At 71.8% G+C, this 52,898-nt stretch carries 46 protein-coding genes, 1 tRNA gene, 2 pseudogenes and 1 riboswitch; of the genes and pseudogenes, 34 read left to right on the top strand and 15 right to left on the bottom strand.

The annotated features are described in order from the left end of the window. Nucleotides 1-189: 189 nt before the first annotated feature. From mfd to AB0472_RS40340, 4 genes and pseudogenes are all read left to right on the top strand, one after another. Nucleotides 190-3,747 carry a transcription-repair coupling factor gene (mfd, locus tag AB0472_RS40355; RefSeq protein ID WP_366364342.1) on the top strand — a complete coding sequence of 1,186 codons (3,558 nt, stop codon included), beginning with the start codon at nt 190-192 and terminating at the stop codon, nt 3,745-3,747. Between the two features lie 377 nt (nt 3,748-4,124). Beyond that, a pseudogene (locus tag AB0472_RS40350) lies at nt 4,125-4,361 on the top strand (hypothetical protein); the annotation flags it as partial. 169 nt (nt 4,362-4,530) lie between these two features. Next, nucleotides 4,531-5,226: an HNH endonuclease family protein gene (locus AB0472_RS40345; RefSeq protein WP_366364345.1), complete on the top strand. Its 696-nt coding sequence runs from the start codon at nt 4,531-4,533 to the stop codon at nt 5,224-5,226. A gap of 51 nt (nt 5,227-5,277) precedes the next feature. Next, a complete protein-coding gene (locus AB0472_RS40340) occupies nt 5,278-5,613 on the top strand; it encodes an HNH endonuclease family protein (RefSeq protein ID WP_366364341.1) in 336 nt (111 codons plus the stop codon). A 24-nt stretch (nt 5,614-5,637) separates the two neighbouring features. Here AB0472_RS40340 and AB0472_RS40335 read toward each other — a convergent pair whose 3' ends face one another. Genes AB0472_RS40335 through AB0472_RS40325 form a run of 3 tightly spaced genes read right to left on the bottom strand, consistent with a single transcriptional unit; the run spans nt 5,638 to nt 9,296 of the window. Further along, nucleotides 5,638-6,762, bottom strand: a complete 1,125-nt coding sequence (locus AB0472_RS40335; RefSeq protein ID WP_366364340.1) for a hypothetical protein — start codon at nt 6,760-6,762, stop codon at nt 5,638-5,640. Continuing rightward, nucleotides 6,759-8,555: a M48 family metalloprotease gene (locus AB0472_RS40330; RefSeq protein WP_366364339.1), complete on the bottom strand. Its 1,797-nt coding sequence runs from the start codon at nt 8,553-8,555 to the stop codon at nt 6,759-6,761. Before AB0472_RS40330 ends, AB0472_RS40335 begins: the two co-directional genes overlap by 4 nt. Before the next feature lie 27 nt (nt 8,556-8,582). Beyond that, nucleotides 8,583-9,296, bottom strand: coding sequence for a hypothetical protein (locus tag AB0472_RS40325; protein WP_366364338.1), 714 nt, complete (start codon nt 9,294-9,296; stop codon nt 8,583-8,585). Between the two features lie 167 nt (nt 9,297-9,463). Here AB0472_RS40325 and AB0472_RS40320 point away from each other — a divergent pair, with 167 nt between their 5' ends. The 8 genes and pseudogenes from AB0472_RS40320 to AB0472_RS40285 all read left to right on the top strand — a co-directional run. Continuing rightward, nucleotides 9,464-11,722, top strand: a complete 2,259-nt coding sequence (locus tag AB0472_RS40320; RefSeq protein ID WP_366364337.1) for an N-6 DNA methylase — start codon at nt 9,464-9,466, stop codon at nt 11,720-11,722. A 209-nt stretch (nt 11,723-11,931) separates the two neighbouring features. Beyond that, nucleotides 11,932-12,543: a hypothetical protein gene (locus AB0472_RS40315; RefSeq protein ID WP_366364336.1), complete on the top strand. Its 612-nt coding sequence runs from the start codon at nt 11,932-11,934 to the stop codon at nt 12,541-12,543. A 38-nt stretch (nt 12,544-12,581) separates the two neighbouring features. Continuing rightward, complete coding sequence (locus AB0472_RS40310) at nt 12,582-14,069, top strand: protein kinase (protein ID WP_366364344.1); 1,488 nt, start codon at nt 12,582-12,584, stop codon at nt 14,067-14,069. Between the two features lie 101 nt (nt 14,070-14,170). After that, nucleotides 14,171-14,995, top strand: a complete 825-nt coding sequence (locus tag AB0472_RS40305) for a glycoside hydrolase domain-containing protein (RefSeq protein WP_366364335.1) — start codon at nt 14,171-14,173, stop codon at nt 14,993-14,995. A 170-nt stretch (nt 14,996-15,165) separates the two neighbouring features. Beyond that, complete coding sequence (locus tag AB0472_RS40300) at nt 15,166-15,813, top strand: SurA N-terminal domain-containing protein (RefSeq protein ID WP_366364334.1); 648 nt, start codon at nt 15,166-15,168, stop codon at nt 15,811-15,813. A 179-nt stretch (nt 15,814-15,992) separates the two neighbouring features. Then, a complete protein-coding gene (locus AB0472_RS40295) occupies nt 15,993-17,000 on the top strand; it encodes a nucleoside triphosphate pyrophosphohydrolase (protein ID WP_366364333.1) in 1,008 nt (335 codons plus the stop codon). Next, nucleotides 16,997-18,247, top strand: coding sequence for a cytochrome P450 (locus AB0472_RS40290; protein ID WP_366364332.1), 1,251 nt, complete (start codon nt 16,997-16,999; stop codon nt 18,245-18,247). Before AB0472_RS40295 ends, AB0472_RS40290 begins: the two co-directional genes overlap by 4 nt. A gap of 133 nt (nt 18,248-18,380) precedes the next feature. Further along, nucleotides 18,381-18,689, top strand: a pseudogene (locus AB0472_RS40285) (DUF4158 domain-containing protein); the annotation flags it as partial. A gap of 53 nt (nt 18,690-18,742) precedes the next feature. On the opposite strand, the gene AB0472_RS40280 reads toward AB0472_RS40285, so the two are convergent. Further along, nucleotides 18,743-19,438, bottom strand: coding sequence for an SDR family NAD(P)-dependent oxidoreductase (locus AB0472_RS40280; protein WP_366364331.1), 696 nt, complete (start codon nt 19,436-19,438; stop codon nt 18,743-18,745). A gap of 106 nt (nt 19,439-19,544) precedes the next feature. Between AB0472_RS40280 and AB0472_RS40275 the strand changes: the two genes are divergently transcribed. The 9 genes from AB0472_RS40275 to AB0472_RS40235 all read left to right on the top strand — a co-directional run bounded on the left by AB0472_RS40275 (nt 19,545) and on the right by AB0472_RS40235 (nt 30,143). Further along, nucleotides 19,545-20,423: a helix-turn-helix transcriptional regulator gene (locus AB0472_RS40275; protein WP_366364330.1), complete on the top strand. Its 879-nt coding sequence runs from the start codon at nt 19,545-19,547 to the stop codon at nt 20,421-20,423. A 334-nt stretch (nt 20,424-20,757) separates the two neighbouring features. Next, the gene (locus tag AB0472_RS40270) at nt 20,758-21,765 is read left to right on the top strand and encodes a transglycosylase family protein (RefSeq protein WP_366364329.1); all 1,008 of its coding nucleotides are present in this window, start codon (nt 20,758-20,760) and stop codon (nt 21,763-21,765) included. Between the two features lie 194 nt (nt 21,766-21,959). Next, a riboswitch (cyclic di-AMP (ydaO/yuaA leader) is annotated at nt 21,960-22,134 on the top strand. Nucleotides 22,135-22,138: 4 nt separating this feature from the next. Further along, complete coding sequence (locus AB0472_RS40265) at nt 22,139-22,828, top strand: transglycosylase family protein (RefSeq protein WP_366364328.1); 690 nt, start codon at nt 22,139-22,141, stop codon at nt 22,826-22,828. A 402-nt stretch (nt 22,829-23,230) separates the two neighbouring features. Further along, nucleotides 23,231-24,517, top strand: coding sequence for a phosphopyruvate hydratase (gene eno, locus AB0472_RS40260; RefSeq protein ID WP_366364327.1), 1,287 nt, complete (start codon nt 23,231-23,233; stop codon nt 24,515-24,517). Nucleotides 24,518-24,625: 108 nt separating this feature from the next. After that, complete coding sequence (locus AB0472_RS40255) at nt 24,626-25,102, top strand: septum formation initiator family protein (RefSeq protein WP_366364326.1); 477 nt, start codon at nt 24,626-24,628, stop codon at nt 25,100-25,102. Nucleotides 25,103-25,131: 29 nt separating this feature from the next. Then, nucleotides 25,132-25,656 carry a DUF501 domain-containing protein gene (locus AB0472_RS40250; RefSeq protein WP_366364325.1) on the top strand — a complete coding sequence of 175 codons (525 nt, stop codon included), beginning with the start codon at nt 25,132-25,134 and terminating at the stop codon, nt 25,654-25,656. A gap of 227 nt (nt 25,657-25,883) precedes the next feature. Further along, nucleotides 25,884-26,825, top strand: coding sequence for a Ppx/GppA phosphatase family protein (locus AB0472_RS40245; RefSeq protein WP_366364324.1), 942 nt, complete (start codon nt 25,884-25,886; stop codon nt 26,823-26,825). 441 nt (nt 26,826-27,266) lie between these two features. Then, nucleotides 27,267-28,646, top strand: coding sequence for an NAD(P)/FAD-dependent oxidoreductase (locus AB0472_RS40240; protein WP_366364323.1), 1,380 nt, complete (start codon nt 27,267-27,269; stop codon nt 28,644-28,646). A 207-nt stretch (nt 28,647-28,853) separates the two neighbouring features. Continuing rightward, on the top strand, nt 28,854-30,143 hold the full coding sequence (locus tag AB0472_RS40235; protein WP_366364322.1) for a cyclopropane-fatty-acyl-phospholipid synthase family protein: 1,290 nt from the start codon (nt 28,854-28,856) through the stop codon (nt 30,141-30,143). An 85-nt stretch (nt 30,144-30,228) separates the two neighbouring features. Here the strand turns inward: AB0472_RS40235 and AB0472_RS40230 are convergent, their stop codons facing one another. Both AB0472_RS40230 and AB0472_RS40225 read right to left on the bottom strand, forming a co-directional pair. Then, a complete protein-coding gene (locus tag AB0472_RS40230; protein ID WP_366364321.1) occupies nt 30,229-32,757 on the bottom strand; it encodes an FtsX-like permease family protein in 2,529 nt (842 codons plus the stop codon). Next, nucleotides 32,757-33,521 (bottom strand): ABC transporter ATP-binding protein, encoded by a 765-nt coding sequence (locus tag AB0472_RS40225; protein WP_366364343.1) that lies wholly within the window; start codon nt 33,519-33,521, stop codon nt 32,757-32,759. Before AB0472_RS40225 ends, AB0472_RS40230 begins: the two co-directional genes overlap by 1 nt. 449 nt (nt 33,522-33,970) lie before the next feature. Between AB0472_RS40225 and AB0472_RS40220 the strand changes: the two genes are divergently transcribed. Further along, nucleotides 33,971-34,053 (top strand) — tRNA-Leu (locus tag AB0472_RS40220). A gap of 64 nt (nt 34,054-34,117) precedes the next feature. Here the strand turns inward: AB0472_RS40220 and AB0472_RS40215 are convergent. Together AB0472_RS40215 and AB0472_RS40210 are read right to left on the bottom strand one after the other, a co-directional pair. Further along, on the bottom strand, nt 34,118-34,369 hold the full coding sequence (locus AB0472_RS40215; protein WP_366364320.1) for a hypothetical protein: 252 nt from the start codon (nt 34,367-34,369) through the stop codon (nt 34,118-34,120). A 155-nt stretch (nt 34,370-34,524) separates the two neighbouring features. Beyond that, nucleotides 34,525-34,926: a helix-turn-helix transcriptional regulator gene (locus tag AB0472_RS40210; RefSeq protein WP_366364319.1), complete on the bottom strand. Its 402-nt coding sequence runs from the start codon at nt 34,924-34,926 to the stop codon at nt 34,525-34,527. A gap of 232 nt (nt 34,927-35,158) precedes the next feature. Here AB0472_RS40210 and AB0472_RS40205 point away from each other — a divergent pair, with 232 nt between their 5' ends. The 6 genes from AB0472_RS40205 (at nt 35,159) to AB0472_RS40180 (ending at nt 40,927) form a co-directional block, all read left to right on the top strand. Next, entirely contained in the window at nt 35,159-35,374 is a 216-nt protein-coding gene (locus tag AB0472_RS40205) for a hypothetical protein (RefSeq protein WP_177233064.1), read from the top strand. 75 nt (nt 35,375-35,449) lie between these two features. Next, complete coding sequence (locus AB0472_RS40200) at nt 35,450-35,668, top strand: hypothetical protein (RefSeq protein ID WP_351710579.1); 219 nt, start codon at nt 35,450-35,452, stop codon at nt 35,666-35,668. 90 nt (nt 35,669-35,758) lie between these two features. Further along, complete coding sequence (locus AB0472_RS40195) at nt 35,759-37,669, top strand: hypothetical protein (RefSeq protein WP_366364318.1); 1,911 nt, start codon at nt 35,759-35,761, stop codon at nt 37,667-37,669. A gap of 44 nt (nt 37,670-37,713) precedes the next feature. Next, nucleotides 37,714-38,388, top strand: coding sequence for a hypothetical protein (locus AB0472_RS40190; RefSeq protein ID WP_366364317.1), 675 nt, complete (start codon nt 37,714-37,716; stop codon nt 38,386-38,388). A gap of 307 nt (nt 38,389-38,695) precedes the next feature. Further along, the gene (locus tag AB0472_RS40185; protein WP_366364316.1) at nt 38,696-39,874 is read left to right on the top strand and encodes a 4-hydroxybenzoate 3-monooxygenase; all 1,179 of its coding nucleotides are present in this window, start codon (nt 38,696-38,698) and stop codon (nt 39,872-39,874) included. Nucleotides 39,875-40,069: 195 nt separating this feature from the next. Further along, complete coding sequence (locus AB0472_RS40180; protein ID WP_366364315.1) at nt 40,070-40,927, top strand: Bax inhibitor-1/YccA family protein; 858 nt, start codon at nt 40,070-40,072, stop codon at nt 40,925-40,927. A gap of 71 nt (nt 40,928-40,998) precedes the next feature. Here the strand turns inward: AB0472_RS40180 and AB0472_RS40175 are convergent, their stop codons facing one another. Beyond that, on the bottom strand, nt 40,999-41,229 hold the full coding sequence (locus AB0472_RS40175; RefSeq protein ID WP_093502087.1) for a DUF4287 domain-containing protein: 231 nt from the start codon (nt 41,227-41,229) through the stop codon (nt 40,999-41,001). Nucleotides 41,230-41,347: 118 nt separating this feature from the next. Between AB0472_RS40175 and AB0472_RS40170 the strand changes: the two genes are divergently transcribed. Beyond that, nucleotides 41,348-41,659, top strand: coding sequence for a hypothetical protein (locus tag AB0472_RS40170; protein WP_366364314.1), 312 nt, complete (start codon nt 41,348-41,350; stop codon nt 41,657-41,659). Between the two features lie 103 nt (nt 41,660-41,762). Here the strand turns inward: AB0472_RS40170 and AB0472_RS40165 are convergent, their stop codons facing one another. The 3 genes from AB0472_RS40165 to AB0472_RS40155 form a co-directional block, all read right to left on the bottom strand. After that, entirely contained in the window at nt 41,763-42,545 is a 783-nt protein-coding gene (locus AB0472_RS40165; protein WP_366364313.1) for a hypothetical protein, read from the bottom strand. A 296-nt stretch (nt 42,546-42,841) separates the two neighbouring features. Next, the gene (locus AB0472_RS40160; protein ID WP_366364312.1) at nt 42,842-44,062 is read right to left on the bottom strand and encodes an acetyl-CoA C-acetyltransferase; all 1,221 of its coding nucleotides are present in this window, start codon (nt 44,060-44,062) and stop codon (nt 42,842-42,844) included. A gap of 326 nt (nt 44,063-44,388) precedes the next feature. After that, nucleotides 44,389-45,477: an SGNH/GDSL hydrolase family protein gene (locus tag AB0472_RS40155; protein WP_366364311.1), complete on the bottom strand. Its 1,089-nt coding sequence runs from the start codon at nt 45,475-45,477 to the stop codon at nt 44,389-44,391. 150 nt (nt 45,478-45,627) lie between these two features. On the opposite strand from AB0472_RS40155, the gene AB0472_RS40150 reads away from it, so the two are divergent. Then, entirely contained in the window at nt 45,628-47,019 is a 1,392-nt protein-coding gene (locus AB0472_RS40150; RefSeq protein WP_366364310.1) for a cystathionine beta-synthase, read from the top strand. A 316-nt stretch (nt 47,020-47,335) separates the two neighbouring features. Here the strand turns inward: AB0472_RS40150 and AB0472_RS40145 are convergent, their stop codons facing one another. Continuing rightward, nucleotides 47,336-48,217, bottom strand: coding sequence for a helix-turn-helix transcriptional regulator (locus AB0472_RS40145; RefSeq protein ID WP_366364309.1), 882 nt, complete (start codon nt 48,215-48,217; stop codon nt 47,336-47,338). Between the two features lie 147 nt (nt 48,218-48,364). On the opposite strand from AB0472_RS40145, the gene AB0472_RS40140 reads away from it, so the two are divergent. Then, nucleotides 48,365-49,126: an SDR family oxidoreductase gene (locus AB0472_RS40140; protein WP_366364308.1), complete on the top strand. Its 762-nt coding sequence runs from the start codon at nt 48,365-48,367 to the stop codon at nt 49,124-49,126. 23 nt (nt 49,127-49,149) lie between these two features. On the opposite strand, the gene AB0472_RS40135 is transcribed toward AB0472_RS40140, so the two are convergent. Together AB0472_RS40135 and AB0472_RS40130 are read right to left on the bottom strand one after the other, a co-directional pair. Further along, nucleotides 49,150-49,563: a hypothetical protein gene (locus AB0472_RS40135; protein WP_366364307.1), complete on the bottom strand. Its 414-nt coding sequence runs from the start codon at nt 49,561-49,563 to the stop codon at nt 49,150-49,152. A gap of 72 nt (nt 49,564-49,635) precedes the next feature. Then, a complete protein-coding gene (locus AB0472_RS40130) occupies nt 49,636-50,259 on the bottom strand; it encodes a carbonic anhydrase (protein ID WP_366364306.1) in 624 nt (207 codons plus the stop codon). On the opposite strand from AB0472_RS40130, the gene AB0472_RS40125 reads away from it, so the two are divergent. From AB0472_RS40125 to AB0472_RS40115, 3 genes are all read left to right on the top strand, one after another. Continuing rightward, nucleotides 50,258-50,413: a hypothetical protein gene (locus AB0472_RS40125; protein WP_366364305.1), complete on the top strand. Its 156-nt coding sequence runs from the start codon at nt 50,258-50,260 to the stop codon at nt 50,411-50,413. The genes AB0472_RS40130 and AB0472_RS40125 overlap by 2 nt on opposite strands. A gap of 93 nt (nt 50,414-50,506) precedes the next feature. Continuing rightward, nucleotides 50,507-51,322 (top strand): shikimate dehydrogenase, encoded by an 816-nt coding sequence (locus tag AB0472_RS40120; protein ID WP_366364304.1) that lies wholly within the window; start codon nt 50,507-50,509, stop codon nt 51,320-51,322. A gap of 81 nt (nt 51,323-51,403) precedes the next feature. After that, nucleotides 51,404-52,792 carry a class II 3-deoxy-7-phosphoheptulonate synthase gene (locus AB0472_RS40115; protein ID WP_366364303.1) on the top strand — a complete coding sequence of 463 codons (1,389 nt, stop codon included), beginning with the start codon at nt 51,404-51,406 and terminating at the stop codon, nt 52,790-52,792. The last annotated feature ends 106 nt before the right edge of the window (nt 52,793-52,898 follow it).

Genomic DNA, 52,898 nt, shown 5'->3' with positions numbered 1-52,898 from the left:
GCATAGGCTTCGGGGGTCCAGGGGGCGGAGCCCCCTGGTACGGCCACCGGGGCGTACGGCGTCACCAGGGCCACGGAGGTTATCCACAGCCCCGGCACCCGCGCCCGCGTAGTCGTAGGCTGGAGACCCCCCGGTCGCAGCCCGCGCCGGGCACTTCGCGTTGCCCACCCCCCGACGAAAGCCGCCTGAATGAGCCTGCACGGTCTGCTCGACGCCGTCGTCAAGGACCCCGCCCTCGCGGAAGCGATCAAGGCGGCCGCGGACGGCAACCGCATGCACGTCGACCTGGTCGGCCCTCCCGCGGCCCGCCCCCTCGCGGTCGCCGCCCTGGCCCGCGAGGCCGGCCGCCCCGTCCTCGCCGTCACCGCCACCGGCCGAGAGGCCGAGGACCTGGCGTCGGCGCTGCGCACCCTGCTGCCCTCCGAGGGCGTCGCCGAGTACCCCTCCTGGGAGACGCTCCCGCACGAGCGGCTCAGCCCGCGCAGCGACACCGTCGGCCGCCGCCTCGCCGTCCTGCGCCGCCTCGCCCACCCCAGCTCCGACGACCCCGAGACCGGCCCGGTCTCCGTCGTCGTCGCCCCCGTACGCTCCGTGCTCCAGCCGCAGGTCAAGGGCCTCGGCGACCTGGAGCCGGTGGCGCTGCGCACCGGGCAGAGCGCCGACCTGAACGAGGTGGTGGAAGCCCTCGCGGCCGCCGCCTACGCGCGCGTGGAGCTCGTCGAGAAGCGCGGCGAGTTCGCCGTACGCGGCGGCATCCTGGACGTCTTCCCGCCCACCGAGGAACACCCCCTGCGCGTCGAGTTCTGGGGCGACGACGTCGAGGAGATCCGCTACTTCAAGGTCGCCGACCAGCGCTCCCTGGAGGTCGCCGAGCACGGCCTGTGGGCGCCCCCCTGCCGTGAGCTGCTGCTCACCGAGGACGTCCGGGCCCGCGCGCGTGCCCTCGCGGAGGAACACCCCGAGCTCGGCGAACTGCTCAACAAGATCGCCGAGGGGATCGCCGTCGAGGGCATGGAGTCCCTCGCCCCGGTCCTGGTCGACGACATGGAACTGCTGCTCGACGTGCTGCCCAAGGGCGCCATGGCCGTGGTGTGCGACCCGGAGCGGGTCCGGACCCGTGCCGCCGACCTGGTGGCCACGAGCCAGGAGTTCCTCCAGGCGTCCTGGGCGGCCACCGCGGGCGGCGGCGAGGCGCCCATCGACGTCGGCGCGGCCTCCCTGTGGTCCATCGCGGACGTCCGCGACCGCGCCCGCGAGCTGGACATGATGTGGTGGTCGGTGTCGCCGTTCGCCGCCGACGAGTCGTTCACCCACGCCCTGGACGTGGTGGGTACGGCCGACACCCTCAAGCTGGGCATGCACGCCACGGAGACCTACCGCGGCGACACCGCGAAGGCGCTCGCCGACACCAAGGGCTGGCTGGCCGACGGCTGGCGCACGGTGTACGTCACCGAGGGCCACGGCACCGCCTCCCGCACGGTCGAGGTGCTCGGGAGCGAGGGCATCGCGGCCCGCCTCGACGTCGACCTGGGCGAGCTCGGCCCCTCGGTCGTGCACGTGTCGTGCGGCTCCATCGACTACGGATTCGTCGACCCCGCGCTCCGGCTCGCCGTCCTGACCGAGACCGACCTGTCCGGGCAGAAGGCGGCCGGCAGGGACGGCGCGCGGATGCCGGCCCGCCGCCGCAAGACCATCGACCCGCTCACCCTGGAGGCGGGCGACTACATCGTCCACGAGCAGCACGGCGTCGGCCGCTACATCGAGATGGTGCAGCGCACCGTGCAGGGCGCCACCCGCGAGTACCTGGTCGTGGAGTACGCCCCCGCCAAGCGGGGCCAGCCCGGCGACCGGCTGTACATCCCGACCGACCAGCTGGAGCAGATCACCAAGTACGTCGGCGGCGAGGCCCCCACCCTGCACCGCCTGGGCGGCGCGGACTGGACGAAGACCAAGGCGCGCGCCAAGAAGGCCGTCAAGGAGATCGCCGCCGACCTGATCAAGCTCTACAGCGCCCGCATGGCCGCCCCCGGCCACGCCTTCGGCGGGGACACCCCGTGGCAGCGCGAGCTGGAGGACGCCTTCCCGTACGCGGAGACCCCCGACCAGCTGACCACCATCGCCGAGGTCAAGGACGACATGGAGAAGTCGGTCCCGATGGACCGCCTGATCTGCGGCGACGTCGGCTACGGCAAGACGGAGATCGCGGTGCGGGCCGCCTTCAAGGCCGTCCAGGACGGCAAGCAGGTCGCCGTCCTGGTGCCCACCACCCTGCTCGTGCAGCAGCACTTCGGGACGTTCTCCGAGCGGTACTCGCAGTTCCCGGTGAGCGTGAAGGCGCTCTCCAGGTTCCAGACCGACACCGAGGCGAAGGCGACCCTGGAGGGGCTCAGGGAGGGCGCGGTCGACGTCGTCATCGGCACCCACCGCCTCTTCTCCTCGGAGACCAGGTTCAAGGACCTGGGCCTGGTCATCGTCGACGAGGAGCAGCGCTTCGGCGTCGAGCACAAGGAGCAGCTGAAGAAGCTCCGCGCCAACGTCGACGTGCTCACCATGTCGGCCACACCCATTCCCCGCACCCTGGAGATGGCGGTCACCGGCATCCGCGAGATGTCCACGATCACCACGCCACCGGAGGAGCGCCACCCGGTGCTCACCTTCGTCGGGCCGTACGAGGAGAAGCAGATCGGCGCCGCCATCCGTCGCGAACTGCTGCGCGAGGGCCAGGTCTTCTACATCCACAACCGGGTCGAGTCGATCGACCGCGCCGCGGCCAGGCTCCGCGACATCGTCCCCGAGGCCCGCATCGCGACCGCCCACGGCCAGATGTCCGAGTCGGCCCTCGAACAGGTCGTCGTCGACTTCTGGGAGAAGAAGTTCGACGTCCTCGTCTCGACCACGATCGTCGAGTCCGGCATCGACATCTCCAACGCCAACACCCTCATCGTCGAGCGCGGCGACACCTTCGGCCTGTCCCAGCTGCACCAGCTGCGCGGCCGCGTCGGCCGTGGGCGGGAGCGCGGGTACGCGTACTTCCTCTACCCGCCGGAGAAGCCCCTGACGGAGACGGCCCACGAGCGCCTCGCCACCATCGCCCAGCACACCGAGATGGGCGCCGGCATGTACGTCGCCATGAAGGACCTGGAGATCCGCGGCGCGGGCAACCTGCTCGGCGGCGAGCAGTCCGGGCACATCGCGGGCGTCGGCTTCGACCTGTACGTCCGCATGGTCGGCGAGGCGGTCGCGGACTACCGGCGGCAGCTGGAGACCGGGGAGATCGAGGAGGAGCCGCCGCTCGAGGTCAAGATCGAGCTGCCCGTCGACGCGCACGTCCCGCACGACTACGCGCCCGGCGAGCGGCTGCGTCTCCAGGCGTACCGCGCCATCGCCTCCGCCAACTCGGAGGACGACATCAGGGCGGTCCGCGAGGAACTCACCGACCGCTACGGCAAGCTGCCCGAACCGGTGGAGAACCTGCTGCTCGTCGCCGGGCTGCGGATGCTCGCCCGCGCGTGCGGCGTCGGCGAGATCGTGCTCCAGGGCACCAACATCCGGTTCGCGCCGGTGGAGTTGCGCGAGTCGCAGGAACTGCGCCTCAAGCGGCTGTACCCGGGGACCGTCATCAAGCCGGCCGTCCACCAGGTGCTGGTGCCCCGCCCGAAGACCGCGAAGGTCGGCGGCAAGCCGCTCGTCGGCCGGGAACTGCTGAGCTGGGTGGGGGAGTTCCTGGCCTCGATCCTGGGGTCGTAGCAGGACCCGGTCCCTGAAGCCGCGGAGCCGCGGAGCCGCCGTGCTGCGAAGTCACGGAGCCGCGAAGTCACGGAGCGGCGGAGTCACGGCGTCGTGAAGCCGTGGCTCCGCGGTCCGTTGCCCGGCCGGGAGCCGTGGGCGCGCGGCAGGGTGTGAGGCGGGCCGTCGGGGGGCGTTCGCCCGCCGCGGGGAGTGAGCGGGCGCGAAAGCGGACGGCGCGGGCTTCGGCCGGGGTGGCAACCGGACGCCTACAAGGCCGGGTTGCGGGCATGTGTCGTTCTGCGCCGTGTCCGGGGCGAACCGCCCGGCGGTCACCTTGGGACCAGCGGAAATCCGCCCGTGCGTAGGCGGACCGGGGCAAGGAGGAGGGGGCGCACGTGGCGCGTCTGAGGGGCGGGGCGGTCGTGGCCGTCGTCATGGTGTTCGCCGTGGCCGGCTGCAAGGACCTGCAGAACAAGGAGGCTTCGGGAGCCCCGGGCGCGACCGGCGGGGGAGCGGCCCTGACGGCCGCCGACTCGCTGACCGTCAAGGGGCGTGCGCCGAAGACCGGTTACTCCCGGGAGAGGTTCGGCTCCGCCTGGGCGGACACCGACTCCAACTCCTGCGACACCCGGGTTATCTCTATGCTGCGCGGCATGATCGCATGGTTTTCGCAGCTCATTCTGGGGGTGGTGGGCCATGCGTACTGAGAGGCACATGAGGTACAGCGCTGTGGGTCGGCGTGTTGTTGTGGCATCCGCCGTACTGGCGGCCACCGGAATCCTGATCACAGGCTGCAAGGACATTGCTCCACCTGAGGGCAGTGGATCCTCCGGTTCCGCCGTCTCGACCGCCGGTGATGGCCGGGCCGTGAACCCGCTGGACAATCCTGACGGCACGAAGCCGGGGCTGGGGGTGATCACCTCCACGGAGGACAGGGCGAAGGCGCGGTCGCTGATCGAAAAAGTGGCGACGAAGGGACGCGGGCCGAAGACGGGGTACGAGAGGGACAAGTTCGGCTACGCCTGGATGGACTCGGCTCCAGGCGCCATACCCTTTGCTCGCAACGGCTGTGACTCGCGAAACGATCTCTTGAAACGCGATGGCGAGAAGGTCCGGTTCCGGGCCGGATCCGACTGCGTCGTCGCCTCCATGACACTGCACGATCCGTACACCGGTAAGACCATCGAATGGACCAAGCCTCACGCCACGACGGTGCAGATAGACCACGTCATGCCGCTGTCGTACGACTGGCAGATGGGTGCCTCCCGTTGGACGAAGGACAAGCGGGAGGACATCGCCAACGACCCGCTCAACCTGATCCCCGTGGACGGCCCCACCAACGGCGCCAAGAGCGACTCGGGGCCCGCGACCTGGCTGCCCCCCAACAAGCAGATCCGCTGCTCCTACGTGGTGCGCTTCGCCCAGGTGTCACTCAAGTACGACCTTCCGGTGACGGCCGCGGACAAGCGGATGATGCTGACGCAGTGCGGCAGCTGACAAAGGCCGACACAGTCGGTATCAGCCGCGGGCCGCGGGAGCCGTGCTGCCGTGACCACGTTCCATACGGTCTGGAACAGGCACCCGGCCGACTGGGACGCCAGCAAGCGGATAGCCCTCGCCAACGACCCGCTCAACCTCCTGGCTGTCGACGCGAGCGCCAACCGGGGCAAGGGCGACGGCGACACCGCCACCTGGCTGCCGCCCGACAAGTCCTACCGCTGCACCTACGTGGCCGCGCAGGTCGCCGTGAAGAAGAAGTACGGCCTGTGGGTCACCTCCGCCGAGAAGGCCGCGATGAAGAAGGTGCTCGCCTCCTGTCCGGGCCAGAAACTCCCCTCGGGCGGCAACCCGACCAAGGCACCGTCCCGTTTCAAGGCGCGCTGAACCGGCCCGGGACCGCCGCGTGTGTCACTGGCCCGGGTACCGGCCGCGCGGCGGAGGGGCCGGGCGGCCCGCCTTCTCCCACGCCACGAAGGTGTTGGTGCGGGCGAAGACGAACGCCTTGACCGGGTTGGCGGAGTACGACCACGGCGGGCTGCCGACGTGTCCGCCGACCGCCCGGAACTGCTCGACGGCCTCCGGGTAGCGCTTCGTCCGGAACATGGCGTCCGCCAGCAGGTGCCGTACCGTCGGCAGCCGGTGGTGTCCGGCCGGAACGCGGTCCACGGCGTCCAGGGTGGCGTCCACGGCCGCCTGCACGAACGGCTGGTCGTACACGGGTGTCCCGGGCTCCCGGAACGAGTGCTCCATCAGGGCGTCCAGGCGCAGGACGGGCAGCAGGCTGCCCTGCGGTGCGGCGGCCGCGGCCTGTTCGGCGAACGCGTACATCAGCTCGTGCGAACCACGCCACTTGGCGCACCAGTACTGCAGCGCGCTCATGTGGGCTCCGAAGTGGTGCGGGTCGCGGGCGGTGATCTCGGCCCACAGTGCCCGGAAGTCGTCGTGCGACCAGCCGAGTCCCAGCGCGATGGTGATCTGCGCGATCCACGGACAGGGGTCCTCGGGCGCCATCCAGGCGGCTTCCCGGCAAGCAGGCAGCGCCTCGGCCAGCAGCCGGTGGAAGCCCTCGAACTGCTCCGCCGTGGTGCTCTTCGCCGACTTCGCGCCGCGGACCTTGCCCGCGAGCACGACCAGCGCTTCGGCGTGCACCAGGGCGGCGGACGGGTCGCCGGGGTACTCGGTCCGCCACGCCTTGAGCCAGGCGTCGTCCTCGGCGGCGGCGTGTACGAGGATGCCGAGCCGGTACCACCGCAGGTCCCAGTCGCGGCCCGCACCGGCCAGGTAGCCGGCGGCCCGCCGCCAGTCACCCGCGAGGGCGGCCGCGGCGACCGCGTCGGCCTCGGGATCGGGGCCCGCGAAACGGCTGTCGAGCTGGGCCGCGGGCACCAGCCCGTACTTGGCGGGGTCGATGTTGACCGGCGCCTTGGCCTTCGCCTCCGCCCTGAGCGCACGCGCCTTGCGGGCGTTGCGCGGGATGGTGACGGCCGCGTAGAGGAGGGCGCCGGCACCGGCTATGTCGATCAGGACGTTCATGTCGGGTCTTTCGGGTAGCGGCCGTCGAAGGGAGCGGCTGTCGAGACGGCCGGGGAGGCTGTCCGAGTATGGCTGCCGCCGGTCAGCAGAGCCCGCAGGGGGGTTGTGCCGGGCGGCTCGGCGATCGCGTGGTCCAGGGCTTCCTCCAGCGCCTCGGCGAACCGTTCGGGTGCCACCACCCGCACCGCGGGTCCGGCCCAGCACAGTTCCCACCGGCACAGCCCGGTGTCCAGCGCGGCGAGCAGGGCGAGCCGGCGCAGGGCGGTGCGGAAGGCCGTCCTGGCGAACTCGCGTGCCGCGCGCCCGCTGCTCCGGCCGGACTGCTCCGACCTGGGCAGCCGGCCGGCGATGTCGTACAGCAGGCCGTGGTCGATCAGGTCGAGGAGCTGGTGGAGGTGCGGCACCGCGGATGCCGGGGACCCGCCGACGCTCCGCGCGCCGGTCACCTGGGCCATGGCGTCCAGCAGCGGCCCCGCTTCCCGCGCCCAGCTCTCGCGCCGGGTCCACGCGGGCAGTTCCGCCCAGGGCACGCGCCGCCAGGACAGCGTCTGCGCGCTCAGTACGGCTCGTTCGAGTGCGGTGAGGACGCGGTCCGGCTCCCGGAACAGCGCGAGGGCGGGGCGCCGGGGGTGCGTGGTGGTGCGTCCGTCGTCGGGGAGCGACGTCAGGGCCGCGATGCGGTCGGCCGTGAGCGGGTGGCTGTCGTAGGGAGAGCTCTCCTCGGGGACCACCTCCTGGAGCGGCCCGCGGGCCCACGCGTCCAGTTCCGCCCGGCGTGCGCAGTCCGCGAGCAGCAGGGCGAGACCCCCGTGGAACTGCCCTTCCGGGGGCAGCAGGCCGGCGTCCCGCCCCAGCAGGGCGTACTCGCGCAGATAGAGGTCGTCGGCGGCTTCGAGCACGGGGATGCGGCGCAGTGCGGCGGCCGTGGTGTCCCGTCCGGCGACGCGGGCGGCCACCAGGTCGGCCGCGTACTCCTGCCTGCGGCTGACGGCCTCGGTCAGCCGCAGGCACAGCCGCGCGTACGCGCAGAAGACGAGGGCCAGATAGTGGTCCGGGCCCGGCGTCGGCTTCCGCTGGACCGCGGGCGGCCTGCCCGCCGCCCGGCGCCGGGCGGCCCGGCGGGCGGTCCTCGCCTTCGCCTCGGCCTCGTCACGCGCAGCCCGCCGGCGCAAGGTGTGGACGGTGTGCTGCAGCCTGCCGTGCAGCGCCCAGAGCAGGCCGCCCAGCCGGGTGTCGTCGTGGGCGTAGTGGCCGAGTTCGTGCCCGAGCACGGCGTCCAGTTCGTCCTGGGGCAGGCCGATCAGCAGCGCCACGCCGAGGAAGAGCCGCCGTTCGCCCGCGACCAGCCCGAGCCACCGGGCGTCCTCCCGCACCATGGCGTTGGCCCCTGGGACCACCCGGATCTCCGTGGGCGGCCGGGTGCCCACCCGCTCGGCCAGGTTGCGCACCTGCCGCCACAGCTCCGGCTGCTCACTCGGTGTCAGCGGCACTCCGCGCACCTCGTCGGGTCCGTCTCCGGGGCCGCGGGTGAGCAGGACGACCCGCACCACGCACCAGGCGATCGCCAGCGAGCCGAGGTAGCCCTCGACCGCCACGACGGTGAGGCCGGGGCCCCGGGCGAGGAAGAGGTCCAGGCCCGCCAGCACGAGGAGCAGCAGCAGGGCCAGCACGTAGAACCCGAGGAGCAGGCCGAGAACGAGCACGGCACGCAGCGGCGTTCCGGGCACGCCGCGATCTCGTACGGCGGGTTCGCCGGCGGCCGCCCGGTCGGCGGGGCGGGACGTCAGGCGCATCGGCATCCTTCACGGGAACGGAACGGGCTACTTCTTCAGCGCCGACAGGATCGTCGTCGTCACCTTCCTCGCGGACGCGGCCCCGTCGTCGCCGCCGGCCGTGGACAGCACGGTGACCACGGAACCGCCGGAACGCGCCGCTATCAACGTGGTGCCGTTCTCCCAGTAGCCGCTCGTCAGCGTCATCGTGAAGGCCTCGTCGCCGAGTCCGGCCGTGTCGCTGCCGGTGAGCTTCACCTTGGCGTGCGCGTCGGTGTCCGTGTACGTGGCGCACTCGGCGGCGACGGTCCGCAGCGCCTTCATCACCGCGGCCGCCGTGGTGCCCTGGAAGGCGTCGATCTCCTGGTCCACTTCCTCGGTCTTGCTCGCGTAGCCGTTCTGCGCGAACGACACCCCGCCCTTGTAGCCGGACACCTGGATCCAGGACGTGGTCTCCAGCCTCGTGCAGTCCGGCTTCCCCGCCTTCCGCCCGGCCGGGGAGAGGAACTGGCCGCCGCTGTCCGCGGAGCCGTCGGACTCGAGGGCGAGGCCGGACGGGAAGGCCGATGCGGGCGCCAGCGCCTTCTTCAGCCGGGTGCCCGTGAACAGGCCGGAGTTGGGGTCCTTCGCCTTGGCGGGCTCGGCGCTCGTGCCGGTACCGGAGTCGGTGCCGGCACCGGTGGATCCGGCGGAGCAGGCGGTCAGGGCCAGCGGGAGGGCCGCGGCGGCCATCAGCAGCACGGCACGGGACTGGAGGCGCATCGGGAGTCCTTCGGGGAGTTGTAGAAGCGGTGGGTCAATAACAGCAGAGGCTGTGAACCGAGTCAACATGAAACAACCGAGGCGATGTGTACACGTGCGTGAAGCGGGGGATCTTGTGCGCGTCGGTATGCTCGGTGCACACATGGGACGAGGGGAGCGGAAGCCGCGTGCAGGACAACACCACTGAGGTGACCGCGGCCGGCATCGCACGGCTCGCCGGCGTGGGCCGCGCCGCCGTCAGCAACTGGCGCCGCCGGCACGCCGACTTCCCCAAGCCGGTCGGCGGCACCGAGACCAGCCCGTCCTTCGCGCTCGCCGAGGTCGAGTCCTGGCTGCGCAGGCAGGGCAAACTCGCCCAGGTCCCGCTGCGCGAGCGGGTCTGGCAGCAACTCGTCGGGCACCCCGACGGCGCGCTGACGGCGCTGGTGCACGCGGGCTGCGTGCTGCTGCTGATCCACGAGCGCCCCACCGTCTGGCTGCACGCGAGCGCCGGCTCGGACGAGCGGCTGGCCGCGATGCTGCCTGCGGCACTGGACCAGGTGTTGACCGCGCGTCTCCGCGGGGCGCCCGAGCGCACGGTTCACAGCGGCCCGGACGTGGACGCCGCCGAAGCTGTGAACAGGCCGGGCGCCGCAGCGGGTGTGAACCGATCCGGTGGTGCGGGAGGTGTGAACACCTCACACCCCACCGCTTCCGCCGCCGCCTCCTTCTCCCCCTCCGCTCCCTCCGCTCCCTCCGCTCCCTCCGCTCCCTCCGCTCCCTCTGCTCCCTCTGCTCCCTCCGCCGCCTCCGCCCCCTCCTCCGCCGTCGCCACCCCCACCGGCCCCCAGCTCCTCCCCTCCGTCCCCCTCCTGCGCGGCGCGGCCGAACTGGCCGCCGAGGCCGGGGCCCGGCAGGCCTTCGAGTTCCTGCTGGGGCGGCACCTGGACGCCAACCCGCGCCAGTACACGCTCACCCCGTCCGAACTCGCCGGTCTCATGGCCGACCTGGCCGGTCCCGCCCGCACCGTGCTGGACCCGGCCTGCGGAACCGGCGCCCTGCTGCGGGCCGTCGGCGTCCGCCCCGACCAGGAGCTGTACGCCCAGGACAGCGCCCCCGATCTCGCCGCGCTCACCGCGCTGCGGCTCGCGCTGCACTCCCGGGCCGGCGTGCACGGCGCCGCCGGCGACACCCTGCGCGCCGACGCCTTCCCGGAGCTGCGCGCGGACGCGGTGCTGTGCCATCCGCCGTTCAACGAGCGCAACTGGGGCCACGACGAGCTGGCGTACGACGCGCGCTGGGAGTACGGCTTCCCCGCGCGCACCGAGTCCGAACTGGCCTGGGTGCAGCACGCCCTGGCCCGGCTCGCCGACGGCGGCACCGCGGTCCTGCTGATGCCGCCGGCCGTCGCGTCCCGCCGTTCCGGACGCCGGATCCGCGCCGACCTGCTGCGCCGGGGCGCGCTGCGGGCGCTCGTCGCGCTGCCGGCCGGGGCGGCGCCGCCGCACAGCATCCCGCTGCACCTGTGGGTGCTGCGCCGGCCGGACCGGACGCCGGCCACGCCCGAGGTGCTGCTCGTGGACACCGGGAGGTTCGCCGGGGACGGGCGGGGCGGCCCCGACCTGGCGGCGGTACGGGACGCCGTCCTGGACGCCTGGCGTGCCTTCGAGCGCGACGGCGGGCCGGTGGCACGGCCGGGGCTGGCCCGATCGGTGCCGGTCATCGAACTCCTCGACGACGACGTGGACCTCGCGCCCGCCCGCCACCTGCCCCCGGCCGCCGCGGCCGACGGCGCCGAGGAGCTCACGGAGGTCCGCGAACGGCTCGGCGCGACCCTGCGCCTGACCGTCGACCTCACCCCGCCCCCGGCCGACCAGGCGCCGCCCGCGCGGTGGCCGCTCACCACCGTCGGCGAACTCGCCCGCGGCGGCGCGCTGCTGCTGCGCACCGGAGGCAACGGCGGCCACGCGCGCGTGCCCGTGCTCACCGACCACGACGTCCTTGCCGCGACGGCTCCCTCCGGCACGCTTCCCGAGAGCGACGAGGAGGCCGTGCTGACCGAGCCGGGCGACGTCGTCGTACCGGTCCTCGGCGGCGGCTCGGTGGCACGCGTGATCGACGACGCGACGGCGGGCGCCGCCCTGGGGCGCAACCTGGTGCTGCTGCGCCCCGACCGCACGGCCCTCGACCCGTGGTTCCTCGCCGGCTTCCTGCGCGGCACCGCCAACAACCGGCAGGCCAGCAGCTACGCCTCCACGGCGACCCGGCTGGACGTGCGCCGGCTGCAGCTGCCCCGGCTGCCCCTGGAGGAACAGCGGCGCTACGGCGCGCGGTTCCGCGCCCTCGACGAGTTCGAGCGGGCGCTGCGCCACGCGAGCCGGCTCGGGGAGCACCTCGTACGCGGGATGTACGACGGCCTCACCGACGGCACCGTCGCGCCCGGCTGACCTCCGGCCGGGATCGGCACGGACCGGCAGGGAATTGCCGGGATCGCCCCGCAGTCGGTCCGACAACGGTTCGGTACAACCCGAACCGGTTGTCCGTGCCGGGCCATATGCTCGATCCGACCATCGCACGACCGGTGTCGTCCGCGGGCGGATCGGCACGGGACGGGCACGTACGCCCTTTTCCAGGTACCAGGCACACAGGAGCGACCATGCAAGGCCAGGGCCATGCGCAGCCGGTGCGGCGGCCGCCGCACAACGCGGTACTGGCCCTGCTGCGTGTGGTGTTCGTGGCGCTCGGGGTGTTCAGCGTCGGCTTCCTGGCGTGGGCGATGCTGCTGCGGCTGGCCGTCGTGACCCGCAGGCCGGTCGACGTCGGCCTCCTGGTGACGGCGGTGGCGGCCGACGTCCTCAGCATCGTGCTGCTGGGCAGCGAACCCGGCGACGACGTGCACACCCCCGGCGGCTACCTGGGCATCGCGCTGCTGTTCGGCACGCTCCTGGGCGCCGTCGTCTACTACCTGGCGGCCGACGTACGCCACTTCCAGCGGCAGCGCGAGGCCTACGCGGCGCAGCAGTTCGCCTACCCGACCCCGGCCTCGCCGTACAGCACGGGGACGATGCCCCCGCACACCCCGGTCCCGCCCGCGCACTCCGTCCCCCCGCTGCCCCGGCCGCCGCTCGCGCAGCCGCCGATACCCGCGCCGCCCCAGCGCCCGGCACCCGCCCGGATCGAGCAGGTGCGCGCCGAGCTCGACGAGCTCAGTGACTATCTGCGCAAGCACGACGGGCACCGCGAGGGCGGCCACGAGGGCGGACGGTGACCGTGGCCGCAGGACGTGTCGTCGCCGGCCGCTACGAGCTGTCCACGCTCATCGGGCAGGGCGGCATGGGCCAGGTGTGGACGGCGTACGACCAGCGGCTCGACCGGCGGGTGGCGGTGAAGCTGCTGCGCCCCGACAAGGTGGCGGGCGCGGAGGCGGAGGAGCTGCGCCGCCGGTTCCTGCGGGAGTGCCGGGTCACCGCGCAGGTCGACCATCCCGGCCTGGTCACCGTGCACGACGCGGGCAGCGAGGGCGAGGAGCTCTTCCTCGTCATGCAGTACGTGGACGGTGCCGACCTCTCCGACCACCTGGCCGAGCACGACCCGTACCCGTGGCAGTGGGCGGTGGCGGTGGCCGCGCAGCTGTGCGCCGTGCTGAGCGCCGTGCACGCGGTGCCGATCGTCCACCGCGACCTCAAGCCGCGCAACGTGATGGTGAAGCAGGACGGCACCGTCACCGTCCTCGACCTGGGCGTCGCCTCCGTCATGGACACCGACACCACCCGTCTCACCCACACCGGCTCCCCGATCGGCTCGCCCGCCTACATGGCGCCCGAGCAGGCGATGGGCGGCGCGGTCGGCCCGTACACGGACCTCTACGCGCTCGGCGTGCTGCTGCACGAACTGCTCAGCGGAGAGGTCCCGTTCGCGGGATCCACGGCGCTCGGCGTGCTGCACCGGCACCTGTACGAGCCGCCGGCGCCGGTACGCCGGATCCGCCCCGAGGTCCCCGAGCCGCTGGAGAGCCTCGTGCTGCGCCTGCTCGCCAAGGACCCGCAGCACCGCCCGGCGTCCGCGCAGGAGGTCTACGAGGACCTGGCGACGCTCCTGCCCGCGCGCGGGACACCGTCCGGGTCGCCCCTGGACCCCACGCGCCCCTTCCTGCGCCCGCACGCCCCCTGGCCCGACCGGGCGCGGACCCCCGCACCCCAGCCCGCCGCCCCGGCCGCCGCCGTACCCGACAGGCCGGACGTCGCCGCCGCCGTCGACGAGGTCAAGCGGCTGCTCGGGGAGGGGCGCATCACCCAGGCCGTCGACATCCTGGGCGCGATCCTGCCTGCCGCCGCCGACCAGCACGGTGAGCGCTCCACGGTCGTCCGCACCCTGCGCAAGCAGTACGCGGCCACGCTGATGGACGACGGGCAGTACCGGCGGGCGCTGCCCGAACTGCGCCGGCTCGCCGACGAACGTGCCGCCGAGGCGGGCCAGGCCGACCCGCAGGCCCTGCGCTTCCGCTACGAGACCGCCCAGTGCCTGGAACAGCTCGGCGAACCGGCGGCGGCGCTCGCGGAGTACCGCGCGCTGCTGCCGTACTACGAGAACCAGTACGTGGCCGGCGACCCGCAGCTCGCGCACGAGGTGCGCCGCCGGATCGGGCATCTGCTGCTCGCCCTCGGCGACCGGCCGGCCGCCCACGACACGCTCACCCGGCTGCTGTTCGACGTGGAACGGCTGCACGGCCCCGGCCACCCGCTGGCAGGCGAGGTGCGGCGGACGCTCCACTGGCTGGGGCAGATGCGCGGCTAGCTCCCGCACAGTGCATACTGCACGTGCTTTTCGCACAACCTGTCGCACAGCGACGGCACAGGCAAAGACACGGGTAAAGACAACAGGGGTGGGGTTCCGGCATGTCCAGCCATCGGCAGTCGAGGAAGCGCAGATACATCACCTGGGGCGTGGCGGGTGCCGCGGTCGTCGCCGGGGCCGGGATCGCCGCGCAGACCTCCATGGCGGCCACCACCTGGCCCGCCCAGAAGACCTTCACCGGCCGCGCGTTCGACACCTGCGCCGCGCCCTCCGCCACCGTGATGAAGGCCTGGAACACCGGCTTCTACGGCGCCGCCGCCGTCTACATCGGCGGCAAGAACCGCGGCTGCGCCCAGCCCAACCTCACCGCCTCCTGGGTCAAGTCCGTCTCCGCGGTCGGGTGGAAGCTCATCCCGCTCTACGTCGGCTCCCAGCCGTCCTGCGGATCTGGCGGCTCCGTGAAGATCAGCGCGTCCACCGCGGCCTCCGTCGGCAAGTCCGAGGCCGACGACGCCGTGGCCAAGGCCGCCGCGCTCGGCATGAAGGCCGGCAGCCCGATCTACCTCGACATGGAGGCGTACGACACGACGAACACGTCGTGCAACAACGCCGTGCTGACCTATGTCCGCGCCTTCGACAAGGAACTGCGCGCGAAGACCTACCGCGCCGGCTACTACGGCTTCACCAGCTCCAGCGCCAAGGCGATCGCGAACGCCACCGACAAGACCGACCTGCCGGGCAACCTCTGGTACGCGCTGTGGGACAAGCAGAACACCACGACCACGGACTGGCCGTTCGGCGCCTCCCAGTACACCGGGCACAGCCGGGCCCACCAGTACATGGTGAACAGCAAGGAGACGCGCGGCGGTTACACGATCACAGTGGACCGTGACGCGTGGGACGCCCCGGTGGCGATCACCGGCTGAGCGGGATTCGTACGGGATCAGTACCGCAAACCCTTCCGGAGGGTGGTGCGGCGGTGCCGGAAGCGCGTGTGAATCGTTGGTCGAATGGGTTGGCCAGAGCTTGCCCACTGCCTACCATCGATCACCGCAAGACTTTGTGCACCGTCGCACAATCTCCTCGGGAGGCACCCTTGCACCGCCGCCGTCGCACCGCGCTCCTCCTCTCCGCCGCGATCGCCGCCGCGGCCCCCTTCCTGACCGCCTGCGGAAGCGACGCGCACCCGGGCGCGGCGGCCGTCGTGGGCGGCCAGCGGATCACCGTCTCGCAGCTGGAGAACCGGGTGAACGAGGTGCGCCGGGCGCAGCGCGCCGCGGTGCCCGACGAGACGCAGTACCAGCAGGTCCTCTCCTCCACCAGCAGCCTCACCCGGGACACCCTGTACAACATGGTCCTCGACAAGGTGCTGCACCGGGCCGCCCGGACCGCGGGCGTCAGCGTCACCCGCGCGGAGGTCGAGCAGATGCGCTCCGGGCTCGAACAGCAGGCCGGCGGTTCGGCGGCGCTGCAGACGGCCTGGCTGCAGAAGTACGGCATCGCCCCCCAGCGGCTGGACGACAACCTCCGTTTCCAGGTGGAGGCCAAGAAGCTCGCCGAGGTGCTCGGCACCGACACCTCGCAGCCCGCCTTCTGGAAGGCCCTGGCCAACGCGTCCAAGGAACTCCACGTCGACCTCAACCCGCGCTACGGCGCCTGGGACGTCCAGAAGAGCAGCCGGGTGGACGCCAAGACCCCGTGGGTACGGGAGGTCACCTCGGGCGGGACGCAGGTGTCGGCGTAGGAAGGGCCACCGGGGAGGTCACCTCCGCAGCGAGCACCTCCGTCGCGATCACGTGCGGTCACTGCGGCGACCGCGGTCACTGCGGTGACCGCGGCGGCTGCAGTCATACGATCACTTGATCGCCTCCGCCCTGTGGACGAACCGCGAGGTGAGCGGCGGCGGTGCGTTACGTTCGGAGCGTGAACACCACCAGGCCCGAACCCACCACCCCGGACCCCTCTCCCGCGGCCGCCGACGCCGGCCGGGTCGTCCTGCTCACCACCAGCCACCGGGTCGCCCCCGGCCTGCTGTCCTGGCCCGCCTGGCAGGCACTGCGCGCGGCGGACCGCGTGCTGTGCGCGGACGGCGCGCATCCGCAGCTGCCGTACCTGCGGGAGGCAGGCACCGCCGTGGACGAGGCCGCCCCCACCGCGGAGGAGCTGGTCCACGCCTGCGCCGGCGGCCGGACGGTGGTGGTCGTGGCGACGGGCGAGGGCGAGCCGGCCCTCACCGACGGCCTGGCCCGGCTGGCCGGCTCCGGCCGGGTGCGGATGCCCGAGCTGGAGCTCCTGCCCGCCTCCTACGACCTGCCCGGCGCCCGTCTCCTCGACCTCGTCCAGGTCATGGACCGGATCCGCGCGGAGTGCCCCTGGTCGTCCCGGCAGACCCACCGCGGCCTCGCGAAGTACGGCATCGAGGAGGCGTACGAACTCGTCGAGGCGATCGAGGCGGGCGACCGCGACGAACTGCGCGAGGAGCTGGGCGACGTGCTCCTCCAGGTCGTCTTCCACGCGCGGATCGCGGAGGAGGACCCGGACGCCCCCTTCTCCGTCGACGACGTCGCGGGAGGCATCGTCGCCAAGCTCATCCACCGCCACCCGCACGTCTTCGGCGACGAGACCGCGTCGACGCCTGAGGAGGTCAAGGAGCACTGGCTGCGCACCAAGGCGGTGGAGAAGCGGCGCGAGTCGGTGACGGACGGGATACCCCTCGCACAGCCGGGCCTCGCACTGGCGGCGAAGCTGGCCTCCCGGGTCCGCACGGCCGGCCTCGACGTACCGCTGCCGCAGGCGCCGGGCATCGGCTACGAACTCCTCGCACTGGCGGCCCGCGCCGAGGCCGACGGCGTCGATCCGGAGGCGGCCCTGCGGGCGGCGGCCCGGGCCTACCGGGACGCGGTGCGGGCGGCGGAGGGAGTGGCGAAGTGACCGCCGCACCCGACCTGTTCACCTGGGAGTTCGCCGCCGACCCCTACCCCGCCTACGCCTGGCTGCGGGAGCACGAGCCGGTGCGGCGGACCCGGCTGCCCAGCGGGGTGGAGGCCTGGCTGGTCACCCGGTACGCCGACGCGAAGCAGGCCCTCGCCGACCCCCGGCTGTCCAAGAACCCCGCGCACCACGACGAGCCCGCGCACGCCAAGGGGAAGACCGGTATCCCCGGGGAGCGCAAGGCCGAGCTGATGACGCATCTGCTGAACATCGACCCGCCGGACCACACCCGGCTGCGGCGGCTGGTGAGCAAGGCGTTCACCCCGCGCCGGGTGGCCGAGTTCGCACCGCGGGTGCGGGAGCTGACCGACCGGCTCATCGACGGGTTCGCGGAGCGGGGCGAGGCCGACCTCATCCACGAGTTCGCCTTCCCGCTCCCCATCTACGCCATCTGCGACCTGCTCGGCGTACCGCCGGAGGACCAGGACGACTTCCGGGACTGGGCCGGGATGATGATCCGGCACGGGGGCGGTCCACGGGGCGGGGTCGCGCGGTCCGTGAAGAAGATGCGCGGGTATCTGGCCGAGCTGATCCACCGGAAGCGGGAGGCGCTGCCCGCAGAGGCAGGCCCCGGCGAGGACCTCATCTCGGGGCTCATCCGGGCCTCGGACCACGGTGAGCACCTCACCGAGAACGAGGCCGCGGCCATGGCCTTCATCCTGTTGTTCGCCGGCTTCGAGACCACCGTCAACCTGATCGGCAACGGCATGTACGCGCTGCTCACCCACCCCGGGCAGCGGACCCGGCTGCAGGAGTCCCTGGCCGCCGGCGAGCGCGGGCTGCTGGAGACCGGTGTCGAGGAACTGCTCCGCTACGACGGGCCGGTGGAGCTGGCCACCTGGCGGTTCGCCACCGAGCCGGTCGCGATCGGCGGGCAGCACATCGCGCCCGGCGACCCGGTCCTGGTCGTCCTGGCCGCGGCGGACCGGGACCCGGAGCGGTTCGCGGAGCCGGACACCCTGGACCTCGCCCGGCGGGACAACCAGCACCTCGGATACGGCCACGGCATCCACTACTGCCTCGGCGCACCGCTCGCCCGCCTGGAGGGCCAGACCGCGCTCGCCGGCCTCCTCACGCGCCTTCCGGACCTGCGACTCGGCGTCGACGAGGGGGAGTTGCGGTGGCGCGGCGGACTCATCATGCGCGGACTGCGCACCCTCCCGGTGGAGTTCACGCCCACCCGTTGAAGCCCCTCTCCGGCCGGTGCCGGGTGTGAGTAGTTGAGGTACAGGAAGTTCCTCGATCGCTGTCGAGGTATGGCTACCGTCCGCCGCATGCCGTCAAGCGGCTGCGGCTGCCCGGGGTCGATACCGCTTACAGATAAAGGCCGAGGCGTACGGGACGTTCACCGAGGTGCCCACCCGCCCGGAACTGGAGCGGTTCTTCTTTCTCGACGATGACGACCGTGACCTGATCGTCCTGCGTCGTACGGACGCACATCGCCTGGGCATGGCCCTGCAGATCTGCACGGTCCGCCACATCGGCCGGTTCCTGGGTGAGGACCCACTCGCGGTGCCGTGGGAGGCCGTGGAGTGCCTGGCCGGGCAGCTCGGCATCGCCGACGCCTCGTGCGTGAAGCGGTACCCGGAGCGCCGATCGACGGTGTACGAGCACGCGGCGGAGATCCAGAAGCGGTTCAAGTGCCGGAACTTTCCAGGGCCGGTGACCCGGCACCGCCGGTGTCAGGACCAGGCGATCTCGCCATGGCGGTCGATGAAGCGTCCGGTGCCGGCACCTGGCCCCTCGGTGGCGAGGGCGACGATCGCGTCCGTGCCCTCGGTGACGGTCTGGGAGCCGCTGTGACCGTTTATGTCGGTCGCGGTGTAGCCGGGGTCGGCGGCGTTGACGCGAATGTCCTTGAGCGCTTTGGCGTACTGCGTGGTCAACATCGTCAGCGCCGCCTTCGAGGAGGCGTACAGCGGCACGGCGACCTGCGACTCGGACCGGCCGGGGTCGTGGGTGAAGGCGAGGGAGCCCATGCCGCTGCTGACGTTGATGATCACGGGGTCGTCCGAACGGCGCAGCAGCGGCAGGAACGCGGTGGTGGTGCGGACCACGCCGATGACGTTGACGTCGAGGACGGCGCGGGCGTCGGCGGCGGTGAGGTCGCCGGGATCACCGAAGGGACCCTGGACCCCCGCGTTGTTGATCAGGACGTCGATCCTGCCCTCGTGCTCGGCGACGTCCGCGGCGGCGGCCACGGACGCGTCGTCGGTCACGTCGACGGGGACGAAGCGTGCGCCCAGCGCGGCGGCTGCCTCCTCACCCCGCTCACGGTCGCGGGCTCCCAGGAGAACGGTGTGCCCGCACGCGATGAGGCGGCGGGCGGTCTCGCGGCCGATGCCCTTGTTGGCTCCGGTGATGAAAGTGATCGTCATGCCTTCGATGGTTGCCTGGACGAGGGAGCTGGACCAGGGACGATTCGACGGTGGGAAGACCAGTACCACCTTCGCGCCCCCCGCATGTGATCGGGGACGCGGGAGGATGAAGAGCATGACGACGACACCCCCTGGGGCCGGACTGGGCGCGGCGATCCGCACATGGCGGAACCGGCTGCCCCCGTCGGCCGCCGGGCTGCCGGTCGTCCGCAAGCGCCGGGCTGTCGGGCTGCGGCGCGAGGAACTGGCCGACCTGGCCGGAGTGTCGGTCGACTACGTCGTGCGCCTGGAGCAGGGGCGGGCCACGACACCCTCGGCGTCGGTGGTGTCGTCCCTGGCACGCGCCCTCCAGCTGTCCACCGCCGAGCGGGACCACCTCTACCGCCTGGCCCGGATCGTGCCGCCGGCGGACGGCACGATCTGCGACCATCTCCCGCCCGGTATGCAACGAGTGCTCGTCCGCCTCGGAGACGTGCCGGTTGCCGTGTTCGCGGCGGACTGGCAACTGGTGTGGTGGAACCACGGGTGGGCCGCCCTGCTGGGCGACCCCTTGGCCTCGCCGCCGCGGATGCGCAACTTCGCCCGCGACAGGTTCCCGGTGGGCGCCGATCACACCCCCCTCGCGCTGTGGCCGGTCACCGATACGGACCCCGACACCGCCGACGCCGCCCTCGTCTCCGACCTGCGCCGCGCCACCGGCCGCTTCCCCCGGGACAGTCGCCTGGCCGCGCTGGTCCGCGACCTGAACGCAGGCAACGAGAGGTTCGCCGAGCTGTGGGCGACGGGAGAGGTGACCGCGAACCGCGAGGTCCGCAAGACGGTCGACCACCCGTCGGTGGGCCCGGTCACGGTGGACTGCGATGTCCTGACCGACGGCGACACCGAGCTCAAGATCGTCATCATGACCGCCGCGCCGGGCAGCGAGGACGAGACCAAACTTCAGCTCACCACCGTCGTCGGCCCACCGGCCGGCACGCGCAACTGACCCGCCCCGCGCGTCGGCCGACCGGCGGCCCACGGTCCCTTCGGCCCCTGGCCCGAACCCGAAGAGGACGAGACCGCTGCCGTATGCAGCACACCCGGGCCTCATCAGGAGTGCGGAACCGCAGCAAGATCAATCTCGCCGGGATGTCCCGTACCTCAACTACTCACACCCGGGTACGGACAGAAGATGACCAGCGTTCAACTCTGTGATCTTCACGTGATCTGCGCGGCACTAACTTGTGACAAGTGATCGTCTGCCGATACGTTCACCGTCAGTGCGGCGCCCTTGCGGGACCCGCCGCGCCGGTCACCGCTGTCGCTCGAAAGGTTTCCGCATGCTCTCCGGGAACGGTCGTCACCGTCGCCCCCGCCAGGCTCCGGCGCTCCTCGTCGCGGCCGGCGTGACCGGCTCCGCCATCGCACTGCCGCTCCTCGGCGCGGTGAACGCCAGCGCGGCCGACGGTTCCACCTGGGACCAGGTGGCCGAGTGCGAGAGCGGTGGCTCCTGGAGCGCCGACAACGGCACGGGCTACTACGGCGGCCTCCAGATGTCCCTGGACGACTGGAGCAAGTACGGGGGCCTGGAGTACGCCGGCACTCCGGACCAGGCGAGCCGTTCGCAGCAGATCGCGGTCGCCGAGAAGATACTCGCCGACCAGGGCACCAAGGCCTGGCGGACCTGTGCGCTGCTGGCCGGCCTCTCGTCCGACGACGCGTCGGTGAACGTCGACACGGGATTCGGCGACTCGGGCGATTCATCCGGTTCCTCCGGCTCATCCGGCTCGTCGGACTCGTCCACCGGGCTGTCCGACTCATCCACTTCCTCCGGTTCCGACTCCTCTTCGGGGGCCACGGACTCCGGGAGCGACTCCGCCACCCCCTCCGCGAGCGCGAGCACCGGCAGTGACTCCAAGGCCGACGCATCCGGCAAGTCGAACAAGACGGGCAAGTCGGAATCCTCCGGCTCCGATTCCGGCTCCGGCGCCTCGAAGGCGAGCGAGAGTCCCGTCATCTCCGGGTCCGACAAGTCGGACAGTTCGTGGCGGACCGGCGGTTCCTGGAGCCTGGTCGACACGGGCGCCGTGAGCGGCGGCGGCAAGCACCGCGGCGACTCGGCGGACGAAAGTGTGACAAACGGTCAGAGTGACACCTCCTCCGGCCGGCATGCCTCCGGTGGCGGCGACACCTACACCGTCCACGACGGCGACACCCTCGCCTCCATCGCCGACTCCCTTGGTCTCGACGGCGGATGGCGCGCGCTCTATGCCGCGAACAAGGCCGACATCGGCTCCGACCCGAACGCCATCGCCCCCGGTCAGACCCTGAAACTCGGTACCGAATAGGGCGAAAGGCGGCGGGAGTTGGCGCCCCGCTTCGGGCTGAATGTCCGTTCTGGTGAAAGTGTGGGATGAGTCTCAGAAGCCCTGATCATCTTTGAAATTCACCTGATCGCCTGTTTACGGTCGAGGCCGCTCGTCACCACGAGCCCCGGCCGTCGCAACGCCGAGTCCTGCCAGCGGCCACCCGGGAACAGTCGTCGCGTCATGCGCCGTAGGCAGGAGCGGGGGACCCAAGGTAAGTGCCGGGACCGGTGGTTGAGGCCGCCGATCCGGCTCGGGGTGAAGCCGCGCACCGACACACGGGTGTGCGGCCGGGCAACTCAACCGGCCCGAACCCGACAGCTCACCTCGCAGGCGTCGGTGAGGGGATCGATCCATGCTGTTCTCCGGCAAGGGCAAGCACCGTCGTCCGTCCAAGGCCGTCCGCGCCATCGCTGTCGCCGGTGTCACCGGCGTCGCCGTCGCGGCCCCGCTGATGGCGGCCGGCAGCGCCTCCGCCGCCACCGCCTCCGAGTGGGACGCCGTCGCCCAGTGCGAGTCCGGCGGCAACTGGGCCATCAACACCGGCAACGGCTACTACGGCGGTCTGCAGTTCTCCGCCTCGACCTGGGCCGCGTACGGCGGCACGCAGTACGCCGCGCAGGCCAACCAGGCCACCAAGGCGCAGCAGATCGAGATCGCCGAGAAGGTCCTCGGCGCCCAGGGCAAGGGTGCCTGGCCGGTCTGCGGCACGGGCCTGTCCGGCGCCACCTACACCGGCAGCGGCTCCAGCAGCTCCTCCAGCTCCAGCTCGTCGGGCAGCAGCACCAGCACCCGCTCGACCGACACCCAGGCCGCCTCCCGCTCCGCCGAGCGCCCGGCCGCCAAGAAGACCGTCACCACCCCGGCCGGCAAGAAGGTCAAGAAGGGCGACGGCGAGTACAAGGTCGTCAAGGGCGACACCCTCAGCTCGATCGCCGAGAAGCACAAGGTCAAGGGCGGCTGGCAGGCGCTGTTCAAGCTGAACAAGGACATCGTCGAGGACGCCGACTTCATCTACCCGGGCCAGCAGCTGCACCTGAAGTAGGACACCTGACGCAGCCCGCGGAGCGGCCACCGAAAGTGCTGGGCGATGCCCAGCCGAACCACAGCTCCCCCATAGCCGTGGTCCCCATAGTGGAGACCACGTGAGGGTCACCCCCGTCCCCCACGGACCCCCGTCCCGGTGCGTTTTCCCCCGAACGCACCGGGGCGGGGTTTCTCTTTGCCGCCGGGCCGCCGTCCCCTTCTTGGCCCGCTCTTCTCCCGTTCTTCATCGGGACCCCCTTTGTTCCGCACGTGAACAATGAGTACCGTCTGTATGTCCACGGGCCGGTCGGTCGTGCCGGCCGACGGCCCCGGGACGGTTAGGCTCTAGTCGCAAGGCTGAGCAAGGGCCGACGAGGCCCGCGTGCGCCCCGCACAACCAGCGTCACATCCCAAGAAGGAGATGCTCGTGCCGTCCATCGACGTCGTCGTAGCCCGGGAAATCCTGGACTCCCGAGGCAACCCCACGGTCGAGGTCGAGGTCGGCCTCGACGACGGCAGCACGGGTCGTGCCGCCGTTCCGTCCGGCGCCTCCACCGGTGCCTTCGAGGCCATCGAGCTCCGTGACGGCGACCCCAACCGCTACCAGGGCAAGGGTGTCGAGAAGGCCGTCCTCGCCGTCATCGAGCAGATCGGCCCGGAGCTCGTCGGCTACGACGCCACCGAGCAGCGCCTGATCGACCAGGCCATGTTCGACCTGGACGCCACCGACAACAAGGGCTCGCTCGGCGCCAACGCCATCCTCGGCGTCTCCCTCGCCGTGGCGCACGCCGCCTCCGAGGCGTCCGACCTGCCGCTGTTCCGCTACCTCGGCGGCCCGAACGCGCACCTGCTGCCCGTCCCGATGATGAACATCCTCAACGGCGGCTCGCACGCGGACTCCAACGTCGACATCCAGGAGTTCATGATCGCCCCGATCGGCGCGGAGTCCTTCTCCGAGGCGCTGCGCTGGGGTGCCGAGGTCTACCACACCCTGAAGAAGGTCCTGAAGGGCAAGGGCCTGTCCACCGGCCTCGGCGACGAGGGCGGCTTCGCCCCGAACCTGGAGTCGAACCGCGCCGCGCTCGACCTCATCCTGGAGGCCATCAAGCAGGCCGGCTACGTCCCCGGCGAGCAGATCGCGCTCGCGCTCGACGTCGCCGCGTCCGAGTTCTACCAGGACGGCAAGTACGAGTTCGAGGGCAAGTCCCGCTCGGCCGCCGAGATGACCGAGTACTACGAGGAGCTCGTCGCCTCCTACCCGCTGGTCTCCATCGAGGACCCGCTGTTCGAGGACGACTGGGCGGGCTGGAAGGTCCTCACCGACAAGCTCGGCGACAAGGTGCAGATCGTCGGCGACGACCTGTTCGTCACCAACCCGGAGCGCCTGGCCCGCGGCATCGAGGAGGGCACCGCCAACGCCCTGCTGGTGAAGGTGAACCAGATCGGATCGCTGACCGAGACCCTGGACGCCGTCGAGCTGGCCCAGCGCAACGGCTTCAAGTGCATGATGTCGCACCGCTCCGGTGAGACCGAGGACGTCACCATCGCCGACCTCGCCGTCGCCACCAACTGCGGCCAGATCAAGACCGGCGCCCCGGCCCGCTCCGAGCGCGTCGCCAAGTACAACCAGCTGCTGCGCATCGAGGAGATCCTCGACGACGCGGCGGTGTACGCGGGCCGCAGCGCCTTCCCGCGCTTCAAAGGCTGAGCCCGCTAGAGGGTAAGGCTTAGCCAGTCGTACGTACGTCCCCGTACCCGGTCCCGTACCGTGTCCGGGGACGTACGCACGTATCAGGGCGACCAGGGAGGCGGGGACATGGCCGTGAAGGACCGGGACCGGTTCTCCACCGCGACCAGGCTCAAGCTGCTCGGCGAGCAGACGGCGGCCCGGGTCTACCGCTCCCAGACCAGGCGCCAGGCCCGCCGCTCCCGGCTCACCGGCCGCGCCGCGCTGCTCGCGATCGTGCTGTGCACGATGGTCGTCGCACTCGCCTATCCGATGCGGCAGTACGTCTCCCAGCGCGCCGAGATCTCCGACCTCGAACGGCAGCAGCAGCAGGCCCGGCAGCGGGTCGAGCAGCTGCGGGACCTCAAGGCGCGGTGGCAGGACGACGCGTACGCCGAGCAGCGGATCCGTGAGCGGCTGCATTACGTGATGCCGGGGGAGACCGGGTTCGTCGTGATCGACCCCGGTGCCGCCAAGCAGGCGCACGCCTACCTCGGGGCGGCCGACCGGCCCTGGTACGCGAACGTCTGGGACGGCGTCGACAAGTCCGACGCGTCCGACCAGTGAACCGACAGAAAGCCACGCAGAACACAGTCATGCAAACGCCTCCGCCCTCCACTCCGCGCACCGAGCCGACCGACGCCGACGTCGAGGCCTTCAAGCAGCAGCTCGGGCGGCCGCCGCGCGGGCTGCGGGCGATCGCGCACCGGTGTCCGTGCGGACAGCCGGACGTCGTGGAGACCGCGCCGCGGCTGCCGGACGGGACGCCGTTCCCGACGCTGTACTACCTGACGTGCCCGAAGGCCGCGTCCGCGATCGGGACCCTCGAGGCCAACGGCGTCATGAAGGAGATGACGGCGCGGCTGGAGAGCGACCCGGAGCTGGCGGCGGCGTACCGGGCCGCGCACGAGGACTACATCCGGCGCCGGGACGAGATCGAGGAGCTGACGGGCTTTCCGAGCGCCGGCGGGATGCCGGACCGGGTGAAGTGCCTGCACGTGCTCGTGGCGCACTCCCTGGCCGCCGGCCCCGGCGTGAACCCGCTCGGCGACGAGGCGATCGCCATGCTGCCGGAGTGGTGGGCCAAGGGGGCATGTGTGGTGCCCCCGGCCGGGCACTGATCGCCGGACAGGTCGCCGTCCGCGCTGCGCCCCCGGACCCCGAATCCCTCGCCCACCCACCACCCCACTCGGTCGATCGAATGGCTGCCGCCCCGACTCGGTGCGTCGAGCACGTGCCGCCCGGAGCCGGTCGATCGAGCGGCTGCCGCCCCGACTCGGTCGCCTGAACGGCTGCCGGCCCGGCTCGATCCGACGACACGTCACGAACAGACAAGGAACCCACCGCCATGACCCGCGTCGCCGCCATCGATTGCGGAACCAACTCCATCCGGCTGCTCGTCGCCGACGCGAACCCGGAGACCGGGGAGCTCGTCGATCTGGACCGGCGGATGGTGATCGTGCGGCTGGGGCAGGGGGTGGACCGGACCGGGCGGCTGGCGCCGGAGGCGCTGCAGCGGACGTTCGCGGCCTGCCGGGAGTACGCGGCGGTCATCAAGGAGTACGGGGCGGAGCGGCTGCGGTTCGTGGCCACCTCCGCCTCCCGTGACGCCGAGAACCGGGACGAGTTCGTGCGGGGCGTGCTGGACATCCTCGGCGTCGAGCCGGAGGTCATCAGCGGTGACCAGGAGGCCGAGTTCTCCTTCACGGGGGCGACGCGGGAGCTGGCGGGGCGCGACGACCTCGCGAGGCCCTTCCTCGTCGTGGACATCGGCGGCGGGTCGACGGAGTTCGTCGTGGGCGACGCGCACGTGCGGGCCGCGCGGTCCGTGGACGTCGGGTGCGTGCGGATGACCGAGCGGCACCTCGTGCACGAGGGGCACGTCAGCGACCCGCCCACCGAGGCCGAGACCGCCTCGATGTGGGCCGACATCGAGCGCGCCCTCGACCTCGCCGAGGAGACCGTCCCGCTGCGTGAGGCGCGCACCCTGGTCGGTCTCGCGGGGTCCGTCACCACGCTCTCCGCCATCCACCAGAACCTGCCGGAGTACGACTCCGCCGCCATCCACCACTCCCGCATCCCCTACGCCCGGGTCCGGGAGATCACGGAGTGGCTGCTGCGCTCGACCCACGCGGAGCGGGCGGCCGTGCCCTCCATGCACCCCGGCCGTGTCGACGTCATCGGGGCCGGCGCCCTCGTCCTCCAGTCGATCATGGAACGGGTGGGTGCCGAGGAGGTCGTGGTGAGCGAGCACGACATTCTGGACGGCATTGCCTGGTCGGTCGCCTGACCCGCAGATCGGTGTGATCCATCCTCGGATGAGCATGCGAATCGACGGGTGAGCACCCCGAACGGCCTGTGACACGCCGTGCCACCACGCCCCGGTGGAAAACTTCGTGAAGTTCTTCACAAGGAATTCGGTGCAGGTGAGGGGTCCGATGGGGGATCTTGGGCCGTTCGAGGGCTCAACAGGCCCGAGCGCGTGCTCAGGAGAGCGTTCCGGGGGTGTTCCGGGAGGTGTTCCCGAGGGTGGCATCGGGCGCCCGCAGGGTGCCCCCGGAAGCCCGGAGGGGCAGCTCACACGGCATTGACAACGGGTCGTATCGGAAGTGGGTTCCCACTGTCGACCATGACCTGTGTCACGTGGGCGGCGGAGTGTAGCACGACCCCTGTGGAAGCTTGTGAAGGGGCGCACGAGCGGCCCCCCTGGGGCGGGTGGATACTCGATGCCATGAGCACCACGGAGCGTCCCAGGATCCTCGTAGTAGGCGGTGGGTACGTAGGCCTGTACGCAGCTCGGCGCATCCTCAAGAAGATGCGCTACGGCGAGGCGACCGTCACGGTCGTCGACCCCCGGTCGTACATGACCTACCAGCCCTTCCTCCCCGAAGCCGCCGCCGGCAGCATCTCCCCTCGGCATGTCGTCGTCCCGCTGCGACGCGTGCTGCCGAAGGCGGAGGTCCTCACCGGCCGGGTCACCACCATCGACCAGGACCGCAAGGTCGCCACGATCGCGCCGCTCGTCGGCGAGGCGTACGAGCTGCCTTTCGACTACCTCGTCATCGCGCTCGGCGCGGTCTCCCGCACCTTCCCGATCCCCGGCCTCGCCGAGCAGGGCATCGGCATGAAGGGCATCGAGGAGTCCATCGGCCTGCGCAACCACGTGCTGGAGCAGCTGGACAAGGCCGACTCCACGACCGACGAGGAGATCCGCCGCAAGGCGCTCACCTTCGTCTTCATCGGCGGTGGCTTCGCGGGTGCGGAGACCATCGGTGAGGTCGAGGACATGGCCCGCGACGCCGCCAAGTACTACAAGAACGTGTCCCGTGAGGACATGCGCTTCATCCTCGTCGACGCCGCCGACAAGATCCTTCCCGAGGTCGGCCCCAAGCTCGGCCTGTACGGCAAGGAGCACCTGGAGAGCCGCGGTGTGGAGATCTACCTCTCCACCTCGATGGACTCCTGCGTCGACGGCCACGTGGTGCTGAAGAACGGCCTTGAGGTCGACTCCAACACGATCGTCTGGACGGCCGGCGTCAAGCCGAACCCGGCGCTCGCCCGCTTCGGTCTGCCGCTCGGTCCGCGCGGCCACGTCGACACCGCGCCGACCCTGCAGGTGCAGGGCACGGACTACATCTGGGCCGCGGGCGACAACGCCCAGGTGCCGGACGTCGCCGCCCGCAAGGCCGGCGTCGAGAACGCCTGGTGCCCGCCGAACGCGCAGCACGCGCTGCGCCAGGCCAAGGTCCTCGGCGACAACGTGGTCTCCGGCATGCGGGGCTTCCCGCAGAAGGAGTACAGCCACGCCAACAAGGGCGCGGTCGCCGGTCTGGGTCTGCACAAGGGCGTCGCGATGATCGTCCTGGGCAAGACGAAGATCAAGGTCAAGGGCCGTCTCGCCTGGTACATGCACCGCGGCTACCACGGTCTGGCCATGCCGACCTGGAACCGCAAGATCCGCATCTTCGCCGACTGGACGCTCGGCATGTTCCTCAAGCGCGAGGTGGTGTCCCTCGGTGCCATGGAGAACCCCCGCGAGGAGTTCTACGAGGCCGCCAAGCCGGCTCCGGTCGCCGCCCCGAAGACCGAGGAGAAGGCCAAGGCCTCCTGACCCCGGTCACCGGTAGCTGAACCGTCCGAAGGGCCTCCCGCCATCCGTGGTGCGGGGGGCCCTTCGGCGTCCCCGGACACCGGCCCGACTACATGCTGGCTACACCTTTTTTGCTCAGTCGTAACTCCTTTGCGGGACTGCGTGGCTGCCCTCACGGTGTTTACGTGGTAGCCGGCATCCGGGAACGATGTCTTGGAGGTGTGCGCCATGGCCGACGCCGCGTCGCGGCTGAGGAACGTTGCCGAGCAGCTACTGGGAGCCCCGCTCCCGGTACGGCTGCGGGCCTGGGACGGATCGGAGGCCGGGCCGCCGGGCGCGCCGACGCTCGTCGTGCGCAACCGCCGCGCCCTGCGCCGCATGTTGTTCAAGCCGGGCGAACTGGGCCTGGCCCGCGCCTGGGTCGCCGGCGACCTGGACATCGAGGGCGACCTCTACGGTGCCCTCGCCGTGATGTCCGGGCTGATCTGGGAGCGGGGGGAGGACGGCCGTACCCTCGCGCAGGCGCTGCACGACCCCGCCGTGCGGGCCGCCGTCCGGGAGCTGCTGAGGCTCGCCGGACCGCCCGTCCCGCCCGCCCCGCCCCGCGAGGAGGTACGCAGACCCCGCCATCTGCACACCCGCCGCAGCGACAAGCGGGCCATCAGCCACCACTACGACGTGGGGAACGACTTCTACGAGGTCGTCCTCGGGCCGTCGATGGTGTACTCGTGCGCCTACTGGGAGGCCGACGGGACCCTGGAGACCGCCCAGCGCGACAAGCTCGAACTCGTCAGCGCCAAGCTCGGGCTGAGGCCCGGTCAGCGGCTGCTCGACGTCGGCTGCGGCTGGGGCTCCATGGCCATCCACGCGGCCCGCGAGCACGGCGTGAGCGTCGTCGGGGTCACCCTCTCCCAGGAGCAGGCCGCGTTCGCCCGTAAACGGGTCGCGGACGAGGGTCTGACGGACCGGGTGGAGATCAGGGTCCAGGACTACCGGGACGTCCGGGACGGGCCGTACGACGCGATCTCGTCGATCGGGATGGCGGAGCACGTGGGGGCCGAACGGTACCTGGAGTACGCGCAGGAGCTCTACCGGCTCCTCAAGCCCGGCGGGCGGCTGCTCAACCACCAGATCGCGCGCCGCCCGCAGCTCGACGAGTCCACCTACCACGTCGACGAGTTCATCGACGCCTACGTCTTCCCGGACGGCGAGCTCGCCCCGGTCGGCACCACCGTCACCCAGCTGGAGCGCGCCGGGTTCGAGGTGCGGGACGTGGAGTCGATCCGCGAGCACTACGCCCGCACGCTGCGCCGCTGGGTGGCCAACCTGGAGGCCGAGTGGCCGCGCGCGGTACGGCTGACCAGTCCGGGCCGGGCCCGCGTCTGGCGGCTGTACATGGCGGCCTCCGCCCTCGCCTTCGAGCACAACCGCATCGGCGTCAACCAGGTGCTGGCCGTCCGGACCCCGGACTCCGGTGCCTCCGGGCTGCCCCTGCGCACCCGCACCTGGAACAGCTGACGGCATACGAAAGGGGCCCCACGCTCGCCGTGGGGCCCCTTCGCCGCGGGCGCTGCGTCCTGCTGACCTGCTGCCCTGGTGTCGGCTACTCGGCCTTGATCGCCGCCAGCACGTTCAGCTTCGCCGCGCGGCGGGCCGGCCACAGGGCCGCCAGGACGCCGACGGTGCCGGCCAGGAGCAGGAAGACCGCCATCCTGGCCCACGGCAGCACCAGTTCGTACGTCGGCATCCGCGAACCGACCAGCTGACCGGCCGCCCAGCCGAAGAACACCCCGAGGCCCAGGCCCAGCACCCCGCCGAAGAGGGAGATGACCAGGGACTCCAGGCGGACCATGCGCTTGACCGCCTTGCGGTCCAGGCCGATCGCGCGGAGCATGCCGATCTCCTGGGAACGTTCGAACACCGACATCGCCAGGGTGTTGATGACACCCAGGACCGCGACGATCACCGCCATCGCGAGCAGGCCGTAGACCATGTTCAGGATCAGCGTGAACGCCTGTGCGATGGAGTCGGACAGGTCCTGCTTGTCCTGGACCTTGATCGCCGGGTTGGAGCCGAGGGCCTTCTCCAGCCTGTCCTTGGTCGCGCTCGACGCGCCGGCCGCCGTCTTGACCATGACCTGCATGTCGGCGGGGTCGGTCTCGTGCGGGGTGAGGGTGGTGCTGTCGACCATGATCCCGCGGATCACCGCGTTGCCCTCGTAGACCCCGGCGACCGTCAGCCGCTGCGACTTCCCGTCCTCGTAGTGGACGGTGAAGACGGAACCGGCCTTCCAGCCGTGCGACTTGGCGGTGTGGTCGTCCACGGCGACGTCCGAGCCGCCGACCCGGAAGGCACCGCTGTCCACCGTGAGGTCGGTCAGCTTCCCGATCGCCGAGCCGTCGACGCCGGTCAGGAACTCGGTGTCGCCGTCGATCCGGGAGATCGAGTTGCTGAGCGGGCTGGAGGCGGTCACCCCGTCGGTGGCCGCGACCTTCTTCGCGACGTCGGGGGAGAGCGCGTTGCCGTTGGCCATCGAGACGATGTAGTCCGCCCGGATCGCCGAGCTCGCCATCTTGTCGATCGACTTCTGCAGGCTGCCCGCCATCACCGTCATGCCGGTGATCAGGGTCAGGCCGATCATCAGCGCCGAGGCGGTGGCGGCGGTACGGCGCGGGTTGCGCACCGAGTTCTGGCGCGCGAGCTTGCCGGAGATGCCGAACCCGCGCAGCAGCGGGGCCGCGGCCGCGATCAGCGGTCGGGACAGCAGCGGGGTCAGGACGAAGACGCCGATGATGAGCAGGACCGCGCCGAAGCCCATCGGGGCCTGGCCGTCGCTGCCGTTCATCGTGGTCGCCGCCAGGATCACCACCACGCCGGCCGCCGAGAACAGGGCGCCGATCGTGTTGCGCAGCACCAGCGACTTGGTGGTCGGGGTGGCGTGCAGGGCGCTCATCGCGGCCACCGGCGGGATCTTCGCGGCGCGGCGGCCGGGCAGCCAGGCGGCCAGCATGGTGATGACGACGCCGACCGCGAGGGCGGCGGCCACCGTGCCGGGGCTGACGACCAGCGGGCCGTCCGGGACGGTCGCGCCGAACGAGCCCAGCAGGGAGCGCAGTCCGGCGCCGATGCCGATGCCGGCGACCAGACCGGTCACGCCGGCCACCGCGCCGACCACGAACGCCTCGATCAGCACCGAGCGGGTGACCTGGCGGCGGGAGGCGCCCACCGCGCGCAGCAGCGCCAGCTCCCTGGTGCGCTGGGCGACCAGCATGGTGAAGGTGTTGGCGATGATGAACGTGCCGACGAACAGCGCGATGCCGGCGAAGACCAGCAGGCCCGAGCGCAGGCCGCTCATGCTGCTGGAGATCTGCGCCGCCTGGTCGTCGGCGAGCTTCCTGCCGGTGGTGGTCTCCACCAGCTTCTTCGGCAGTGCCCGGTCCAGCTGGGACTTGAGGGCGGCCTGTCCGGTGCCCGCCTTCGCGGTCACGTCGATCTCGTCGTACGTGCCCTTCTTGCCGAACAGCTGCTGTGCGGTCGCCGTGTCGAACAGGGCGAGGCTGCCGCCGGCCGCGACGTTGCCGTCGTCGGTGGTGAAGATGCCGGCGACGGTGGGGGTGAGGACCGGGCCGTTCACCGAGATGCGCACGGTGTCGCCGACCTGGTAGCCGGCCCGCTCGGCGGTCCTGGAGTCGATCAGGACCTGGTTCCCGCCGCTGGGCGCGTGGCCGCTGACGAGCGGGTAACGGGAGTCCTTGGTGCCCCAGTAGTTGCCGCCCTCGGACTGCCAGCCGCCGCCGATCAGCTTGCCGTCCTTGTCGGCGATCGCCGTGAAGCCGGAGACGACCCCGGTGGCGGAGGCGGCCCCGGGGACCTTCGCCGCCTTGTCGAGCAGGGCCTGGGTGAGGTCGGGCGTCCTGCCGACCTTGTCGCCCTTGGAGTCCTGGTACTTGGCCTGGACGGCCACGTCGACGCCGTCGAAGCCCTTGGCGGAGCTGTTCTGGTAGGCGTCCGAGATGGTGTTGGTGAAGACCAGGGTGCCGGAGACGAACGCGACGCCGAGCATGACGGCGAGGACGGTCATCAGCAGCCGGGCCTTGTGCGCGAGGACGTTGCGCAGGGCGGTGCGCAACATCAGCTGGTCCGGCCCTTCGCGTCGAACTGCTTCATGAAGTCGAGGACCGTCTCCGCCGTCGGCCGGTACATCTCGTCGACGATCCGGCCGTCGGCGAGGAAGACCACGCGGTCGGCGTACGCGGCCGCCACCGGGTCGTGGGTGACCATGACGACGGTCTGGCCCAGCTCCCGCACCGAGTTGCGCAGGAAGCCCAGCACCTCGGCGCCGGAGCGGGAGTCGAGGTTCCCGGTCGGCTCGTCACCGAAGATGATCTCCGGCCGGGAGGCGAGGGCGCGGGCCACGGCGACGCGCTGCTGCTGGCCGCCGGAGAGCTGCGAGGGGCGGTGGCCGAGCCGGTCCCGCAGGCCGACCATCTCGATCACGTTCTCCAGCCACTGCTTGTCCGGTTTCCGGCCCGCGATGTCCATGGGGAGGGTGATGTTCTCCAGCGCGGTCAGCGTCGGCAGCAGGTTGAACGCCTGGAAGATGAAGCCGATCTTGTCCCGGCGCAGCTTGGTCAGCTGCTTGTCCTTCAGGGAGCCCAGCTCGGTGTCGCCGATCCGCACGGATCCGGAGGAGAAGGTGTCGAGGCCGGCCACGCAGTGCATCAGCGTGGACTTGCCGGAGCCGGACGGCCCCATGATCGCGGTGAACTCGGCCTGCCGGAACTCGACGGTGACCCGGTCCAGGGCGACCACCTGGGTCTCGCCCTGTCCGTAGATCTTCGAGAGGTCCGTGGCACGTGCGGCCACGGAAGTGGTCCGCCGGTCGGCCGGGGGCACCCCTGGACGAAGTTGGGGGGAGGGTGTGGTGGACACGGAAGGGTGCTCCTGTCGGGACGACGGCGTTTCACGGGGACCGCACCATCGTCTCGGCCGAACCGGCCCGTGTAGTCAGCCGCAGTTCCGGTTCCGGGGGGCGACCAAGGGGGGACCGGCGGGGTGCCGGGTCATACCTGGGGATGACACCGGACCCCGAGACCAGGATCCGGAACCGGGCGCTCCCAGTCGTCGAGAACAGGTGGAGCCCCCTTGTTCGGACGGTGAAATTCCGTCATTCCGTGTACGCGTGCACCCACCGCGCGTAACGCTATTGGCAAGTGCGGATGGCTAGTTCCAGGTGCTGATGCTCCCTCAGACGTCAATAAAATAAGACAACATCGGGTCGCCCGTCCGCTGTTCGGGGGACGCCTCCCGATAGGGTCGGAGCCGCGTAGCGGAGCCCATGGCCTGCCCGGATGGTGGAATGCAGACACGGCGAGCTTAAACCTCGCTGCCCCTCGCGGGCGTACCGGTTCAAGTCCGGTTCCGGGCACCTCCCGCACCTCCCGTGGGTGGCGTCGGCGTACTCTCGGCGTCGCCTCACCCGCGGTCTCGCCTCACCCCTCGTAGACCGTCAGGACCGCCCCGTCGACCTCGACGCGGCGGCCCGCGCGCATGCCGTTGCGGCGCAGGGTGTGCAGGCACTCCTCGAACAGGGCGAGTTCCGCCGGGTCCAGGATGGCGGCGGCCAGGTCCAGGAGTTCGGTGACCGAGGCGTCGGTCAGGACCTCGGGCAGTTCCCCGGAGAGCAGGACGACGGACTCGCCGTCGGGTTTGCGGACCACGGCCGTCGCGGGTCCGCCGTGCACGAACAACACATGTCCCCCTGAGAGCCCGTGGTCGTGCGGCTCTCGCGTTCCCGGGCAATGAGGCAGAGACTAGCGGCGGATCTTGCCGCTTTCGTGCGGAGTTGGATTCTTTTTCCGACTTGACGGAAGCGCGCCCGGGAAGAGTCCGGGCGCGCTCACTTCTCGCGGGGTGCGCGGTCCAGCAGTGACTCGACGAGCGCGGTGACGTGCCGGCGGTCGTCGGCCGACAGTTTCTGGACGCTCGCGATGAGCAGCGCGACCTCGGGGTCGGCGGTGCCGGGGTCCGCGGCGCCGTTCGGGCCGGCGGCCGGCGCGGTGTCGTACACGTGGATCCCGCAGGCCTCGGCGGCCGCGCGGCGCACCGCCTCCAGTGGGAGCTCCAGGCCCTTGGCCAGCCCCTCCAGGGTGGTCGCCTGGGGCATCCGGACCACCCGCTCGGTGGTGGCCAGGTGGTGGACGGTGGAGCGGGGGATGCCGCCGCGCCGTGCCACGTCGCCGTAGGACCAGCCCTTGCGGTCGAGGTGTTCACGGATCAACTGCTGCAGTGCGTTGGCCACTGACCGTCACTTCCTGCTCGCCGCCTGCGGGGGTCCTGCCATGTCGCGGCCGATTCTACGGGCGGGTAGGCGTTCGGCCGAGAGGGTGATTTTCCGAAGGGGTTGCGCGACGGGTTCCCGAGCCCGTAGTGTCCAATCTCGTTGGACAGCACGTCCGACCAGATTGGACAGAGTCCGGGGGGAACCTGACTCGTTCCGATCGGAAATGTCTATCCCTGAGGGGGAAATGATCATGATGGACGCCCATGAGCTCGAGGCCGAGTCCGCGGAGCTGCTGCCGGGTCGTGAGGCCCTGGGCAAGCTGAAGTTCGGCTTCGGCAAGACGGTCAACGTCACCAAGCACGTCGCCAACATCAGCGCCGCCAACGAGTCCGCCGCGCTGAACGACCACTCGTCGTGGTCGGTGGCCGACTCCGGCGCCGCCCAGACCATCAGCGTCCACCAGTAGTACCGCCCTGGCGCACGGCGCCGGCACCGAGATCGACCTCCACCGCACCGCACACGAAACGAAGGGACATCCGTCATGAGCATGGACATGAACGAGCTGGAGAACGAGTCCGCCGAGCTGCTCCCGGGCCGTGAGGCCCTCGGCCGCCTGAAGTTCAGCTTCGGCAAGACGGTCAACGTCACCAAGCACGTCGCGAACATCGAGGCGTCCAACCAGTCCGCCGCTCTGAACGACCACAGCGCCTGGTCGTCCGCCGAGTCGTCGGCCGCCCAGACGATCAGCGTCACCCAGTAGTCCCCAGGAGCGCCGCCGCCGTCGCCCCGGCGGTGGCGCTCCCGGCGGTTCGGGGGGGAACTACATCGGGGATCCGGGGGGAGACCACACATGACGGTGCTCGGGGACGGAGCCGCCGCACTCTACGACACGGGCCCGGTGCCCGGACCCGGCGGCTGGCCGGTGACCTACGAGCAGGTGGCGACGGGCAACCTGCCGGTGGTCGACCCGCCCTCGCCGGTCCCGAGGCTCAGCGCGGGGCTGCGGCTGCACGGCGAGTACCAGGGGTCGGGATTCACCGAGCCCAAGTACATCGCCCGTCGGGGGGACGGGCAGGTCGTGCAGCTGTCCAGGCTGCTGTACCTGGTGGCGTCGTCGGTCGACGGCGTCCGCGATGCCGAGGCCATCGCCCACCGGGTCAGCGCCCGCTTCGGACGCGAGGTCAGTGGGGAGAACATCCGGTACCTCGTCGAGAAGAAGCTGGAACCGCTGGGCGTGACGGTCCCGGAGGGCCAGGAGGACGACGAGGTCGACGCCCCGCGCTCCGACCTGCTGCTCGCCCTCAAGGGCCACCGGGTGATCTTCAACGAGCGGCGTACGGCGAAGATCGCGCGTTCGCTGGCGTGGCTGCACCGGCCGGTCATGGTCGCGCTGGTGCTCGGCTCGGCCGTCGCCATGGACGTCTGGCTGTTCGGGTTCTTCGGGGCGATCGAGCCCGTCCTTGAGGTGCTCGACCAGCCGGTCCTGATCCTCGTCGTCTTCGTGCTCACCGTGGCCTCCCTCGTCTTCCACGAGTTCGGACACGCCTCCGCGTGCAGATACGGAGGAGCCCGGCCCGGCTGCATCGGGTGTGGGCTCTTCCTCATCTGGCCCTCGATGTACACCGACGTCACCGACGTCTACCGGATCGGACGGGGCGGCCGGCTCCGCACCGACCTGGGCGGCGTCTACTTCAACGTCGTCTTCATGCTGGCGATGGTCGGCGCGTACTTCGCCACCGGGGCCCAGTTCTTCCTGGCCACGGTGTATCTCGGGCACTTCGAGATCATGGAACAGCTGATGCCGGCCGTACGGCTGGACGGTTACTACATCCTCGGCGACCTGGCCGGGGTCCCGGACCTGTACGGCAAGATCAAGCCGATCCTGCTGGGCCTGGTCCCGGGACCGAGGGGGGACCGGGCACGTCAGGAGGTCGCCGGGCTGAAGAAGTCGGCGCGGGCCATCGTCGCCACCTGGGTGCTGACGATGGTCCCGCTGATCATCGGCGAACTCGGCTACGCGCTGTGGAACCTGCCGCGCATCCTCACCACCATGACCCGCTCGCTGACCGAGCAACTCCTCGGCACCGGCGGCGCGTTCGTGCACGGCCAGGTGGTCGAGGGGCTGGTCGGGACGATCGGCTGCGTGATGCTGCTGTGCCCGATGGCCGGTGTCGTCTACCTGTCCGTGAAGATGGGCGGCCGGATCTTCCGGGCCGCGCAGCGCTCCACGGCGGGCCGGCCGAGGCTCCGGCTGACGATCTGCGCCCTCGCCCTCGCCGGGCTCACCGGGCTCAGCTACGCCTGGATGTCCGGGGTGACCCCGAAGCCGCTGCCCAAGCAGCCGCCGATCGCGCCGATCCTCCAGCCGGGGGTGCCCACCACGGAACCGCCGCCGGCCCGGCAGGCCTCGACCCCGGACCGGCCGACGGACTCCGGCGCCCCCTCGGACACCGTGTCCGGCGGGCAGTCCGCCCCGGCCGGAGCGAGCGCCGGGCCCTCGGCCGGGGAGACGTCGCGCGGCGCGTCCGCCTCGGCGTCGCCCTCCGCCTCGGTGCCGGGCGGTGCCGGGCAGGCCGGCCCCACCAGGTCGCAGGCGCCGGCCAGCGGGGGACCGGTCACCGAACCGGTGTCCTCGCCGCCGGAGAGCGTCCCGGCGTCACCGACGCCCACGCCGTCGGAGAGCGTCCCGGTCTCCCCGCCCCCCAGCCCGTCGCCGCCGCCGGCCACCGACTCGCCGAGCCCGGCCCCGGCCACGTCCTGACGGGCGGTCTCGAACAATCTTCCGCAGGAGCACAGGAGCACTCCATGAGCAGTCACCGAAAAACCCGCACCACCCCAGGTCCGCTCACCCGGCGGGCCGTCCGGATCGGCCTGTTCGCCGCCGGGGTCGCGGGCGCGGCCACCGCCGTGCCCGCCCAGGCGGCCACCGCGGCCCCGCACGCCGCGGTCGTCTCCGACCACGTCTTCAGCCACGCCGACCGGGGGCACCACACCCAGGTCCGGGACTCCTTCACGATCCGCCAGTTCGGCACGGTGAACGCCGCCGCCGTCCGCAACCAGGCCAACGCCGTCTCGGCCGGCTGCTCGGCGGACGACCACTGCCGTTCGGTGGCCCTCTCCTTCCAGATCGTCACGGTCGCCGGGGAGCACACCCACCTGAACGCGGTGAACCTCAGCGACGCCGCCAACAAGGAGTGCACGGGCTGTCAGACCCTCGCCGGGGCCTACCAGTTCGTGGTCTCCACGCCGACGGCGCTGCGCTTCGACAAGGCGACCCAGAACAAGCTCGCCGACATCCACCGCCGGCTCGACGCGCTGACCCGCTCCACGCTGCCCGCCGACGACCTGCGCACGAAGGCCGACGGGCTCGCCGCCGAGGTGACCGCCGTGCTGCACGACGCGGTCGCGAACGCCCCGAAGGGCGACCCGGGCAAGGACGTCACCCTCCACCGCCACCTGGACGGCTGGCCGGGTCGCTGACCCGTCCCGCAGTCCCGCACACCGGCCGCCGGGCCCACGACCGCCTTCCGTGGGCCCGGCGGCCGGCCGCGTGCGCCGCGCCGACATCGGGCCCGTCCATTGACACCGGGTATGACCGGACGGAAACTCGGGGGAACAAGGTGAAGTAATTTTCACCAGGCGAACATCTCGGCAGGCGTCCAGGCGTCCAGGCGTCCAGGCGTCCAGGCGTCCAGGCGTCCAGGCGTCCAGGCGTCCAGGCGTCCGGACGAACGTCCTGGACCGACGTCGGGACGAACGTCGGAACGCACACCGAAGGGAACGACCGATGCGCACCACTGTCGGCATCATCGGAGCCGGACCCGCCGGCCTCCTCCTCGCGCGGCTCCTGCACAACGCGGGCATCGACTCGGTCGTCCTGGAGAGCCGCGACCGCTCCTACGTCGAGCACCGCCAGCGCGCCGGGATCCTGGAGCAGGGCACGGTGGACGTGCTGCGCGCGGCCGGCGCCGGGGAGCGCATGGACCGCGAGGGACTGCGCCACGACGGCATCGAGCTGCGGTTCGCGAAGCAGCGCCACCGCGTCGACTTCCCCGGTCTCACCGGCGGCCGGTCCGTGATGGTGTACGCCCAGACCGAGGTCTGCAAGGACCTCATCGCCCTCCAGCTCAAGGAGGGCGGCCCGCTGCTCTTCGAGGCCGAGGCGCTGGCGGTGGAGGGTGCCGAGGGCGAGCGGCCGCGGATCCGGTTCCGGCACGAGGGCCGCGAGTCCGTCCTGGAGTGCGACTACGTGGCCGGCTGCGACGGCTTCTGGGGGGTCGCCCGCGCGGCCTTCCCCGACTCCCTCTCCCAGGTGTTCGAACGCACCTACCCCTACGCCTGGCTGGGCATCCTCGCCGACGTCGCCCCCTCCCACGACGAACTGGTCTACGCCCGCCACGAGCGCGGCTTCGCCCTCCTGTCCATGCGCTCCCCGTCGGTCTCCCGCCTCTACCTCCAGGTCCCCGCCGGCACGGATGCCGAGGACTGGACCGACGAGGCGATCTGGGACGAGCTCGAACAGCGCTTCGAGACCGACGACGACTGGCGCCTTGAGCGCGGCCCGATCACCCAGAAGTCGGTCACGCCCATGCGGTCCTACGTCCACGAGCCGATGCGGCACGGCCGGGTCCTCCTCGCCGGGGACGCCGCCCACATCGTGCCGCCGACCGGTGCCAAGGGGCTGAACCTGGCGGTTGGCGACGTCGTGACCCTCGCCCGCGCCCTGGTCCACGAGAAGGAGACGGGCTCCCCGGAGCTGCTCGACGCCTACTCGGCGACCTGCCTGCGCCGGGTCTGGCAGGCCGAGCGGTTCTCGTACGACATGACGAGCATGCTCCACACCGGCCCCGGCGACACCCCCTTCGACGCCCGGCTCCAGCTGGCCCGGCTCGGCCGGATCGCCTCCTCCCGGGCTGCCGGGACCGACCTGGCGGAGGCGTACACCGGGTTCCCGCTGGACGCCTGAGGGATCTCCGGCCGGTTCCGGTCGTGTTCCGGCTTCGTCATGGATCGAAGCCCTCCGTGGCCGGGAATCAGCGCTCCGCGTAGCGTGTTGCGCAGCACGGTGAGGGAAAGATCCTCCGCAGGTAGTAGGGTCAGTCTTTTGCCAATCCATTACTCTTGACGCCAAGGCCCCACAGGGTGGCCATGGAGGAGTGAAATGAGGAGCAGCAACCCGGTCTTCTCGCGACGGGGGTTCAGCCGCGACAACGGCTACGCGGGCTTCAACACCGCGCCGCAGGCCGGGTACGCACAGGGCAACCCGTACGCGCAGAACCCGTACGCGAACAACCCGTACGCCCAGCAGGACCTCCAGCAGGGCGCCCCGCCGCAGGCCCCGGCCACCACCGGCCGGATGACGATGGACGACGTCGTCATGCGCTCGGGCATGACGCTCGGCACGGTCGCCGTCGGCGCGATCCTCGCCTGGGCGCTGCTGCCGATCTCGGCCACCAGCTACGGCCTGGCCGTCGGCTCGGCGATCGTCGCGTTCGTCCTGGCCATGATCCAGAGCTTCAAGCGCACCCCGGTGCCCGCGCTGATCCTGGGATACGCCGCCTTCGAGGGCGTCTTCCTCGGTGTCATCAGCGAGATGTACAACAGCCAGTGGAGCGGTGCCCCGTTCCAGGCGGTGCTCGGCACCCTGGCGGTCTCGGCCGCGACGCTGCTGGTCTACAAGGCCGGCTGGATCCGCGTCACCGCCCGCTACGCCCGCATCGGCATGGCCATCGCCATCGCCTTCGTGCTGGTCATGGCGGTCAACCTGCTGCTGGTCGCGTTCGGCGTCGCCGACAACGGCGGACTGCGCAGCTTCGGCCCGCTCGGCGCGATCGTCGGCATCATCGCGATCCTGCTCGGCGCGTTCTTCCTGACCCTCGACTTCAAGCAGATCGAGGACGGCATCGCCTACGGCGCCCCGAAGAACGAGGCCTGGCTGGCCGCGTTCGGCCTCACCATGACGCTGGTGTGGATCTACATCGAGATGCTGCGCCTGGTGGCGATCTTCAGCAGGGACTAGCCGCGCAGGAGAAGTGAGAAGGGCCCCGGGGCACCGCCCCGGGGCCCTTCGCCGTCTGTGTGCGTGCGCGCCTAGAGAAGTTTGCGCGCGGCCCTCCTCAGGTCGTACTCGTGGATCAACGCCTTCGCGTGGCCGTACGCGAGGTTGTGCTCGTGGCGGAGCCAGCTGACCTTTTCCTCGAAGCGGAAGAGGGCCGGGCCTTCGTCGACGGTACGCAGCCAGTCGGACACTTCACGACCGGTGCAGTGGGGGATGCGGGCGAGCATGTTGCGATGGGTCTCCTCGGAGAAGACTTGGGACATCGGCGCCTCCGGTGCGCAAAGGGGGTTGTAGCCGGTCCTTCACGTCACCGTGCCTGAGTGTTGGCGTGTTGGCAACAGTCGTGACAGGACAGCCGGTGACACGCGTTACGCTCACGGCGTGGTTGATACGACGCCTCTGACCCGTGCCGTGGAACACTTCGCCGACAAGCTGAGGGCGGCACCGCAGAGCCGGCTGCAGCGGGGCGCCGCCGCGGAGGCGCTGGGACTGGCGAGGGAGTTGGCCCGCTGGGCCCAGGCCGTCGAGGAGCCGGGCGCGGAGAGCCGGGAGATGCCGGACGCGGGGATGTTCGCGGTGGCCGACCAAATCACGGTGGCCGGGAACGACTTGGCGGTGGTGCTGAAGACCGAGGCCGAGGTGGGGGATGCGGTGCGGCTGGTGGAGGAGGCGCAGAAGAGGGCGGGGGTGTGAGCCGCACGTTGTCGGGTGCGCCGCCGTCGTGGCTGGTCGCGCGGTTCCCGCGCCCCTTCAGGGGCGCGAGCAACCCCCACGCACCCGCACCCGACGAAGCACCTCAGAGCGACGCTATGACCCGGTCCGCCAGGATGTAGACGTTCTCCTCGCCGCACGCGAACGTCAGCGTGTAGGCGCCGGAGATCCCGGAACCGCCCAGCAGGTACGGCGTCTCGCCCGCGCCCAGCGCCGCGGCCAGCCGTTCCGCGGTCTCCCGGTGCCCCGGCGTCATGCACAGCGTCGTGCCGTCGGCGAACACGTACACGTCCAGCGTGCCCAGCGGGCCGGGGCGGACGTCGGAGAGTGCGACCTGGGACTCGGCCAGCTGCTCCAGCGTCGCGACCGTACGCTCGTGGTCGTTGACCACCGGTGACTGCACCGGCACGAAGTCCGGGTGGGACGGGTGCCGGCGGCGGGCCGCCGCCAGTTCCGGGGACTCCCCGGCGAACTCGTCGCCGTCCACCGTCGGCTCGGCGACCGGCTCCAGGCCCACGAAGTCCGTCTGCCGGGGCAGGAACGGCTCGCCGTCCGCCAGGCCCAGCAGCGACGGCGCGTCGGAGGCGTCACGCGCCTCCTGCGCGGCCCAGAAGGCACGTGCCTCGGCCAGCTCCCGCTCCCGCTCCTCGGCCAGCGCCTCCGCCACCGCGGCGCGTATCTCCTCGGCGTCGGCATGGCTGCGGGCCGCCGGCATGAGGGCGCGCAGGGTCGCGGCCTGGTTCTGCGCAAGCTGGGTGTGCAGCTCGGCGACCTGGCGGCGCAGCTTCAGTACGGTGCGCAGGACAGCGACGCCCACGGCGCCCGTGGTGGCCGTGGTGAGCAGCAAGGCGATCGGCATGGCGCTCACTGACGTACTCCCGGTTCAAAGTCGACCCCCGACTTCCTACATCAGCTTGAAGGGCGGACTATCAAGCTGTCAGTGCGTAACGTCACGAAGCGGACAGGACTTTGGCCCTGGCGTTTCCCTGGGCAACTACGCTGACCTGCGGTGATACCCCCTCGGAGGGAGATACGTCACATCCTGGGGGAGATTGGATCACAAATCGGCCCGGCGTTCGGGGCTTTCTCGAACACCGGGCCGCGGTGTCACGGTGGGTCCCGTGACGGTCACTCAGGGGTGACGTGGGGGTCGTGCGAAGGGGCTCAGCTGAGGCGCTCGATGACCATCGCCATGCCCTGGCCGCCGCCGACGCACATCGTCTCCAGGCCGAACTGCTTGTCGTGGAACTGGAGGGAGTTGATGAGCGTGCCGGTGATGCGGGCGCCGGTCATGCCGAAGGGGTGGCCGACGGCGATCGCGCCGCCGTTCACGTTCAGCTTCTCCAGCGGGATGTTCAGGTCGCGGTAGGAGGGGATCACCTGGGCGGCGAACGCCTCGTTGATCTCGACCAGGTCGATGTCGTCGATGGTGAGTCCGGCGCGGCGCAGGGCCTGCTTGCTCGCCTCCACCGGGCCGAGGCCCATGATCTCGGGGGAGAGGCCGGTGACGCCGGTGGACACGATCCGGGCGAGCGGGGTCAGGCCGAGCTCGCGGGCCTTGGTGTCGCTCATGATGACGACCGCGGCGGCGCCGTCGTTGAGCGGGCAGCAGTTGCCGGCGGTGACCAGGCCGTCGGGGCGGAAGACCGGCTTCAGGCCCGCGACGCCCTCCATGGTGACGCCGGCGCGCGGACCGTCGTCCTTGCTGACGACCGTGCCGTCGGGGAGGGTGACCGGGGTGATCTCGCGCTCCCAGAAGCCGTTCTTGATGGCTTCCTCGGCGAGGTTCTGGGAGCGGACGCCGAACTCGTCCATGTCCTGGCGGGTGACGCCCTTGATGCGGGCCAGGTTCTCGGCGGTCTGGCCCATCGCGATGTAGGGGTCGGGGAGCAGGCCGTCCTCGCGCGGGTCGTGCCAGGTGGAGCCGGTCGACGCGGCGGTGGCGGCGGTGCGGGCCTGAGCCTCGGCGAAGATCGGGTTCGTGGTGTCCGGGAGGCCGTCGGAGCTGCCCTTGGCGTAGCGGGAGACCATCTCGACGCCGGCCGAGATGAAGACGTCGCCCTCGCCGGCCTTGATGGCGTGCAGGGCCATGCGGCTGGTCTGCAGGGACGAGGAGCAGTAGCGGGTGATCGTGGTGCCGGGCAGGAAGTCCATGCCCATCTGCACGGCGACGATCCGGCCGAGGTTGTAGCCCTGCTCGCCGCCGGGGAGGCCGCAGCCGAGCATCAGGTCGTCGATGTCCCGCGGGTCCAGCTCGGGGACCTTGGCGAGAGCGGCCTGGATGATCGTCGCGGTGAGGTCGTCGGGGCGCAGGTCCTTCAGGGAGCCCTTGACGGCACGGCCGATCGGGGAACGGGCGGTCGAGACGATGACGGCTTCGGGCATCACGGCTCCAATGAGGGGGTCGGCAGGGCCGCTTCGGAAGTTACCTGTACGTATGTCATCGGTCACCGGTGTCGGGGTGTGACACTGGCCGCACTTTCTAAGCGCTTGCTTGGGCGATGGGGGGTGCGTTGTCGGGCGCGGGCCGGTGGGGGCTGATCGCGCAGTTCCTCCCGGTCGCGTCCGAAGCGCACCGTAGGGGCGCGGGGAACTGCGCGACCAGCCCCCACCCGCCCGCAGACTGATCACGACTCGGCTCCCCCGCCGAAAGCACCCGCGCCTCGACATCGGGGTCGAGCTCCAACCCCGCCCGCACCGGCACCGGACCCCTACTCGGTCGTACCCGCCCTCGACCTCGCCTCCTCGGAGGCCTGGTCGGACGGGAGTGGCTCCATCGGCTGGCGCCGGCGGCGTTTCAGCAGGGCCCACGGTCCACGCGGCCCCGTCGGCATCGCCGCCGTGACCTCCGTGCCGGCCTCGGCGGCGGCCTCCGCCGCGGCGCGGGCGACCGGCAGGAAACCCTCGCGGCGGCTGACGTCGGGGCGCTCCTCCTCCGCCGGCCACAGGCCCAGGGCCGCGCAGACCGTCGGCAGCACCGCCATCGCCGCGGTGGCGTACCCCTCCGCCGAGGGGTGGAAGTTGTCGGGGCCGAACAGCTCGCGCGGGTTGGCCGCGAACTCGGGGCCGAGCAGGTCGCCCAGCGACACCGTGCGGCCGCCCTGCTCCACCGTCCCGATGGTCTGGGCCGCCGCCAGCTGCCGGGACGCCCGCCGGGCCAGCCAGCGCAGCGGCTGCCGCACCGGCTCGATCGTGCCCAGGTCGGGACAGGTGCCGACCACCACCTCGGCGCCCGCCGTGCGCAGCCGGCGGACGGCCGCCGAGAGGTGGCGGACCGAGCGGGTCGGCGGCATGCGGCGGGTGACGTCGTTGGCGCCGATCATGATCACGCAGACGTCGGGGACGGGCGAGGCCGTGCCCAGCACCAGGGCGACCTGGCGGTCCAGGTCGTCGGACTGGGCCCCGGGCAGCGCCACGTTGCTCAGCTGCACCGGGCGTTCCGCGACCGCGGCCAGGCCGGACGCCAGCAGCGCGCCCGGCGTCTGGGCCGCCCGGTGCACGCCCTGCCCGGCGGCCGTGGAGTCGCCGAGCATGGTCAGCCGGATGGGCGGCTCACCGGAGGCGCCGTGCCCTCCCCCGCCCTCGGCGTCGCTCGGGTGGGGGGACCCCCACTCGTAACGCCCGTCCGCCACCGGTACCCGGCCGCCGCTGTTGCCGTTGTGCACCGCCGTCCTGGCCATCCGCACCTCGGCCAGCACCAGGCCCACCGCGGCGGCGCCGACCAGCCCGACCCCGCCACCGCCGTACGCCGCCCCGGCCGCGATCCGCCGGGCCACCCGCGCCCTCGACATGTTCGTCATGCGTCGCCGCCACCTCCTCGTTGCCGCTCATCCACTCCTTGCCCCGTACAGCCCGTGCGTCAATCTCAACGGGGAGTGAACCTCCGGAGCGGGGCCTTAGGCTGGCGGCACAAACAGGACCACACCTTTTGCAAGCAACCGGAGACAACGGTGCGATTCCACGACTCGATGATCAGCCTCGTCGGCAACACCCCGCTGGTGAGACTCAACAGCGTCACCCAGGGCATCCAGGCCACCGTGCTCGCCAAGGTCGAGTACTTCAACCCGGGCGGTTCCGTGAAGGACCGCATCGCGCTGCGGATGATCGAGGCCGCGGAGAAGAGCGGGGAGCTGCAGCCCGGCGGGACCATCGTCGAGCCGACCAGCGGGAACACCGGGGTGGGGCTCGCGATCGTGGCCCAGCAGAAGGGGTACAAGTGCATCTTCGTGTGCCCCGACAAGGTGAGCACCGACAAGATCAACGTGCTGCGGGCGTACGGCGCCGAGGTCGTGGTCTGCCCCACCGCCGTCGACCCGGAGCATCCGGACTCGTACTACAACGTCTCCGACCGGTTGGTCCGCGAGACGCCCGGCGCGTGGAAGCCGGACCAGTACTCCAACCCCAACAACCCCCTTTCGCACTATCACTCGACCGGCCCCGAGCTGTGGGAGCAGACGGAGGGGAAGATCACCCATTTCGTGGCGGGCGTCGGGACCGGCGGCACCATCTCCGGCACCGGGCGGTACCTGAAGGACGCCAGTGACGGCCGGGTGCAGGTCGTCGGCGCCGACCCCGAGGGCTCCGTGTACTCCGGCGGGTCCGGGCGGCCCTACCTCGTCGAGGGCGTCGGCGAGGACTTCTGGCCGACCGCCTACGACCGGACCGTCGCCGACGAGATCGTCGCCGTGTCCGACAAGGACTCCTTCCAGATGACCCGGCGGCTGGCCAAGGAGGAGGGCCTGCTCGTCGGCGGCTCCTGCGGCATGGCCGTCGTGGCCGCGCTGCGGGTGGCCGAGCGGCTCGGCCCGGACGACGTCGTGGTCGTCCTGCTGCCGGACAGCGGCCGCGGCTACCTCAGCAAGATCTTCAACGACGAGTGGATGGCCGACTACGGCTTCCTGGAGGACGAGGGCCCCAGCGCCCGCGTCGGCGACGTGCTCAGCGACAAGGCCGGAGCCACCATCCCCTCCCTCGTCCACATGCACCCGGACGAGACGGTCGGGCAGGCCATCGAGGTGCTGCGCGAGTACGGCGTCTCGCAGATGCCCGTCGTCAAGCCGGGCGCCGGCCACCCGGACGTGATGGCCGCCGAGGTCGTCGGCTCGGTCGTCGAACGCGAGCTGCTCGACGCCCTGTTCAGCAAGCGCGCCTCCCTGGAGGACCCGCTGGAGAAGCACATGTGCGCCCCGCTGCCCCAGGTCGGCTCCGGCGAACCGGTCGGGGACCTGATGACGGTGCTGGGCGCGGCCGACGCCGCGATCGTCCTCGTCGAGGGCAAGCCCACCGGCGTGATCAGCCGCCAGGACCTGCTGGCCTTTCTGGCCAAGGGCGGCAAGCAGTAGCGAACGTCCGGTGAACGGCCCGTGACGCCGCGGAACTTGCTGTTTCCCCTCCACATGGTGGACTTCGCGGAAGTGGTACGAGCGCGTCACGTGCGCGCAGCACACGCTTAACACGGGTCCGGCAGATTAGTGGGTGTCGGCAGGGCGGGAGCGGCTCCCCGCCCCGGCCGGCACCGAACGTCCAAGGACCTCCGGAGCGGCTCCCGGACCTCCATGGACGCCCGGACGTGAGACCCGGCCCTGACCCGGTCCATGTCCCTCGCGGGGACCGCCGTCGTCCCGCCCCCCTTTCAGGGGGTGCGGCGGTCCCCGCGCATTACTTTTCCCGGCCCGCCGTCCCGGCTTGCGCCGTCGTCGCCCAACTTCCCAGCAGCGCCAGCCGTTCGGCCGTCTCCGAGCCCGGCTCCGGGGTGTACGCCACGATCGTCTGGTCCGGGTCGGTGGGGACGGTGAGGGTCTCGTAGGGGAGGGTCAGCAGGCCCGCCACCGGGTGCTGGATGCGCTTCGTGCCGTACGCGCACTCCTTGACCTCGTGGTCCGCCCAGAGCCGGCGGAAGTCCTCGCTCTTCACGGAGAGTTCGCCGACCAGCGCGGCCATGCCGGGGTCGTCGGGGTGGCGGCCCGCGTCGATGCGCAGGTTGGCGACGGTCTGGGCGGCGACGGCGGCCCAGTCCGGGTAGAAGCCCGCGGCCGCCGGGTCAAGGAAGACCTGGCGCGGGATGTTCCGCTCGGCCGGCGCCAGGGTGCTGAACCCGTTCACCGCGTCGCCGAGCGCGTTCCAGGCGAGGACGTCCATCCGGCGGCCCAGTACGAACGCGGGTGTCCGCTCCATGCCGTCCAGCAGCAGTTGCACGCCGGGGCGGATGCGGGGGCGGGCCGGGCGCGCGGTGTTCGCCCTCTTCTGCGGGCGGGCCACCGTCAGCAGATAGGCGTGCTCGGTCTCGTCCAGGCGCAGGACACGGGCGATCGCGTCGAGCACCGCGTCCGAGACTCCCCCGGACCTCGTCCGGGAGGGACCCGCAGGACCTCTGCCCTGTTCGAGACGGATGTAGTAGTCGACGCTCACCCCTGCCAGCTGTGCCACCTCCTCGCGGCGCAGGCCCGGTACGCGGCGCCGCCCGTGCGAGGGCAGCCCCACCTCCTCGGGCTGGATGCGGGCGCGACGCGAGCGCAGGAAGTCTCCGAGTTCCCCGTCCATGGGTTCGATCGTAGGGGAGTCGCGCCCTTCCAACCTGGTTCTGCCAGACCCAGGAAAAGCTCAGCCCTGGGTAGGCCGCCCGGCTCCGGCGAGTGTGGAGACACGCCACCGGGGCGGTCCCGGCGGCACTTCACCAGGGAGTACCTCATGTCGTACGACAACCTGTCCGGCCGTACCGCCGTCGTCACCGGCGCCGCCAGCGGGATCGGGGCGGCCGTCGCCCTGCGGCTCGCCGAGTCGGGCGCCCGGGTGGCGCTGCTCGCCCGGCGGGCGGACCGGCTGGAGACGGTCGTGGCGAAGATCCGGGCGAACGGCGGGCAGGCCCTCGCCGTGGTCGCCGACGTCACCGGCGACGCCTCCGTGCAGGCGGCGGCCGACGCCGTGCACGCGGCCTTCGGGCGCGTCGACCTCGTCGTCAACAACGCCGGCGTCATGCTGCCCAACCCCGTCGACGACGGCCGTATCGACGAGTGGCAGCGCATGCTCGACACCAACGTGACCGGTGTGCTGCGGGTGCTGCGGGCCTTCACCGGGGACCTGGTGGCGGCCGCGGCCGAGGGCCGTACCGCCGACCTCGTCAACGTGTCGTCCATCGGCGCGCACGTCGTCTTCCCCACCTTCGCGGTGTACGGCGCCACCAAGGCCGCCGTCACCTTCCTGTCGCAGTCCCTGCGTGCCGAGTTCGGGCCGCGTGACGTGCGGGTCACCAACGTCGAACCCGGCCTGACGGACACCGAGCTGGGCACCCACATCGACGGCGATGAGCTGCGCGAGCAGGTGGCGGGCATGTTCGACGGGATGGGCGCGCTGGCCGCCGAGGACCTCGCCGACCTGGTCGGCTACGTGGTGAGCCGTCCCCGTAACGTCAACCTGCGGCAGGTCGTCGTCCAGCCGACCCGGCAGGTGTGAAGCGGACGGGGGTGCGCCGCCGGTCAGTCCTCCCGGCCGCGGTCGGTTCGCTGGAACAGGCCGGGGTGGAGACGGACGGCCTGGGTCGCGTTGACGCCGACGATGCCGATCCAGGTGACGATCACGCCCGTCATGCCGCCGAACGCGCCGCTGATCGCCGAGAGCGGGATCGCCAGCACCAGCGACACGATCCCGAAGCCGAAGCGCTCGCCCCAGGAGTCGGTGCCCCTGGTCCGGCCCGCTCCCCGGGCGGCCTGCATCTGCTGCTCGGCCAGACCGCGGCGCAGCCCGCGCTCGACCGCGGTGTCGATCCGCCGGTCGATCTTCTCCAGGAAGGAGTCGACCAGCTCCGACTCGTACTCCGGCCCCAGGTCCCTGCGGGCGTGCAGGGTGGCGGCGAGGTCCTTCTTCAGCTCGGTGTCGTGAACATCCGTCATGGCGTCCACCGTAGGGGCCGGGAAAGGCCGCCGCACTGGGGAAATCCCCCGCATCCGGCGGGGGGACCGCCCTCAGGGCAGCAGCGACACCAGCCCGCTGCCGGAGTCGAGCCGGGCCGCGACCACCGACGCCCCCGCGAACCCGGGATCCGCCCGGATCGCGTCCCGCGCCCACATCGTCTGCGCCCGCATGGTGTGCTCGGCCCAGTCGCCGGGGAGCGCCCTGGTGCGGCGGGCGGCCGGTGCGATCTCGTCGACGAGGAGTTCCAGATGGCCGGGGACGGGCGCGCCGCTGCGCAGCCGGGCCAGGGTGGCGGCCACGGCCCCGCAGCCCTCGTGGCCGAGGACCACGACCAGCGGGACGCGCAGTTCCTGCACGCCGTACTGGAGGGAACCGAGCACCGCCTCGTCCAGCACCTGGCCGGCCGTCCTCATGGTCAGCAGGTCGCCGAGGCCCTGGTCGAAGACCAGTTCCGGGGCGGCCCCGGAGTCCACGCAGCCGAGCACCACCGCGAACGGGTGCGGTGCGGCGGCCCGGCCGCGGCGGACGCGGCCGGTGGCGTACCGCCGGTTGCCCTGGAGCAGTTCGTCGAGGGCCGCGCTCGCCGAGTCGGGGACGACGGCCGCCGGTACGAGGGCGACGGCCGGCGCGCCGACGGCGGTGGCCGTCGGAAGGGCCGTGGGGTTGGAGGCCATGACGCTTCCTCAGGTGCTGACGCTGATGGTGCTCATCACTGTACGCGGCGGAAACGTCACTCTCTGTTTTCGTTTGCTGATCCTTGGCCGGATCATCGACCGCGCGATACCCGGTGCCGACGCCCGCCGGGCCGGGGCGTTCCGCCGATTTTGAGGGGGACGTCAGGGGGCCGGCCCGGGGCGTGAGGCGCCGTATCGTCGCCGTGTCCCCCGGCCCGGAAGACCCCGTGCGGAAGGCGGTCAGGACGTGGACACCGTGAACAGCGCCGTGAACAGCGCCGTGAACATCAAGGGCACCACCCGTCTGTACGCGGTGCTCGGCGACCCGGTGGCCCAGGTACGGGCACCCGCGCTGCTCAACCCGCTGTTCGCGGGCCTCGGCCTGGACGCCGTGCTGGTGCCGGTCGAGGTGGCGCCGGCCGGACTCGCCGCTGCCGTACGGGGGCTCACGGCCGTCCGCAATCTCGACGGGCTGCTGGTCACCGTGCCGCACAAGACGGGCTGCCGGGCACTCGCGGACCGGGTGACCGAGGCCGCCGCGCTGAGCGGCTCGGTCAACGCGCTGCGCCGGCTGCCGGGCGGCGGCTGGGAGGGCGCCAACTTCGACGGGGAGGGCTTCGTACGGGGCCTGCGCGCGGCCGGACACGAACCGCGGGGCGCGACGGTGTGCCTGGCCGGTGCGGGCGGCGCCGGCTCGGCGATGACGGTCGCGCTGCTGCAGGCGGGCGCGCACGTCACCGTGTGGGACGCGGACGCGGACCGCGCGGCCGCGCTGGCGGCCCGGCTCACCCCGCACTTCCCGGGCCGGCTCGCCGCCGCCCCCGGGCACGTGGACGCGGACCTCGCCGTCAACGCCACCCCGGCGGGCCTGCGTCCCGGCGACCCGCTGCCCTTCCGCCCGGCGGCGCTGCGCCCCGGCACGGTGGTGGCCGACATCATCATGTCGCCGCGGCGCACGGCCCTGCTGCGGGCGGCGGAGGACTCGGGGCTCGCGGTCCATCACGGCGAGCCGATGCTGGCCGAACAGATCGCGCTGTACCGGGAGTTCTTCGGGCTGGGCTGACCTGCGCGGGGGTGCGCAGATGGGTACCCGGTTACCGTCCAGTGGCCTGGGTGCGCGGGCCGCCTGCCTACTGTCCTGGGCATGCCTCCACTCATCCAGACCACCGCCGCGGCGCGCAGCGCCGCCCTGCCTTCCGCAGTGGCCGAACGGGTGGCCGACGCGCTCGCCCGACCCGCGGCCCAGCAGCCGGAGTACCCGGACCCGGCCCGGGTCACCGAGGTGCGCGCCCGCCTGGAGCGGCTGCCCTCGCTCGTCCTGCCCGGCGAGGTCGACCGGCTGCGCCGGCGGCTCGCCGAAGTCGCCCACGGACGGGCGTTCCTGCTGCACGGCGGGGACTGCGCGGAGACGTTCGAGGGCAACACCGGGGAGCACGTCCGCGCGAACATCCGCACGCTGCTGCAGATGGCCGTCGTCCTGACGTACGGGGCGAGCCTGCCCGTGGTGAAGGTCGCGAGGATCGCCGGGCAGTACGCCAAGCCCCGGTCGAAGCCCTCCGACGAGCTGAACCTGCCGGTGTACCGCGGGGACATCGTCAACTGCGCCGACCCCAGTCCGGCCGCCCGCGTCGCCGACCCGGAACGCATGGTCGAGGCGTACGCCCACTCCGCCGCCGCCCTCAACCACGTGCGGGCGATGACCGACTCCGGCCTGGCCGACCTGGACCGGGTGCAGGGCTGGAACCTCGACTTCGTCCGGGCCTCACCGGCCGGTCAGGGGCTGCACGCCCTCGCCGCCGAGATCGACAGCGGGCTGCGCTTCATGAAGGCCTGCGGTGCCGACCACCGGGCCCTGCACACCACCGAGGTGTACGCCGCGCACGAGGCGCTGCTCCTCGACTACGAGCGGGGCCTGCTGCGCGGTGCCGTCGACGAGGACACCGGCCGTACCGGGCTGTACGGCCTGTCCGGGCACTTCCTGTGGATCGGTGAGCGCACCCGCGACCTGGACGGCGCGCACATCGCCCTCGCCGCGCAGCTGGACAACCCGATCGGCCTGAAGATCGGCCCGGGGACCAGCCCCGAGGAGGCCGTCGAGTACGTCCGGCGGCTGGACCCCGACCGGGTGCCCGGCCGGCTCACGTTCATCTCCCGGATGGGCCGGGGCCGGGTCCGCGAGGTGCTGCCGGCGATCGTGGAGAAGGTGACCGCGCTCGGGCACCGCGTGGTGTGGCAGTGCGATCCGATGCACGGCAACACCCAGGAGACCGAGAGCGGCTACAAGTCCCGGCACTTCGACGACATCCTCGACGAGGTGCGCGGCTTCTTCGAGGTGCACCGGGCGCTGGGCACCCATCCGGGCGGACTGCACGTGGAGCTGACCGGCGACCAGGTCACCGAGTGCCTCGGCGGTGCCGCCGCACTCGACGACACCGCCCTCGCGGCCCGCTACGAGACGTTGTGCGACCCCCGGCTCAACCCCGAGCAGTCCGTGGAACTGGCCTTCCTGGTCGCCGAGCTGATGCGCGGATGAGCAGCGCGCGGCGGCCCTGCGGGGACGCCGGGCGGGGGGGGCGGGCCGGGGCGCCCCCCCCCCCCGGGGGGCCCCCCCGGAGCGGCCGCCGCGTGAGAACGCGAGA

The organism is Streptomyces sp. NPDC086777 (genome assembly GCF_040702065.1).
Classification (GTDB): Bacteria; Actinomycetota; Actinomycetes; order Streptomycetales; family Streptomycetaceae; genus Streptomyces.
This window is presented reverse-complemented; position numbering and strand designations above follow the sequence as displayed.

What these genes read in the sequence shown, in the direction of transcription:
- AB0472_RS40305 (WP_366364335.1), top strand. Translation starts at nt 14,171, where the DNA reads ATGTCCAGCCATCGGCAGTCGAGGAAGCGCAGATACATCACCTGGGGC.
- AB0472_RS40205 (WP_177233064.1), top strand. Translation starts at nt 35,159, where the DNA reads ATGATGGACGCCCATGAGCTCGAGGCCGAGTCCGCGGAGCTGCTGCCG.
- AB0472_RS40185 (WP_366364316.1), top strand. Translation starts at nt 38,696, where the DNA reads ATGCGCACCACTGTCGGCATCATCGGAGCCGGACCCGCCGGCCTCCTC.
- mfd (WP_366364342.1), top strand. Translation starts at nt 190, where the DNA reads ATGAGCCTGCACGGTCTGCTCGACGCCGTCGTCAAGGACCCCGCCCTC.
- AB0472_RS40160 (WP_366364312.1), bottom strand. Translation starts at nt 44,062, where the DNA reads ATGCCCGAAGCCGTCATCGTCTCGACCGCCCGTTCCCCGATCGGCCGT.
- AB0472_RS40145 (WP_366364309.1), bottom strand. Translation starts at nt 48,217, where the DNA reads ATGGACGGGGAACTCGGAGACTTCCTGCGCTCGCGTCGCGCCCGCATC.
- AB0472_RS40125 (WP_366364305.1), top strand. Translation starts at nt 50,258, where the DNA reads ATGACGCTTCCTCAGGTGCTGACGCTGATGGTGCTCATCACTGTACGC.
- AB0472_RS40245 (WP_366364324.1), top strand. Translation starts at nt 25,884, where the DNA reads ATGACCCGCGTCGCCGCCATCGATTGCGGAACCAACTCCATCCGGCTG.
- AB0472_RS40135 (WP_366364307.1), bottom strand. Translation starts at nt 49,563, where the DNA reads ATGACGGATGTTCACGACACCGAGCTGAAGAAGGACCTCGCCGCCACC.
- AB0472_RS40155 (WP_366364311.1), bottom strand. Translation starts at nt 45,477, where the DNA reads ATGACGAACATGTCGAGGGCGCGGGTGGCCCGGCGGATCGCGGCCGGG.
- AB0472_RS40335 (WP_366364340.1), bottom strand. Translation starts at nt 6,762, where the DNA reads ATGAACGTCCTGATCGACATAGCCGGTGCCGGCGCCCTCCTCTACGCG.
- AB0472_RS40250 (WP_366364325.1), top strand. Translation starts at nt 25,132, where the DNA reads ATGCAAACGCCTCCGCCCTCCACTCCGCGCACCGAGCCGACCGACGCC.
- AB0472_RS40200 (WP_351710579.1), top strand. Translation starts at nt 35,450, where the DNA reads ATGAGCATGGACATGAACGAGCTGGAGAACGAGTCCGCCGAGCTGCTC.
- AB0472_RS40115 (WP_366364303.1), top strand. Translation starts at nt 51,404, where the DNA reads ATGCCTCCACTCATCCAGACCACCGCCGCGGCGCGCAGCGCCGCCCTG.
- AB0472_RS40275 (WP_366364330.1), top strand. Translation starts at nt 19,545, where the DNA reads ATGAAGAGCATGACGACGACACCCCCTGGGGCCGGACTGGGCGCGGCG.
- eno (WP_366364327.1), top strand. Translation starts at nt 23,231, where the DNA reads ATGCTCGTGCCGTCCATCGACGTCGTCGTAGCCCGGGAAATCCTGGAC.
- AB0472_RS40130 (WP_366364306.1), bottom strand. Translation starts at nt 50,259, where the DNA reads ATGGCCTCCAACCCCACGGCCCTTCCGACGGCCACCGCCGTCGGCGCG.
- AB0472_RS40230 (WP_366364321.1), bottom strand. Translation starts at nt 32,757, where the DNA reads ATGTTGCGCACCGCCCTGCGCAACGTCCTCGCGCACAAGGCCCGGCTG.
- AB0472_RS40325 (WP_366364338.1), bottom strand. Translation starts at nt 9,296, where the DNA reads ATGCGCCTCCAGTCCCGTGCCGTGCTGCTGATGGCCGCCGCGGCCCTC.
- AB0472_RS40330 (WP_366364339.1), bottom strand. Translation starts at nt 8,555, where the DNA reads ATGCGCCTGACGTCCCGCCCCGCCGACCGGGCGGCCGCCGGCGAACCC.
- AB0472_RS40240 (WP_366364323.1), top strand. Translation starts at nt 27,267, where the DNA reads ATGAGCACCACGGAGCGTCCCAGGATCCTCGTAGTAGGCGGTGGGTAC.
- AB0472_RS40270 (WP_366364329.1), top strand. Translation starts at nt 20,758, where the DNA reads ATGCTCTCCGGGAACGGTCGTCACCGTCGCCCCCGCCAGGCTCCGGCG.
- AB0472_RS40315 (WP_366364336.1), top strand. Translation starts at nt 11,932, where the DNA reads ATGCAAGGCCAGGGCCATGCGCAGCCGGTGCGGCGGCCGCCGCACAAC.
- AB0472_RS40255 (WP_366364326.1), top strand. Translation starts at nt 24,626, where the DNA reads ATGGCCGTGAAGGACCGGGACCGGTTCTCCACCGCGACCAGGCTCAAG.
- AB0472_RS40175 (WP_093502087.1), bottom strand. Translation starts at nt 41,229, where the DNA reads ATGTCCCAAGTCTTCTCCGAGGAGACCCATCGCAACATGCTCGCCCGC.
- AB0472_RS40280 (WP_366364331.1), bottom strand. Translation starts at nt 19,438, where the DNA reads ATGACGATCACTTTCATCACCGGAGCCAACAAGGGCATCGGCCGCGAG.
- AB0472_RS40180 (WP_366364315.1), top strand. Translation starts at nt 40,070, where the DNA reads ATGAGGAGCAGCAACCCGGTCTTCTCGCGACGGGGGTTCAGCCGCGAC.
- AB0472_RS40140 (WP_366364308.1), top strand. Translation starts at nt 48,365, where the DNA reads ATGTCGTACGACAACCTGTCCGGCCGTACCGCCGTCGTCACCGGCGCC.
- AB0472_RS40190 (WP_366364317.1), top strand. Translation starts at nt 37,714, where the DNA reads ATGAGCAGTCACCGAAAAACCCGCACCACCCCAGGTCCGCTCACCCGG.
- AB0472_RS40195 (WP_366364318.1), top strand. Translation starts at nt 35,759, where the DNA reads ATGACGGTGCTCGGGGACGGAGCCGCCGCACTCTACGACACGGGCCCG.
- AB0472_RS40235 (WP_366364322.1), top strand. Translation starts at nt 28,854, where the DNA reads ATGGCCGACGCCGCGTCGCGGCTGAGGAACGTTGCCGAGCAGCTACTG.
- AB0472_RS40265 (WP_366364328.1), top strand. Translation starts at nt 22,139, where the DNA reads ATGCTGTTCTCCGGCAAGGGCAAGCACCGTCGTCCGTCCAAGGCCGTC.